We start from the raw sequence: 55,635 nt of genomic DNA on the forward strand, positions 1-55,635 counted from the left end.
GGCTGCCGCCGCCAGTCCGATCAACAGCGTCGCGCGCGCGCCGTGGACGATCATGGCGGCGATATCCCGGCCCATCGCGTCCGTACCCAGGGGATAGGCCGGATTGCTCAGGGGCCAGGTCTCGGGCGCGGCGACGATGCGCAGCGCATTGCCGGGGTACAGCAAGCCTGCCGCCAGCGCCATGGCAATCACGGCCAGCAGCAGCGACGCACCCAGCAACGCGCCCCGGTGGCGGGCAAAGCGGCCGATGAAATGATCGGGGCGCGCAGACCGGTCGACCGGGGTCGCGATCCCAGTGGAGGATGAAGTCATGTCAATGGCCCTTGATACGTGGATCCAGGCGGGTATAAAGAAGATCGACGGCGATATTGGCCAGGATCACCACCAGCGAGCTGAGCACCAGGATGCCCAGCACCACCGGATAGTTGCGGCTCATCACGCTGTCGAACAGCACGGCGCCGATCCCCGGCCAGCTGAACACCGCCTCGACCACGATGCTGCCGCGCAGCACAGCCCCCAGTTGCAGGCCGAACAGCGTCACCACCGGCAGCAACGCATTGCGCGCCATGTGATGCAGCACCACCGTGTGGCGCTTCAAGCCCTTGGCGTGGGCGGTGCGTACGTGATCCATGCGACTCACCTCCAGCATCGAGGCGCGCATCACGCGTGCATAGTTGGCGCTGTAGAACAGCCCCAGCGTCAGCGCCGGCAGCACCAGGTGATGGGCGATATCGAGCGCCTGGGACCAGAAGCCATCGTCGAGACCGATGGTGACCATGCCGCCGACCGGAAACCAGCCCAGCTTCACGCAGAACAGGATGATCAGCATGATCCCAAGCCAGAAGCTGGGCGCGGCAAAGCACAGCACGGCCAACACCGACACGGCGGTGTCCCACCAGGTATTGACCTTGAGCGCCGAGACGATGCCGGCGGCCGAGCCGACCAGCACCGCGATGACCAGTGCCGCCAGCATCAGCAACAGGGTCGCCGGCAGATGTGCCAGCAACACATCGATGACCGGCAGGTTGTGGCGATACGAATAGCCCAGGTCCAGCCGTGCCACCGACCCGATGTACTTGAGCAGCTGCATGGCTGGCGGCTGGTCCATGCCATAGGTCACGCGCAGGCGCTCGATCATGGCCGGATCGGTCACCTGCTGCTCGGCCGTCATCACATCCAGGAAGGTACCGGGCACCATCTGGATCAACGTGAAGTTCAGTACCACCACGCCAAGCAGCAGCGGGATCGCCTGCACCAGGCGCCGCAGGATAAGCGAAAGCATGTGCGGTCCTCAACTGTCGAGCCAGGCGTCGTCCAGCGCTTCGCCCTGGGCATTGGCGCCGGTGGTGGCATTGCGCACCTTCCTGTTGGCCAGCGTGAAGGCCTGGATCTCCACCAGTGGCACGATGGGCACGTCGGTCGAGGCCAACCGGGCGAAATCGGCCGCCAGTTTCTTGCGCGCCCGCGGATCGGTCTCGACCATCAGGCGCGTCACCAGCGCATCCATTTCCCGGCTGGAGTAACCGGTGGCGTTGCGGAACGCGGCGCCCTTGACGATGCCATCGGTGGTGAAGAACTGGGTAACGATGGGTACCGGTTCCAGCGGCGCGGTGAAGTTGGAAATGGCGATGTCGTAGTCGTAGTCGCCGTAGATCCGCTTGAGGGCGGTGGCGCGGTCGACCGAGTCGAGCTTGACGCCGATGCCGATGTCTTCCAGCGCCTGCTTGAGGTATTGGCCCAGCTTGGCGTTCTCCTCGAACCAGGCCGCCGCCACCAGGTTGACCGTGAAGCGCCTGCCATCCTTGAGCGGCAGGCCGGCCGCATCCAGCAGCGCGCCCGCCTTCTTCGGATCGAACGGGTAGCGCGGCACGTCCTCGGTGAAGAATTGCGTGTTGCTGCTGAAGATGGGCGAGATGGCCGGCTTGCCTCGGCCGTAGTAGATGGTGTCGACGATGAACTGGCGATTGATCGCATACAGGATCGCCTGGCGCACCTCGCGCCGCTTGACGTGTTCGCGGCGCTGGTTGAATTCCAACGTCGAGGTCCAGGCGGAGTTTTCATAACCGCGGGTGTCGAGCACCACCTTGCCAGTCTTGAGCAGGCGATCGATATCGCGCGCCGGCACCGGGCTCGAATAGGCGACCGACAACTCGCCCGTTTCCAGCGCCGCCGCGCGCGAGGCGGGGTCGCCCCACCAGCGGATGATCAGCTTGTCGAGATAGGGACGGCCAGGGCGCCAGTAGTTCTGGTTGCGCGCATATTGCACATGGCTGCCGCGCACCCACTGGCCGTACTTCCAGGGCCCGGTGCCCACCGGGGTGTTGTTGAGCGGGTTGGTGATCAGGTCCCGGCCTTCATAGAGGTGGCGCGGCACCACCAGCTGGTACTGCCCGGCCAGGATGGACTTGAGGAAGAACTCCGGCGTGGGCTGGTCGAAGTGCAGCACCACCGTATGTGCGTCGCTGGCCTCGACCCGACTCAGGCTCTTGAGGGCGACACCGGCCGAGATCGGTTTCCAGTGATGGATGAAGTTGAATACCACGTCCTTGGCATCGAAGTCGGCGCCGTCATGCCACTTGACGCCCTGGCGCAACTTGATCGTGTATTGCCTGAAGTCGGCCGATGGCGTGATCGACTCTGCCAGCACCGGCTGGAACTCGAGCTTTTCATCGAGCTTGAGCAGCCTTTCCAGGATCTTGGTCGAGGTCTGGAACGGGCTCGATCCACCGCCGCCAGGCACGAACAGCGCCTGCGGTTCGAGGCCGCCCCAGCTGGCCACCAGCGTGCCACCACGCCGTGGCGCGGCAGCCTGTGCGCCCTGTGCGGCCTGTGCTGCCAGCGGCGACCAGGCATAGCTGGCCGCGAGCACCGCGCCGCAAGCGCTGTGAAGAAGAAAATGTCGACGTGACGGTACCTGCTTGCTCATGATGCGTCCCTTCAGACTGGTAGCGTGGAGTAGGTGGCACGACCGATGGCCACCAGCACCCCTTGGTCGTTGAACAGGTCGACGTCGGCGGTGCCGACCGACTTGCCGGCGCGGCGCACGATGGCCACCGCCAGCAGGTCGGTATCGATCGCCGGGCGCAGATAGTCCACGCGGAAATTGATGGTGGGCAGGCCGCGTCCCAGCTGCATGCCGACCGCAAAGTCGCCCACCGTGTCGATGATGGCGGCCAGCGGCCCGCCGTGCCATTGACGGCTTTGTGCCCCGCGCTCGAACTCGGCGCGAAAGGGCGCGGCCACGGTGAGCCGGGCACGTTCGTGGTCCACCTCGCGCACCTGCAGCGCCAATGACGCGATGAACGGCGAACGGTCGAAATACGCCTGGATGGCGGCCGCGTCGAGGCGGCCTGGATTCGCTATGCTCATGCGCCCACCAACACCTTGCCGAACACATTGCGTGCCTCGATCGAGGCCAGTGCCTGCGCGCCTTCATCGAGTGGCCACTGGCGATCGATCAGCACCTTCAGTTGCCCGCCCTGGACCAGTTCCAGCAAGCGATGCAGGTCGTCGCGCTCCCAGCCGTTGGAACCCAGGACCTGCAGCTCGAAGGTCCAGATGAAGCGCAGGTCCTCCTTCGGGTCGAAGCCGGCGGTGGCGCCACAGGTAAGCACCCGCCCGCCGACGCGCAGGCAACGCAGCGACTTGACCCAGGTATCGCCGCCGGTGAAGTTGACCACCACATCGACGCCGCCCGGCGGCCCGTTGCGGCGACGCCCCGGCTTGCCGTAGCGGCTGTAGATCGCCTTGACGAAGTCTTCTTCGTTGTAGAGGATGACGTCGTCCGCGCCCAGCGCGCGCAGGCGCTCGGCCTTCTCCGCCGAGCCGGCCGCGGCGATCACGGTGGCGCCGGCCAGCTTGGCCAATTGCACCGCACCGACCCCGACGCCGCCGCTGGCACCCAGGATCAGGACCTTCTCGCCGGCCTTGATGCGTCCGATGGTTTCGATCATGCGCAGTGCCGTGCCGTAGGCCACCGGCAGGGCCGCGGCCTCGGCAAAGCCGACCTGCTCCGGCAGCCGGATCAGTTGATGGGCGCCGACGCGGCACAGCTCGGCCAGTCCGCCGTGGATGGTCTCGCCCACCAGCCCGCCGTTGACGCGGTCGATGGGGTCCACCAATACCCGGTCACCGGTCTTCCAGTGCTTGACGTTGGCGCCGACCTCGGCGATCTCGCCGGCCACGTCCAGGCCGATGATGATGGGAAAGTCGAGGCGGATGCCGGGCATGCCGCGGCGGGTGAACACATCGTGGTAGTTCAGCGATGATGCGCGCACGCGCACCACCACGTCATCGGGGCCGGCCTTGGGATCGGGGAAATCGTTATCCAGCGTCAACTTGTCGTTGCCGCCGTGTTCATGCAGGACGATTGCTTTCATGGTCTCTTCGGTCAATGGTTACCAGGCGCCCAGGCCGTGCAGCGCCTGGTCTGTGATCTGTACGCCGTGGTCGATCACGGACTGGCGCCAGACGCCGGAATAGGGGACGAAGGCATCGATCAGGTCGAGCCGCAGGTTGTGCTCGCGCGTGGCATCCGGATTCTTCGTCGAGTGAAAACGCAGCCACTGGTCCAGTCGCAGCGCCTGGCGCATGTGCTGTCCGCGGGTACCGAACTCGACCACGGCGCCGGCGATCCTGCGTCCCGGCAGGAAGCTCTCCACGCCGCGAAACACCAGGCCCTGGTAGTTCGGTCGTGCCAGGCCATGCGGGCGCTGGTCCAGCACCCGCTCGCTGCCCCACCAGGCGGCGGCCTGCCGCTGCTCCTGGCTGCCTTCCTGGTTGAAGCACAGGAAGAACGGCTCGCCATACTCGCCAATGCCGGTGTGCCAGTCGATCAGCGCCACCTTCTCGCTATGGGCCAGGTGATCGCCCAGGATCGCTTCGAGCGTCAGGTTGGACCATTCGCGCTGCTGGCCGCCGTAGACCAGCCCGTCAGGATGACTGTACTGGCCGCTGGCGGTGGCGTTGAAGGTGGCGTCGTCGCCATGGATGCTACGGAATGCATCGATGGCCCGGCGCACGGCATCCTGGCCGGCGTCGGTCCATTCGGCCGGCAGCAGGTGCGGGTGCAACGCATCGTAGGATGCGTTGGCAGGCGGCTGCCGGCTGAAGTCGATGAAATTGCGATTGAGGTCGACGTTGTTTTCGGTGGTACGGGTCTGATATGCCCACCCATAGGGGTTGATCGCATGCACCAGCACTACGTTGGTGTCGGCCGGCAGGGCGGCCGCTCCCGCGCTGGCCAGCCAGGCGATCTGTGCGGCCGATCCGGCAGCGCCTTCCAGGCCGTGTGTGCCACTGATCAACAGCAGCGTGCGCGCGGCTTTTTCAGGACCCAGGCGAGCCACGTCCACGCTCAGCGTCTGGCCGTCGGGCCCTGGCTGGTGCGGATGGACATAGCGCTGCAGCACGCCGCCGACGGCCTGTGCCTGTGCCGTGAAGCGGGCGCGGCCATCGGCATAGTCGCGCCCGAAGACCTGCCAGCTTTCGAGGTGCCGGCTCATGGCTGGTCCTCCTGCACGAATACCTGCAGGGCGCCGGCGCTGTGCGCGGGGTCGACCACGATCTCGTGTCCGGTATCCCGGAACGGCACCGCATTGGCGCCCAGCACCTTGCGCGTGGTGGCGATGTCGCGCACTTCGATGATGGAACCGGCGAACCAGACGTCGCCCAGCGCGGCTGGCAGCTTCACGCCTGGATAGCGCGCCGAGAAGGCCGCCGGCGTCAGGAACCGCACCCGCAGCGAGTCGCGGCGCAACTGCCAGCCATCATCGTGCGCGGCGCCGACCGAGATGGCGCCGAATGCCTGCCGGTACCGGTCGCGCAGGCCGTTCGGGGCGGGGTGCACCACCACCAGGGTCTTGATGCGACGCGCCGTATTGGGGTGGTCCTGCCATTCGGGACGAAACACCAGGTGGCGCGTCTGGTGCCCACAGGTAAAGTAGTCCGGCACGCCGAACGCGCCCTGCGGAAAATTCAGGTTCAGCCATGCCGCATCTTCGGCGCCCTGCGCCAGGTGGACCGGACGGCCACCGCTGACCAGTGCCTCGGTCTGGATGTCGACGCTGGCCAGTTCGCGCTGGACGGCGGCGCTGTCGGTGGTCTGCAAGGCAACTGCTACTGGGCCCTCATAGTGATCGGGATAATGTTTGAAGCGCGAGGTCGCCCGCAGTTCTGCCGGAAAGTACAGCAACTCGAGGTAATTGGCATCCAGCACCAGCGTCTGGTTGCGGGTGCCGGTGTGATGGCGCCCTTGCGGCGCGAGGGAAAAACCGAGTTTCTGGTATTGCTGGGTGGCAGACTCCAGATCGTTGACGCGGATGATGTAATGATCCAGTCCGGTCACGGATGGCAGCGACATCTGATGCTCCTTGCACATTGGGGAGGTGCAAGGTTGCATGCGAATCCGGCATCGGGAAACGAAGCATTTCGAATATTTATATGAGCCCACGGCCGCCGCGCCGGCGCCGAAAGCGAGCCGGCTGTGATCAGCTCAGCGATGCAGTTGCAGCACGGGCGATGCCGCCAACAGGGTTTGCGTGCATGCGTACCGGCGTGAAGCTACGGCTCGGCCGGCGCCGCCTGTCCGTCTCGCACGACTTCTCGGCGCTGGGCCATGTCGCCGATCACATCTTGTCATGAAGCGCGACGAGATCAGTGATCCGGCAGCTCACCGGGTGCAGCAACGCATAATGCGCAGGCCAGGCGCTGAGCGTGTTGCGGGAGGCTGCAATCGGGCCTGTGCTGTGACGCCCAGGGTTACACCCGCGTGGCCAGCGCCGGTCGTGCCTGGCGAGCAAATCCCAGTGGCTCGTGTTGCGTCGGCGCCGCCAGGCCGACGGCGCTTGCATCCCTGAGCGCGAATACGCTCACCAGCTGCGCCAGCACTTTGGCTTCGTCCTTCATCGAGGTGGCCGCAGCGGCGATTTCTTCGACCAGGGCTGCGTTCTTTTGCGTGACATCGTCGATCAGGTTGATCGAGTCGCTGATCTGCACGATGCCGGAGGCCTGTTCCTGGCTGGAGGAACTGATGGTTTCAATCACCTTCACCACCTGGCCGACGCTATCGACCACCTCGAGGATGGTCTGGCCGGCCTGGTCGACCAGGGTCGTGCCGGCGCCCACGCGACCGACCGAATCGGTGATCAGCGCCTTGATTTCCTTGGCCGCGCCCGCAGAGCGTTGCGCCAGGCTGCGCACCTCGGAGGCGACCACCGCAAAGCCGCGCCCCTGTTCGCCAGCCCTGGCCGCTTCCACCGCCGCGTTCAAGGCCAGGATATTGGTCTGGAAGGCAATGCCGTCGATCACGCCGATGATATTGGCGATCTCGCGCGAAGAGGTATTGATGGCGGCCATCGTCTCGACCACCCGTTCGACCACCTGGCCGCCGCGCGCGGCCACTTCGCTGGCGGCACCGGCGTTGTGGCTGGCCCGCGTGGCGTTCTCGGCGTTGACCTTGATGGTGCCGGCGATCTGCTCGGTGGCGGCGGCGGTTTCTTCCAGCGACGAGGCTTGCTGCTCGGTGCGGATGGAAAGATCCATGTTGCCGGCGGCAATCTCGGAGGACGCCAGCGCGATGCGTTCGATGCTCTTGCGGATATCCGTCACCAATGCGTTCAGGCCCTGGTTCATCAGGCGCAGCGCACTCATCAACTGCCCCACTTCATCGCGTGAGCGCACCTCGATGTCGGCGCCCAGGTCGCCCTTGGCCACGCGCTCGGCCAGCACCACGGCATCGGCCAGTGGGCGCACGATGGAGCGGGTCAGCACCTGCGCTATCGCCGCGCCGATCAATACGGCGGCCGCCACCAGCGCCAGCAGGATGTTGCGGCTGCGTTGCGCGGTACGTTCGATATCGGCGTTGATGGTATCGATCTGCTGGCGCTGGGCAGTCAGCATTTCCTGCATCAGGGCCAGGAACTGGCGCGATACCGGAAGATATTCCTGCTCCAGTATCTGCATGGCTTGCTCGGAGTTGCCGCTCGCCTTCAATTGCGAGACCCGGTCGCGCACGTTGAGATATTTCTTTCGTTGTTCGCCGATGCGGGCAAACAATTGCTTCTCGTCGTCGCTCTCGAGCAGCTCACCGATATTCTTCTGCAGCACGTCCGACCCGCTTGGGCCGGCGCTCTTGGGCGTGGCCAGAAACGCTGCCAGCGAGGTGTCGCTGCTCTTGGCAATGGCCGTGGTGCGCATTACCCCCGATTCGATGGCCCGGTACCAGTCGCTGCTCAGGCGTTCCTTGGTCAAGGGCTTGTTCATCATGGCAGCCGAGGCGGCGCTGAGATTCTGGAGATTCCAGATCGCGATGCCTGCGGTGGTGCAGGACAGAACGAGGATGATGCCCATGCCGACCCGTAGCCGGTTGCCGATCTTGAAGTTTGCGAACACGCTTATCCCCGCTCAATGATGCGATTGTCACCGCCGACGAGAGGTTTCCCGTCGGAAATTGATTGATTGAAATGGTTTGCTGTGCGATACGATGTATCGGCAGGAGTGATTATACGTGTCGCAGCAAGACGCCGGCAACAGCGTCGGGCCTGACTTTGCGGGCGACGACGGGATTGTTGTTCAGCTGGTACAGAGCACCGGCGCGGCAAATTCCGGCGCAGGACAGCTGCCGTCGCGAAGTGGTTGTGAGGATTTCGCTGGCATTGACCAATACTCACTAGGCTTGCCTGTGCGCCAACTGATATCAAATAGCGCATTGCCTCGGCGATCTAATTCATTGGCACGTCGTCGGGACGGGTGGTGCAGACGATGGAAGGCATCACCGAGAGCTCGCGCCGCATCGCCGATATCATCAGCGTGATCGATGGCATCGCGTTCCAGACCAATATCCTCGCGCTCAATGCCGCCGTCGAAGCCGCACGCGCCGGCGAGCAGGGTCGCGGCTTTGCCGTGGTGGCTTCCGAGGTGCGCTCGCTGGCGCAACGTTCGGCCGCCGCCGCCAAGGAGATCAAGGCGCTGATCGACGACTCGGTGGAGAAGGTCGGCGCCGGCAGCGAACTGGTCGAACGTGCCGGCGCGACCATGACCGAGGTGGTGGCCAGCGTCAAGCGCGTGACCGACATCGTGGTCGAGATCAGGGCAGCGACCCATGAACAGAACGCTGGCCTGGGCGAGATCAACCTGGCCATTACCCAGGTGGACGAGACTACCCGGCAAAATGCCGCCCTGGTCGAGCAGGCCGCCGCTGCGGCCGATGCGCGCAAGGGGCAGGCCGGTAACCTGGCCGTGGTGGTCGGCAGGTTCAAGCTGGATTAGACGGCGCCGGCGCGGGCGCCGACTGCCTGCTCCCGGCCCCGCCACCGTCACCGCGTCAGTACTTCCAGTTGATCGCCAGGCTGCCGTTGATCGGTGGTGCGTAGTAACCCGATCCCTGCTTGACGCTGTAGAAATACTTCTTGTTGAACACATTGTTCAGGTTCAACGACACGCTCAGGTTCTTGCTGATCTCATAGCTCGACATCAGGTTGAGCACCGAATAGCCGCCCTGGTACGCAGTGTTGAGGGCATCGGAACTGGTCCTGCCCTGGTACAGCAGGCTGGCACCGAGCTTGACCCGTTCCAGCTGCGGCACGCGGTAGGTGGTCGACAGGCGCAACTGCCGGCGCGGCACGAAGCTCCGTACCGACACGCCATTGTCGTCGGTGATACGCATGGCCATCACACCCAGTGCGGCTTGCCAGTTGCGTGCCAGTTCTCCGCTCAGGTTGAATTCGGCACCTTCGGAGCGGGCGTCGATGCCCTTGTAGTAATAGGAGAAGTCGGCGAACGCCCCGGCGTAGTCGGCCAGGCCGGTCTGCTTGACGCGAAATACCGAGGCCGAGGTATTGAGGCGGCGTTCGAAGAACTCACCCTTGAGGCCGAGTTCGACACTGTCACCCTTGGCCGCGGCCAGCGTGGCGTGGTCGACGTCGACCTGGTATTGCGGATTGAAGATCTTGCTGTAGTTGGCGAAGGCCGAGATGTTGCGGTTCAGGTCGACCACCAGCCCGGCATAGGGCGACACCGCCGACTGGCTCAATACATGCGCATCGCTCTCGGCGTAACCGCTGGAATCGGCCTGGGTATAGTTGGCGCCCAGCAGCAGCTTGACGCGTTCGTGCAGGTTCAGGCGGGTGGCGGCGTAGACCGTCTTGCGCGTATCCGAATATGCCTGGGTGGTCATGTCGCCGTTGTAGACCGGGACCGGAAAGGCGCCGCCGAAGGCCTGCGCCAACGGGATGTCGTAGTAATAGCCGCCAGCACCGGAGTCCGAGTTGCGGCTGAGCTGGGTCTGCCTGGAACGCGACCAGGCCAGGCCGACATTGAGGTCATGCTCGCGACCGAACAGGGTGAATCTGCCGCCCACATTGCTATCGACGAAGCTGCGCTTGTTGCTGCTGGTGGTGGTCGACGGAAAGCCCAGCAGGCCGGTGCCATTGGCGGCGTCGTAGCTGCCGGCCACATAGAACAGCGAGCTGTCGCTATCGATCACATCGTAGTTCAGCGAAGTCTTCCATTGCCAGTCGTCGCCCAGCTTCTGGTTCAACTCGGCAAAACTGCGTTGCTCCTTGGTGTCGTAATAGGCCCAGTCGGCCGAGGTGCTGGCGCCCACGCCGTACTGCGCCCGGCTGGCATCGGCATTGCTCAGTGGCAGCGCGCCCCACATCGCGCCCTTCGAATGGTTCTTCTGGTAGCTGTAGCCCAGCGTGGCCACGGTCGAACTGCCCAGGTCGGCCTGCACCACGCCGTAGATCAGGTCCTTGGTGGGCTGGTAGCGGTCGAGATAGGAATTGCCTTCCTGGTGCGCCGCCACCAGGCGCCCCGATACGGTACCGGCCTGGTTCAAGGGCGTCGAGATGTCGGCGTCGAGGCGTCTGGTGTTCCACGAACTCAAGGTCACGCCGGCCGATGCCTGCAATACCGGCGTCGGGCGCTTGCGCACGAAGTTGATGGTGGCCGACGGATTGCCGGTCGATGCCCCCAGCCCGTTGGCGCCGGACAGCACTTCGACACGGTCGAACAAGGCGGTATCGAGGTCGCCCGCCTGGGCGCTGTAGGTCAGCGGCACGCCCACGCCGTCGAACATGAAGTTGGTTACGTCGAAACCGCGCGCGCTGAAGTAGGTGCGGTCGGTCTCGGACTTGTCCACGGTCACGCCGGCGGTATTGAGCAGCACGTCATTGACCGTATTGAGCTTGAAGTCATCCATCTTGGCGCGCGTGGTCACCGTGATGCTTTGCGGCGTTTCGCGCGGCGACAGCGAGATCCGGGTGGCGCCACTGCTTTCGCGCACCGTGTAGGTATCGGACCCTTCGGTCACGGCCGGCACCTGGCCGGCCGATACGGTCACGGTGGGCAGGCTGGCCTGGCTGTCAGCCGTGTTGGCGGGCTGCGCCGACGTGCTCTGGGCGGTTGCAGGAACGGCGGAAAGAACCGCGCAGGCGGCCGAGATGGCGGTCACCAGTGCGCGGGGTGGGGGAAGCAGGCGGGGATGCATGGCGTTCGATTCCTTCAGTGTGGGTGATCTGAGGGGAGGTAACGCGAGGCATCCGAAAGTGATCATCCGGCGCACAAGATGAACGGCACCGCGGGGTGCCGGTCGCACGAGGTGCCAGCCGGGAGCTTGCTGTCGGCCTGTCGGTGCGACGAGAGGCCGGCTTGTCCGGTTCAGGAAAACATCTTGCCGACGATATTGGCACCCACGTGCAGGATCATGGCGATCGGCGATTCGTAGTCGAAGGCACCGTCGAAGATGCTGCCGGCGCGGGCGGCGGTAGCGAACAGGGTCAAGGCGATGGCGGCGGTAGTGGTGGTGATGATGCGCATGATGTTCTCCTGTTGGTCAGTTCCGGGTTGTCCGATCCGCTGTGTCGTTTCGGTATGGGTGTATCTTGATCGCGGCCGGTTACCGTTCGATGTCAGCGACGATGCCGATTATTTCAGTTGAAACAGGCAGGCGTCGGTGGCGCAGGATGCAGCGTCATGCGGTGGCCAGGGGCGCAGTGGGCTTGCCGTCGGCCACCGCTTGCCGTGACCTTGAATATTGTCCGGGTGGCATCCCGGCGTGGCGCGTGAAGGCGACGGTGAAGGTGCTGGCCGAACTGTAGCCGACCTGTGCCGCCACTTCGGCGATGGCCTGGCCACGTGCCAGGCGATTGCTGGCCAGCGCCATGCGCCACGACAGCAGGTATTGCATGGGCGTCACTCCCAGGGCGGCGCTGAATCGTTCGAAGAAGGCCGAGCGTGACAGCGCCGATTCCTTGGCCATCAACGCTACCGTCCATGGTTCTTGCGGGCGTTCGTGGATGCGCCGGATCGCGTGGGCCAGGCGGCTGTCGGCAAGTGCGCGCAATAGCCCGGGCGACCTCACCGCATTGCTCGACGAGCGCAGCGCCTCGATCAGCATCACTTCCAACAGGCGCTCCAGCACCACTTCCCGCGCTGCCCGATGCGCGCGCGATTCATCGATGACCAGTTGCACCAGCGAAGACAGGCGCTGGTCGCCCCGGATATGGACCAGGCTGGGCAGCAGCGTCAGCAGCAAGGCCGAATCGGGCGAGCCGAGGTGACAGAAGCCGACCAGCGTTCGCACGTCGGCATCGACCCCCAGCAGGCCATTGCGGTGCTCGCCGTTCTCCAGCACCGCCGGCGCCGACTGCCATTGCGCATCGTCCGGCGGCTCGAAACTGGTTGCCGAAAAGCGGGCCATGGAGGGAATCAGCAGGAAGTCGCCCGCCTCGACGAGCAACGGCGTGCCATCGATCGTATAGCGCATCTTTCCATCCAGCACCACGCAACAGCACAAGGGCGCATCGTCGAGTTCGCCGCGCACTCCCCAGCGACCGGCGCCGGTGACGATCTTGGAATGCGCCATCTTGGGCTGCAGCAGCGCGACAACGGAACTGAGCGGATCGATCATGGCCGGACTATCTCAAACAAAATTAAGACTTTTGATTGTAGATGGTTTGGATGAAGGGGGCTATCGTTGGGTCTCACACGTTGAAAGGACGCTCATGAAAACCATATTGATCACTGGCTGCTCTTCCGGATTCGGTCTGGAAACCGCCAAGTACTTCCTGGCCCGCGACTGGAAGGTCATTGCCGCCATGCGCACCCCGCGCGCCGATGTCTTGCCGAAGTCCCCGCAGCTGACGATCGTGCAACTGGACGTCACCGATGCCGACAGCATCCGGCAGGCGCTCGACCAGGCCGGGCCGGTGGATGTGCTGGTCAACAATGCCGGCGTGGGCATGCTGGGCCCGTTCGAAAGCACCGCGATGGAGTCCGTGCGCGAGGTATTCGAGACCAACACCTTCGGTACCATGGCGATGACGCAGGCGCTGCTGCCGCAGTTTCGGGCCCGCAGGTCAGGCATGGTCATCAACGTGGCGTCAACGGTGACCCTGAAAGCCTTGCCGCTGCTCCCGGTCTATACGGCCAGCAAGGCAGCCATCGTCGCCTTTAGCGCATCCCTGGCGCTGGAACTCGACCAGTTCAATATCCGGGTGGGCGTGGTGCTGCCCGGCATGGCACCGGAAACCGCCTTTGCCAGCAACGCCCATGCGCGCGTGGCACAGGCCTTTCCCGAGGACTATGCGGGCATCATGAACACGGTGCTATCCGGATTCCAGGACTACCAGGGGCCCGTGACCCATGCCACCGATGTCGCCGAGGTGATCTGGCAAGCGGTGCAGGACGACACGACCGCGTTTCGCATCCCTGCGGGGGCCGATGCGGTCCAGTGGTTCGACCAGAGCAACGGGCGCTGAACGGCCCCTTCGATGGCGTTGCTCGAATGCAAAACCGGCCTTCGAGAGGCCGGTTTTTTCATGCCATCAAGAACGCTCAGCGCGCAGCCTCGGATTCGTGGAACGACTCTTCGAGGTCGTACAGGGACTCGATGGCGGCGATCAGCAGGCCGATGTGATGGCGACGGTAGATCAGTTTCTTCTTCAGGCGATTGTTCATGTTTTCTCCAACGACCAGCACCATGCTGGTTCTTGCACGGTCAAGGCCGCGTCGAGCGCGGCCGGGATTGAGGTTCAGCAGGCGTGATTGTAGTGCCAAACTTCCCTGCACTCCATTGACAAAGTAATAAGGCGGTCGACGGCCACGCCGACGAACGCCTGCCCCGCCGGCGCTAGAGGACTTCCTCGCTGCGCTGCCGGGCTTCTTCCCGCGCATCTTCCATCAGGCGTCTTGTATCGACCTTGCCGCGCAGCAGCGCCGCATGTACTTCAGGGTTGATCGGAGCGACGGTCATCAGCTCCTTGAGGTTGGCCGTACTTTCGTTGTAACGCTGATGCATAGCTACTCCAGATCGAAAGAGATATACCCTTGTACCACGGATGAGCGGTTTGCACTGATATACAAGCGCCTCCGATGCCTCCAAGGGTAGCAAGCGCGTGCTTCATCAGTGTGACGACACATAGATGGCGTCGGCCAACGGCGCGGGAAGGGTGAAGCTGGCGCGCATGCGCTTGGCCTCGGCCGCCGGCGTGGCACCGAACAAGCGCCTGAACTCCCGGCTGAACTGCGACGCGCTGGTGTAACCCACGGCAACGCCGGCCGCCTCCGCCGTCATGCCCTGTCGCACCATCAGCAGGCGCGCCTGGTGCAGCCGCGTCGATTTCACATACTGCATCGGCGAGGCCTGGGTGATGGCCTTGAAGTTGGCATAGAAACTGGGTTCGCTCATGCCGGCCTCGCCAGCCAGGCGGGTGACGTCGAGCGGCTGCGCATAGCTGGCGTGGATCAGCCGCAGGGCGCGCGCGACCTTGCCGAACTGGCCACGCATTGCCAGTGCCTGTCGCAAGGGGCCACCCTGGGCGCCGGTCAGCACGCGAAAATAGATTTCCCGCAATAGAGCCTGCCCCAGGATGGCGGCCTCGAGCGGGTGCCGCATCGCCTGCAGAAAGCGCAATACCGAACTCTGCATCGCTTCATCCATGCGCGTGGACATCATGCTGCGCGGCGCCTCGATCGGCTGCCGCGGCGCCTGCCGGTCGATCTGCCCGGTCACCTCGGCGGCCAGGGTGAAGTCCAGATGCAGGTAGAGCGCCAGCAACGGTCGCTCGGGCGAGGCCTCGGTTTCCATGTCGAATGGAACCGGCACCGATACGGCCAGGTAGTGATGTTCGTCGTACAGGTAGAGCTGGTCGCCGAAGAAACCACGCTTGCGCCCCTGGCACACGATGACGATCCCCGGATCGTAGAGGACCGGGGTGCGTGCCAGCGCGCGGTCTGAACGCAGGATGCGCACGCTGGGCACTGCAGTCAGGTTATAGCCTTCCTCGGGCGCCAGCGCAGCGAGCAGGGCCACGATGCGCTGTTGGGTCTGGTCATCTTCGTTGATCATAGGTTTAGGCAATAATCGTAGGCGAATTCGCATTAGATCTTCTGGTTGTGATCGCTATTATGCATATCCCGATTCGATTCAGGAGAAGCAACGTGGCACACCGAAAGATTATTTTCATCACTGGCGTAAGCAGCGGCTTTGGCCGCGCCCTGGCGCAGGAAGCATTGGCGGCCGGGGATACGGTAGTGGGCACCGTCAGAAGCGAACAGGCCCGGCAGGACTTCGCGTCCTTGGCGGCCGATCATGCCCACGCCTGGGTGCTCGACGTCACCGACTTCGATGCCATCGAAGGCGTCGTCGCCGAAGTCGAAGCGCAGGTGGGGCCGATCGATGTACTGGTCAACAACGCCGGCTACGGTCACGAGGGCGTGCTGGAAGAATCCGCGCTGGCAGAGATGCGCCGGCAGTTCGACGTCAATGTGTTCGGTGCCGTGGCCATGACGCGGGCGGTACTGCCCTTCATGCGCGGCCGTCGCCGCGGCCATATCATCAATATCACCTCCATGGGAGGGCATGCCACGATGCCCGGGATCGCCTATTACTGCGGCAGCAAGTTCGCCCTGGAGGGCATTTCCGAGGCGCTGGGCAAGGAACTCAAGCCCTTGGGCATCGACGTTACCGCCGTGGCGCCCGGGTCCTTCCGTACCGACTGGGCGGGCCGGTCGATGGTGCGCACCCCGAGGTCGATTGCCGACTACGATCCGATCTTCGATGCGCTACGGGCGGCACGCCAGGCAAAGAGCGGCAAGCAACTGGGCGACCCGGTCAAGGCCGCGCGCGCGATCCTGGCGGTGTTGGCCGCAGCCCATCCCCCCGCGCATCTTCTCCTGGGCAGCGATGCACTCGATCTGGTGCGCCAGAAATGGTCGGCGTTCGAGCACGAGATGCGGACCTGGGAGGCGGTCACGCTATCGACGGATGGTTGAAGGTTCGCCCGTGCAGGCAGGCCGCTTGAACGGGCACCGCAACAACTAGGGCGTCTTGAGAAACACGCTGTCGTAGATCTTTCGAATCTCGGCCACGGAGGCGGGGTCGTGCCATTTTTCCACGATGCTGCGGTAATAGGGTTTGTCTCGATTGGCATCGAGCACCGTATTGACCTGCTCTATCACTTTCTTCCCCCATGCATTCCTGGGACACATCACCCGGTTGAACACGACCTCGTCCGCTTCCAGCGTGGCAATGGCGACCAGTTCGTCCGGGCGGCCCATCAGCCGGGCCTGGTCGAAGGCCAGCAACGGCAATTCGATCATGTAGTCCAGGCGCCCGGCCAGCAACATGCTGATGGCTTCGGCCTGTTCCGAGTAGGACTCCCTGGGCGGGTAACTCGTGAGCAGTCTGTCCACCGTCGGGCTGTAGGATCGGTTGCGCATGACCGACGTGACCAGTTGGCTATTCTGCAGCAGCCGCTGCAGCGATTGCGGTCCGGCGAATTGGGCCGCGCGGTCACGGCGCACGATGATGCGTAACGGCAGGAAGATCGACGTGGGCAGCGAGAAATAGCCATCGCCTTCGCGCTCCGGCGTTTTCAGCGTCCCGATATAGCACCAATGAGCGCCTCTTTTTATTTCGCTGATCACACGGGGAAACGGCGCGCCCAGTTCCACATGCTGGTATTGGGGAAGGTTCTCCTTGAGCACGTCGAGTGTCAGATCGAAGATACCTTGATGCGCCAGCGGACCCTCCCTGATCATGTAGGGCGGCACATGGTGTTTTCCCCAGATGATCTGGTCGGCCGCTAACGCGCCGGGGCATAGCGTAGCGCTGAGCAGCAGTGGCAGAAGGTAATGCAGAACTCTGGACAGCATTGCCTGTTCTCTTCTATAGGACCGCAAAGGAAACCGCGCTACCGGCACTGGTCGCGTTCGGCAATTCTTGCACAATAGCGGTCATCCTGCTGATGCCCGCGTTGTGCGCGGCGAGTCCTGCGGCACCAGTTTCAGGTCGGGCTGCGCGGCAGCCCATCGGCCAGTTGCTCGCGGGCGCCTGATACCCCGTTGCCGAACACCGCGTCGGGGTCGTCCGGGGATGCGATCCGCATCGCTGCATGGGGCGCCGCACCGTTGCGGTCGGCGCGCAGCATGATGCGGACCCGGGGCATGGCCCCTGTGCATGTTTCAACCGAAACATCCACTGCCTGGATCGAAACCGTCGTGCAACCAGCCGCGCCTACTATGCATACACGGCCACACGCCACAGGGCGCGGGCAGACGACAACCTCTATCGGGAGATCAACATGAATGCATTCGAATCGGCAGTGATGTTTCTTGCCAAGGGCTTTGGCGTGATGCACGGCATACTCGAACTGGGCGCGCGCAATGCAGGCCTGATCTGATCCGGGTGCGAGCCGCGCCGTACTGGATGGGCGAAGGCAATGGAAGGTGGTCGGCGGCATAGGCACCTTCGGTGTCTTCAGTCGTGCCAGCCGACGGCGAGCGTCGTCGCCTCCGCGTGGCCGATCACCGCGCATATCGGCAACCGGCGTAGTAATCGAGCCCGACAGGGTCCGTCCCGTGACCGCAGCGCGATCATCGCACCGCGACGGCGTCATCAAGCGTGACTTGCCGGGCACCAGAGACGGCCGAACCTGACCTTCGAACGCGATAACAAATTAATTCGAAATTTAACTAGACGACCGGTCTATTCATCGTTATAGTTCGTTCATGAACACAGCCCACGCATCCGCAAGCGCCGACGTCCGCGACAAGATATTGTCTACCGGGCAACGCCTGATGGCCGCAAAAGGCTACTCGTCGGTCGGCCTGAGCGAGATCCTGGCGACGGCTGGCGTGCCCAAGGGCTCGTTCTATCACTACTTCGGTTCGAAGGACGCGTTTGGCGAGGCCTTGCTCGAAAGCTATTTCGCAGACTACCTCGCCGAACTCGACCGCACCCTGGTCCAGCCCGGCATGACCATGGCGCAGCGCCTGTTGAGTTACTGGCAAATCTGGCAGGACACGCAATCGTTCCAGGACTGCCAGGGCAAGTGCCTGGCGGTCAAGCTGGCGGCGGAAGTGGCCGACCTGTCCGAAGCGATGCGGCTGGCGATCCGGCGTGGTACCGCAGGCATCGTCTCGCGGCTGGCCAGGGCCATCGAGAGCGGTGTGGCAGAAGGCTCGCTTGGCATCGACGGCAGTGCCGAGGGCGTGGCCAACAGCCTGTACCAGTTATGGCTGGGCGCCAGCGTGATGGTCAAGATCGGGAGAAGTACCGAACCTTTCGAGACCGCCATGGCAACGACCCGACAAATTCTTCATCTGCCCTCGCATTGAGGTGCGATGAACCCGCATTCCATGGGGATGCTTTTTTTTGCCATGGCAATAGACGACCGGTCTATTAGTGGTTTTTGTTTTTCTAACGTTATCAAGGAGCAACAACATGAAAAAGGTTCTGATCGTTCTCACTTCACACGACGTACTGGGCAATACCGGCCGCAAGACCGGTTTCTGGCTGGAAGAGCTGGCCGCGCCTTACTACGCCTTCAAGGACGCCGGCGTGCAGATCGTGCTGGCCTCGCCGCTGGGCGGCCAGCCGCCGCTGGACCCGAAGAGCAACGAGCCGCAGTTCCAGACCGAGATGACCCACCGCTTTGAAGCGGACGCCGAAGCCACCGCGCAATTGGCGAACACCGTCCGTCTCGATTCCGTCAACCAGGCCGATTTCGACACCGTGTTCTACCCGGGCGGTCATGGCCCGCTGTGGGACCTGGCCGAAGACCGGCATTCGATCGCGCTCATCGAGTCCTTCGTCGCGGCCGACAAGCCGGTGGCACTGGTGTGCCACGCACCGGGCGTGCTGCGTCACGTCAAGGACAGCGCCGGCCGTCCCCTGGTCGAGGGCAAGAAGGTGACCGGATTTACCAATACCGAGGAAGAAGGCGTAGGCCTGACCGACGTGGTGCCGTTCCTGGTGGAAGACGAACTCAAGGCCAAGGGCGGGCTGTACCTCAAGGGTGAAGACTGGGGGTCGTATGTCGTCAGCGATGGCCTGCTCATCACCGGCCAGAACCCGGCGTCGTCGGCCGCGGCCGCCGTCGAACTGCTCAAGCGCATTGCCTGAGCACCGGCACAATCGCCCGCCAGGCTGTCCGGCAGGCCAGGGGAACCGGCCGCCAGGATCGGCCGGCGGGTCATGACGATCAAATATTTGAAAAGGCTAAACGCCATGCTGGAACGTATCAAAGCCACGGGTTGGCTACAGGAGCGCAATTTCATCGACGGTGCATGGGAAGCGGCAGATGAGCAGCGCACCCACGGCGTGGACGATCCCGCCACCGGCACGCCGATCGGATCGATCGCCTGGGCCGGCGCGGCGGAAACCCGGCGCGCGATTGCGGCAGCGCAGGCGGCGTTCGCCGACTGGTCCATGACCACCGCCGCGATCCGGGCAGGCCTGCTGCTGAAGATGGCCGCAATCGTGCGCGACAACCTCGACCACCTGGCCAGCCTGCTGACGCTGGAACAGGGAAAGCCGCTGGCCGAGGCCAGGGCCGAAATGAAGCTGGGTGCCGACTACATCCAATGGTTCGCCGAAGAAGCGCGCCGTATCAACGGTGAGATCATTCCCTCGCCGTGGCAGGGCAGGCAGATCCTGGTGAGCCGTGAACCGGTCGGCGTGGTGGCCGCCATCTCGCCCTGGAACTTCCCCTTCTCGATGCTGGCGCGCAAGATCGCACCGGCGCTTGCGGCCGGCTGCACGGTGGTGGCCAAGCCGTCCGAGCTCACGCCCTATTGCGGCCTGATCTGGGGCGTGCTGGCCGAGAAGGCCGGCCTGCCGGCGGGCGTGATCAATATCGTCACCGGCGACGCCGCCGCCATCGGCGGCGAACTGGTGGCCGATGCCCGGGTACGCAAGCTCACCTTCACCGGTTCGACCCGGGTCGGCAAGCTGCTGTACCAGCAATCCGCTGCAACCATGAAAAAGCTGTCGCTGGAGCTGGGCGGCAATGCGCCCTTCATCGTGTTCGACGATGCCGATATCGAGCAGGCAGTGGAGGGCGCGGTCGCGGCCAAATTCCGCAACAGCGGCCAGACCTGCATCTGCGCCAATCGCTTCTACGTGCAGGAGGGACTGTACGACGAATTTGCCCGTCGCCTGGCCGAGCGGGTAGCGACGCTGAAGGTCGGTAACGGCTTCGACGCCGACGTCCAGCAGGGCCCCTTGATCAATGCCGCGGCGGTGGACAAGGTCCAGGCGCATGTGGCCGATGCCCGTGCCAAGGGCGGCCGGGTGCTGGCCGGCGGCCAACGCCACGCACTCGGTGGCACCTTCTACGAACCGACGGTCATTGCCGAGGCCACGTCCGACATGCTCATTGCGCACGAAGAGACCTTCGGTCCGGTGGCGGCGCTGTTTCGCTTCAGTCACGAGCAGCAAGCCATCGATGCCGCCAACGCCGAGCCGTTCGGCCTGGCGGCCTACTTCTACAGCCGTGACCTGGCGCGCGCATTTCGCGTTTCACGCGCGCTGCACAGCGGCATGGTCGGCATCAACGAAGGTCTGGTCACGACCGAGGTCGCGCCGTTCGGCGGCGTCAAGGATAGCGGCATCGGTCGAGAGGGATCGACCCACGGCATCGAGGAATACCTCAGCTTGAAGTACATGAGCCTGGGCGGGCTGCAAGCCACCGCCTCCAACCCTGTCGACCACCCGATCCCATGAACGACACAGCTCTCTTCAAGCCCTTCGTGCTGGGCCCGCACACACTGAAGAACCGCATCGTGCTGCCACCGTTGACGCGCCAGCGCGCAGCCCGACCGGGTGATGTGCCTACCGCGTCGATGGCCTTGTACTACCGTCAGCGTGCCGGCGCTGGATTGATGATCAGCGAAGGCACACAGATCGAACCGCGCGGCCAGGGCTATGCCTGGACCCCGGGCATCTACAGCGACGCGCAGGTCGACGGCTGGCGCAAGGTCACCGATGCGGTGCATGCCGAGGGCGGCATCATCTTCGCGCAGCTGTGGCACGTGGGCCGCGTGTCGCACACGGCCCTGCAACCTGATGGGGCGGCGCCCCTGGCACCGTCGGCGATCCAGGCGCACAAGGTAAAGGCCTTCATCGAGACCGCCCCTGGCCAAGGCGCGCTGGTGGATCCCTCCATGCCGCGTGAATTGAGTCGTGCCGACATCGGGCAACTTGTGGCGCTCTATGCCCAGGCGGCGCGCAACGCACTCGATGCCGGTTTCGATGGAGTCGAGATCCACGCGGCAAACGGCTACCTGGTCAACCAGTTCATCTCGGCCCATGCCAACAGGCGCACCGACGAGTACGGCGGATCGCTGCAGAACCGATTGCGTTTCTTGCGCGAGGTCGTACAGGCCGTGGCCGCCGTGGTAGGGCCGCAACGCATGGGTGTGCGTTTCACGCCGCTGTTTTCCAGCACCGATGAAGACCGCGTCTATCTCGGCTTCGTCGAGCCCGACCCGCACCAGACCTACATCGAGGCGATCAGGATCCTGCAGCAGGCCGGCGTCGCCTACCTGTCGATCGCCGAGGCCGATTGGGACAATGCCCCCGACCTGCCCCGGACGTTCCGGCACGCGGTACGCCAGGCATTCAGCGGCGGCATCATCTACGCCGGTCGCTACACCGCAGGGCGCGCTGCGCAACTGGTCGAGGCCGGCCTGGCCGACCTGGTCGCCTTCGGTCGCCCGTTCATCGCCAATCCGGACCTGCCGCAGCGGCTGGCAAACGGCTGGCCCCTCAATGCGCTCGATGCGGCCACGCTATATGGCGGGACCGAGCAGGGCTTCACGGATTACCCGCGCCATGCCGCAGAAACCACCTGCACCGTCGCGGCCGATGGCTGATCGCCGACCCTATCCGCTTATCTTTCGTTCGTCATATCCACCACTTCAACGGAGTACCGACATGCACGCAGTCCATCGTATCGCTTCCACCGTCGTATTGGCCCTGGCGGCCACCTTGTCCCACACCGCCATGGCAGCGCCGGTCAACAACATCGTCCTGGTCCACGGTTTCTTTGCCGATGGCTCCGGCTGGCAGGGCGTGGCCGACATCCTGCTACGCGACGGCTTCAATGTCGCCGTGGTGCAGCAACCCGAAACGTCGTTGGCCGACGACGTGCAAGCCACCACGCGCGCCGTCGATGCGATGCAGGGCGATGCCATCCTGGTCGGCCACAGCTACGGCGGCATGGTCATCACCGCTGCCGGCAACCATCCCCGGGTGGCCGGGTTGGTCTACGTGGCCGCTTTCCAGCCGGAGGTCGGCGAAAGCCTGTCGGACCTGGTCAAGAAGATGCCGCCGGCCAGCAACGCGATCAAGGCCACCGCCGACGGCCACCTGTATTTCGACCAGGCGCTCTTCCACGCCGACTTTGCCGCTGACCTGCCGCTGGCCAATGCCCGTTTCATGGCAATGTCGCAAGTCATGCCGGCCGTGCAGGCCGCTACCGCACCGGTGACGCAGGCAGCCTGGAAGAGCAAGCCCAGCTGGGCCATCGTGTCCAGCGATGATCGTACCGTCAACCCCGGACTGGAGCGTTTCATGGCCAGGCGCGCCGGTAGCCGGACGGTGGAAATCAAGGGCAGCCATGTCGCCTTCATCGCGCGCCCCGACGAAGTGGCCAGGGTGATCGAGCAGGCGGCCGGGAGGTAGCCCGGTCGATCGGTGACGAATCGCCGACGACCTGTACCGGGGCGTTCGCCGCCAACGTACCTCCCTGCCACTGCGCGTTCACCGATCGATATCCACCGAAAGCGTGATCGCCTTGTTTTCTTCGAGCGAACGCAGGCGTTCCGCCAGGCCGCTGGCGATGCTGTCGTAGGCATTGCTGCCCAGCGCCAGGCGCAGCGCGGGATGGGCGGAGTCGGCCGCAGCGATGATCGCACTGGTCGTCTTGGCGGCATCGCCCCGGATGGCGAAGCTGCCGCAGGCAATTGCCCGGCGCAGGTCGCCGGCGGGTGTGCCGTCATAGCAGTCCATGGGGCTGGCAAGGTCCAGTGCGACGCCGAAATTGGTTGCGGTCGGGCCCGGTTCGGCAATGATGAAGTCGATGCCGAACGGCGCCACCTCCTGGCTGACCGACTGCACGAAACCCTCGATGCCCCACTTGGTGGCGTGGTACAGGCTGAAATTGGGATAGGCGATCTGGCCTCCTTCCGATGACACCTGCACGATGCGCCCACCGCCCTGTTGGCGCATGCGCGGCAGCAATGCGCGAATGAAATGGATCGAACCGGTGAGGTTGGTAGCGATCTGGCGATCGATCTGGGCATCGCTGATTTCCTCGCCGGCACCGAACAGGCCGTAACCGGCGTTGCTGACGGCGACGTCGATCCTTCCCAGGCGCTGGAAGGCTTGCTCCACCACGGACTTGACCTGTTCGGTATCGGTCACGTCCAGCACCAGCACCTGCAGCTGCTGACCATATTGCGACTGCAGGTCATCCAGCGCGCCGGGTCGGCGCAGCGTGGCTGCCACCCGGTCGCCGCGCGCCAGCAGCTGTTGCACCATCAGTCGACCCAGGCCGGTCGAGGTGCCAGTGATGAGCCAATTCTTCAACATATGAACTCCTTTCCAAGTCAAGAATAGCCATGTTAGGCGCCGGCCTATAAAATGATAAGACTCAACAAACTGGATGAGTTACTGAATTGAATTCATCAATAAAAAGCCCCACCCCGGCCGAGCTGCGGGCCTTCATGGCGGTCGCCGAGCATCGCAGTTTTCGTCGTGCCGCCGATTTGCTGGGCGTGACGCCATCGGCGTTGAGCCATGTCGTGCGCGGCCTGGAAGAAATGCTGTCGGCCCGGCTGTTGCACCGGACCACGCGCAGCGTCTCCGTTACCGAGGCCGGGGAGCAACTGATCCTGCGCGTGGCGCCATTGCTGGCGCAATTGGAGGGGGCGCTGGACGACTTTGCCGGCGCCAACGGGCGCCGAACGGGGAGCCTGCGCATCAATGGCAATGAAGCGGCGATCAGCCTGCTGCTGGCATGGGCCGTGCCCAGCTTCATGCAGCGCCATCCGGACGTGCAGCTGGACCTGGTGGCAGAGGGGCGCCTGATCGATATCGTCGAGCAGGGGTTCGACGCCGGCGTCAGGCTGGGCGAAGCGGTACCGAAGGATATGGTGGCGATCGCGCTGGAAGCCGAGATGCGCTTCCTGGCCATTGCTTCACCCGCGTACCTGCGGCGCCACCCGCCACCCGGCACGCCGGACGACCTGGCGCGCCATGCCTGTATCCGCCAGCGCCTGCCCAGCGGCAAGCGTTACCGCTGGGAGTTCAGGAAGCGGCGCCAGGAAGTCGCCATCGATGTGCCGGGGACCCTGACCCTGGACCACAGCCAGCTGATGGTGGAAGCGGCCATCGCGGGGCTGGGCATCGCCTACGTTCCGGAGCTCTATGCGCGGCCGGCATTGCAGCAGGGGCAACTGGTCACCGTGCTGGAAGACTGGTGCCCCCGTATCCCCGGCCTGCAGTTGTACTTTCCGCGTAGTCGCCACATGCCGCCCAACCTGCGCGCATTCATCGATGTCCTGCGCGCCGGCCGGTCGCCGGCCAGTTGAGCCAGGCCCTCATTGCGGGGAGCGTGGCGCCTGTACATCCACCACCCAGGTCACGCCGAAGCGGTCCCGCACCATGCCGTAGAGCGGCGACCATTGGCTCGCTGTCAATGCCTGCAGTACATCGCCGCCGTCGGCCAGGCCGGCCCATAGCGCACGTACGGTGTCCTCATCGTCGCCGCGCAGCGAGACGAAGAAGGCCCGCTGGCCCGGATGCCAATCGACACCGGCCTGCACATCGTAGGCCATCAGCAGCGCATTGCCTTCGGTATCGCTCACCTGGCCCCAGATGACGTGCTGCGGGTCGATCGCCTCCTGCGACCGGCCGGCCTGGGCGTAGCTGACCAGCACCTGCTGGCCACCGAAAAGCTGGTGATAGAACGCCAACGCGGCGCGTGCATTGCCATTGAAGTTCAAGTGGGTGACGGTACGAACATGCATGTGAAAACTCCTTGATGAGGTGGTGAACCGGCGATTGATGCGGTGCTAGTATAGGGACCCATCATGTCAATTATTGTCAGTAGCAATGTCACGTTCCGAACGTCTTTTCCAGTTGCTGCAAGCACTTCGCTCGCCCGCCTCGCCAGTCACTGCCCAGCAACTGGCGCACCAGACCGGCGTGTCGCTGCGTTCGGTCTATCGCGATATCGATACCCTGCGCGCAGGCGGCGCCGACATCGCCGGCGCGCCTGGCGCCGGCTATACCCTGGTCGACGATGGCACCCTGGCGCCGCGCACCTTCACCCGCATCGAGATCGAAGCGTTGACGCTGGGGCTGGCGCAAGTGCGCCAGATGGGGGACCCGGCCCTGGCTACCGCCGCCGATGCGGTGCTGGGCAAGGTGGCGGCGACCCTGCCGTCGCTGGGACAGCAGCACATGCTGCATGCGGTGTCGCGCGTGCATCGCTTTGGCGACCGGGCAGGTCCGGCTGCGTCGGCCAAGGTCGATATGGAGCTGGTGCGCCGGGCTTGCTGGCGCGAGGAGGCGCTCGATATCCACTACACCGATCGCGAGGGCGTCGCGTCACGCCGCACCATCTGGCCGCTGGCCATCATGTATGTGGACAAGCTGCTGGTGGTGTTGGCGCGTTGTTGCCTGCGCGATGATTTCCGCATGTTCCGGGTCGACCGGATTGCCCGGGCGACGTCCAGCGAAGCCAGTTTCCGGCCACGCCGGGCCGAGTTGCTGCGTACCTATCTGGCCCGGTTGGACAGCCAGGCAACGGCCTCCCCGCGCGCGTCTGGCAAGGCCGCGGCAAAATGCTAGAGCACGAATCGCCCGCTCGGATACTGCTCGCAGATGAACTTCACGAAGGCACCCACCTTCGGACTTTGCAGCCGGCGCGACGTATGCAAGACCCATAGCTCGGTGTCGTCACCGACGCTTGCCCAACTGGCCAGTTCACCGTTGTCGACCAAGCGCTTCACCAGCGACTGCGGCAGCAAGGCCGCCCCCGCACCGGCGACGACCGCATCGCGCGCCATCATCAAGGTCGACAGGCGCAACACCGGCTGTGGCTCGACCACCAGCTTGCTGTCGCGGGCGGCCCACGTATCGCCGTCGCGGTAGGACGGGGTCACCACCGCGGCAACCGGCACCGGCTTGCCGCTGCGCTTGCCCGGGGCGGGCAGCCAGGGGGGCGCCACCAGTAGCAGCCGGTCCTTGGCAAAGCACCGCCCGACCAGCGTGCTGTCCTTGCGCGGATTGATGCGAATCGTGACGTCGAAATGCTCTTCCACCAGGTCGACCACCCGGTCTTCGGCCACCACGTCGACCCGTACCTCGGGATAGCAGGCCTGGAAGCGGGCGGCGATGCCCCCCAATGCCATTTGCGAAAACACCAGCGGGGCGGCGATACGCAAGAGCCCGCGCGGCTGGTCCGCGCCTTCCTTGACCTGGCCCAATGCCTCGGCCAGTTCGCGCATGGGCGCCTCGGCCCGTGCCAGCAACAGCTGCCCGGCCTCGGTCAATTCCAGGCTGCGGGCGCCACGCTCGATGAGCCGCACCCCCAACGCATCCTCGAATTCGGCAATGCGGCGCGAGAGGGTGGCCTTCGAACGGCCGCTGGCGCGACTGGCGCGCCCGAATCCGCCGTGCGTCGCCACCAGTTGGAAGTCTGCAATGGCGTTGATGTCCATGTCGTCTCGATATTGATACGGTGTGTCTACATTTTATGGTCTTTGTTTTGAATATGAAACCCTTTATTGTGAGGTCCGTACCCCAACAAAAGGAGTTGTGATGAAACAGATACGTGCTTTGCAGCTGATGCAATATGGCGGCCCCGATACCGTCCGGATCTCATTGATCGAGGCGCCGGTGGCAGCCGCCGGCCAGGTGCTGGTCCGGGTCCACGCCGCTGGCGTCAATGGGCTGGACTGGAAGGTACGCGAGGGCCATGTCAAGGACGCCTTTCCGCTGCCGTTGCCTGCCGTGCTGGGTATCGAGCTGGCCGGTGTGGTGGAACAGGTCGGCCCTGGCGTGACCCGCTGGTCCAGGGGCGACCGTGTAATGGGGGCGCTGGGTGGACTGGGTGCCTATGCCGAACTGGTGGCGGTGGATGCCGACAAGCTCGCCGCCGTGCCGGATGCGATGACCCTGGAACAGGCTGCCGCGCTACCGGTGGCCGCGGTCGCCGCGTGGCAGAGCCTGAACCTGGCCGGGCCCGTCGTCGCTGGCCAGCGCATCCTGGTCCATGGCGCCGCGGGTGGCCTGGGTGGCTTTGCGGTGCAGTTCGCGCGTCAGGCCGGCGCCAGGGTATTCACCACCGCCTTGGCCCGCGATGCCGACTATGTGCTGGGCCTGGGCGCAGATCACGTGGTCGATTACCAGACCGGGCGCTTCGAAAGCGCCGTCAAGGATATCGACCTGGTGCTCGATTACGTGGGGGGGGAGGTCCTGGCGCGTTCCTGGCAGGTGCTCGCGGCAGATGGCGCCATCGTCAGTACGGCGTCCCCCGCCATCCTGGGCAGCACGCCTGCCGGGCGCCGTGGCCTGTGGTTCGTGAACCAGCCCGACGCCCAGCGCCTGCAGGAGATCGCCGAGGACGTGGCGCAGGGGCGCCTGCAATCGCGCATCGCTGCGGTGGTCGCCTTCGACGCGCTGCCGGAGGCGATCGAACGCAATCGTACCGAGCCGCAACTGGGCAAGACGGTGGTCGCCTTGCATCGTTGAACCACGCATTCCATGGTTCCGATCCGGTCCATCCAAGTATCTATTTATTTATTTATTTATTGATTAGTCCATCAAGGAAATCCATCATGAGCATCCTCATCACCGGTGCCTCCGGCACCATCGGTTCGCTGGTCCTGCAACGCCTGGCGCGCGAAGGCGTCGAACTCAAGGCCCTGGTTCGCACGCCTGGCAAGGCGCCGCTGCCGGCCGGCGTGACCGAAGTGGTCGGCGACATGGGCAGCGCCAAGGCCATGCGCGCCGCCCTGTCTTCGGTACGCACCCTGTTCCTGCTCAATGCCGTCGCCCCGGACGAGGTGACGCAGGCGCTGATGACGCTCAATCTGGCCAGGGAGGCCGGTATCGAGCGCATCGTCTATCTCTCGGTGATCCATGCCGATCTCTATACCGATGTGCCGCATTTCACCGGAAAGCACACCGTGGAACGCATGACCGAAAGCCTGGGTCTGCCGATGACCATCCTGCGCCCGGCCTACTTCATGCAAAACGACAGGCAGGTCAGATCGGTCATCGAGGGTCATGGTGTCTACCCGATGCCCATCGGTACGGCAGGCGTGGGCATGATCGACGTGCGGGATATCGCAGATGTCGCCGCCGCCGAGCTGCTGGAGCGTCATCACGCGGCCAGCCCGCTGCCGGGCCGCACGATCGACCTGGTGGGCCCGGAGATCCTGACCGGGCCGGTCGCGGCAGCCGTGTGGAGCGACGAACTCAAGCGCCAGGTCCAGTATGGCGGCAATGACCTCGACGGCTTCGAACAGCAGTTGGCCGCCTACGGGCCTGACTGGCTGGCCTATGACATGCGTTTGATGATGGCGCGCATCCAGACCATCGGCATGCACGGCCGGGTCGGTTCGGTGGAGTTGCTGGAACAGATGCTGGGGCGACCGCTGCGGACCTATCGTGAAGCGGTACGTGACATGTTGCAGCAAATGTGAACGCCGCCCCACTGGGGCTTCGGACTCAATGGGTATGCCGGTGATGCGCATCAGGGAAGTGGGCATGGGTATGCTCGATCCTCGAATGCCGGTGCAGATGCCGATGGGGCACCGTCGGTATCACATCGACGTCATGTGCATGCTGGTGGTGTTGGTCGTGCACATGTTCATGCTCGTGCTCGATTTCGTCATGGACATGCGCATGCTCGTGGTGTTCCGAGATGTGCAGCCAGATACCCAGCGCCATCAGCAGCCCGGCGACCACCAATGGTGCCGTCAGGGGCTCGCCCAATACCAGCGCCAGCAGCGTGCCGAAGAAAGGGGCGATGGAAAAGTAGGCGCCGGTGCGCGCCGTGCCGAGATGGCGCAGCGCCACCACGAACAGCGCCAGGCTCACCCCATAGGCCAGAAATCCGAGCAGCATCGCGCCCAGCGCGATGCCCGGCGAGGGTAGGGTGGCGCCTGCCAGCCATGCAAGCAACAGATTGGTGCCGCCCGAGAAGAGCCCTTTTACCGACGCCAGCCACGAGGCGTCGTTGAGCGAGACTTTCCGGGTCAGGTTGTTGTCCACGGCCCAGGCCAGGCAAGCGCCCAGGATGGCCAGTGCCGGCCAGGGCGTGGCAAATTCCGCCGTGCCGGGCCAGCCGAGAATGGCTGCACCCAGCACGATGGCGAGCATGCCCAGGGCAATGCGCCGGTCGACATTTTCCTTGAACGCGAACCAGGCCAACAGCGCCGTGAATACGCCTTCGGCATTCAACAATAACGACGCGCCCGACGCCGGCATGGCCGTCAAGCCGGTCATCAGCAACACCGGGGCCACGATGCCGCCCGCCAGGATGGCACCGGCCAGCCAGTACCGCTCTTGGCGAGGCAGGCTGACCGCAGGGGCCTTGGCCAGCTTGCGGTAGATCGCCAGGCCGAGGCCCGAACCCAGGTAGAACAAGCCCGCCAGCAGCCACGGAGAAACACTGGCGAGGATCAACTTGGCCAGCGGAGTGGCCGCGCCAAACAGCAATGCGGCCATCAAGGCCGCTTTGACGCCGGTGGAAAATGGATGAAATCGCATGGTGGCACTCGGTAGGGGCGGCGATCCGGCGGACTGGCAGCCAGGGTTGCGGTGGATTCGGCCTCGCTTGCGCCAGGCTATACGCGCCGCACCGCGCCATCATAGCCGATCTTCATGTCGGACCGCCGACGCCGTACGCCAGGTGCCGGGCATCGTCAGCGGCGGCTCTCGATTGCCATGCGTACTGCAAGCCCGGCCAGCACGGTTCCCATCAGCCAGCGCTGCAATAGCTGCCAGGCGGGATGGCTGCCGAGAAACACGGCGATGGTGCCGGCCGACATGGCGATCAAGGCATTGCCAGTGACGCCCACCACGATCTGGGTCATTCCCAGCATCAGCGATTGCACCAGCACGCTGCCGTGCCCGGCCGCGATGAATTGCGGCAGCAAGGACAGGTACATCACTGCGATCTTGGGATTGAGCAGATTGGTAATGAAGCCCATGGCCAATAGCCTCCCCGGGCTGTCCACGGGCAAGTCGCGCACCATGAACGCCGGGCGACCGCCTGGCCTGACCGCCTGCCAGGCCAGGTAGAGCAGATAGGCCGCACCGCCCAGTTTGAGCGCATCGTAGGCATAGGGCACCGCCATCAACAGGGCAGTGATGCCCAATGCCGCGCACAGCATGTAGAACACCAGGCCAAGCGCCACTCCGGCCAGGGAGATCAGCGCGGCCTTGCGGCCCTGGCAGATCGAGCGTGAAACGAGATAGACCATGTTCGGGCCGGGCGTGAGCACCATGCCAAGGGCGACCAGGCCGAAAGCAAGCAGGGTGGAGAGCGTGGGCATGGGGCGGGTCCTTGTTGGTTGCCTGGGGCGTTGGATGACATCCAAGGATAGGATCGCAGGCCTGTCAGCGGAAGATACAGATCGGCCGCGGTGCGGGCGCAACAGGCCGCATCGACGATAGAATCATGGGCGGGATATTCCAACTTAGCCAGGCTTATGAACGAATGGGTCGACATCCGTCGCGATCAGGACAGCGGCATCGAAAGTATCAGCGCGCATTTCGAGGGCCATGCCTACGATCCGCATGATCACGACGAGATGCTGGTCGGGGTAACGCTGCAGGGCGTGCAGCGTTTTCGATGCGGCCGGGAAATGCATGTCAGTACACCCGGCAGATCGATGCTGATCGAACCCGGTGCGGTACACGATGGTCATGCCCCCAGCGCAAGCGGCTTTACCTATGCGATGTTGTACCTGCCCCAGGACTGGCTGGCGCGCATGGCGGAGCCACTTGGCCTGCCGCCGATTTCCCGGTTTTCGCGCTTTCGCCATACCTTGACCGATGATGTCCGCCTGGGGAGCAGCATTCACCGCGCGTTCATGGCGCTTCATCAAGGCGAGGGCAGGTTGGCGCGCGACCAGGCGCTGGACCACCTGCTGGCGATGCTGTCGGGCCATCTGGACGGCGCTGCCGCGGCGGTGAGGCCCGGCTCCTGCGAGCAGCTCGAGCGCGTACGCGATCTGCTTCATGGCCGCATGTCCGACGATATCGGGCTCGCCGACCTGGTGGCCCATTCCGGAATCGATCGCTTCCGTCTCAGTCGCCAGTTCAAGCAGGCGTTCGGCCGCACCCCCCATGCCTATCTGGTCCAGCTACGGCTGCGGGCGGCGCGCAGATTGCTGGCATGCGGGCGCGAGCCGGCCCAGGTGGCGATCGACGTCGGCTTTGCGGACCAGAGCCATCTGGGACGCTGGTTCCAGCGGGTATACCGGATGTCGCCCGCCGCCTATCGCCGGGCCTGCACAAACGTTCTAGATCGACGCTAGACCTGTTTTCTATCATGGCGCTTTCCCTCCATGACAGGAAACCCGATGTTCGATACCAAGATAGCCATTCTCGTGCGTGACGACCTGCAGATGTGGCAACGCCTCAATGTCACCGCTTTCCTGGCCACCGGCATTGCCGCGGCCGCACCCGAAGCCATCGGCGCGCCCTACGTGGATGCCGCCGGCCACCGCTATGCAAGCATGTGCGGCCAACCCATCCTGGTCTTCCAGGCCGGGCTATCGGGTTTGCAGGCTGCGCATCGCATCGGCCTGGAGCGCGAACTGGTCATGGTGCCGTACGTGTTGGCCATGTTCTCGACCGGCCATGACCAAGCCAACCGCGAGGCCTTCCAGGCGGAAGACCCAAGCAACCTGAACCTGGTGGGCCTGGCGCTGCGCGGGAGCAAGAAGGCGGTCGACAAGGCGACCAAGGGCTTGTCGCTGCATCCTTGACGCCTGCCGCAAGCAGGGCCGTGCCGAAAAGATCGCAAGCCCGCCAGGCCGATGGAGAACCTTCTCGCCATCGGCCTGGACGTGCGCCGGCCCGGTTGTGCCGGGGCGAACCGCCAGTTTTTTGCCTGAAGCAATGCATGCCGATTTTCGGTCGAGGCACCATCAAATAATAATCAGCATCGATCAAAAAAACTTAGTTACGGCTTATCAACAAGTCGAATGGATCTTCATCGTTGCTGGCGCCGTTGCGCGCCATGCGAATGGCGAGAAACAGGGCAAGCACGTTGTCCCGCCGGCCTCCGGGCGGTGCGGGAAGGTATGCCTGGATTGCCCCATGCATCGCGCCGCGGGACGTATCCGGATTCTTCAATTCAAGTTTTATTATTATGATGAAGGTTTGCGTAATCGCAGACTTTTCTCATATCAGGCAACGCTACCGATCGATAACATCGATACCAAAAATGACTAATGAAAACGGTAGTCGTTAGCGCCTTGAAGAATTTTTCCGTCATCGTTTTTCCTGATGAACGATGAGGTCGCCGTCCATCCTGAATCGGCCCCGCTGCTAACGGTCGATCCATGACCGAACCAGATAGCCACACCCAGATGGATTGCCGTCCATGAAGAAAAGAACCAGATTTCTGTTGATTGCGATCGCCGCCGCCTGCAAGGACGTTTGCGCACACGATGGCGCGTTCCTGCTGGGCCCCGAGTCTTCGCCCATCGCGCCCGCCGACGATGACGCGCTCGCAGGCAGGATCGCAGGCCGTCTGGCGGTGATCGCATTGTCCGAGGAGCCCGACGCATCCGGCCGTACCGCCTCGGCCGCGGCCATCGTTCCTACGCCGCCACCGCCGCCACCGTCGGCCAGCGTGATGGCAAGCATCGGTGCGCTGCCTGCCACGCAGGACGATCTCATCGACCAGTTACGGCGCTTCGATTGCATCCTGGCCCATCGCCCCGACAACACCGGCGTGCGCGAAGCTCGCTTGCTGACCTTGGCCCGCTTGGGCGCGGTCGACATCGCTATCGCCGAAGCGGCGCATTATCCGGAAGTGGCGCAGCAAGTCGTCGCCCGGCTCCATGAACAGCAAGTGACACTGGCGTTGCGCTGGAGCGAAAATACCTATCACGCCAGGGCTGCCGATGAATATCCGGGCTACGACCGCGTCATCGCCCTGGCCCAGGCCAACCTGCAACGCTACCCGGATTCGCTGCAGTTGCGTTATGACCTGGTGCGCGCGCTGAGGAATCGCGGACGTCGTGGCGAAGCCATCGCCCTCTACACGACCCTGCCAGGCCGCGACCAGGGCAATTGGCAGGGCATACCGCATGAGGTCCACGAGAGTGCGGGGTCGGCCTATCTCGCAGAGAAGAAGCCGGAACTTGCCGAACAGGCGTTTCGCGATGCCCTGGCTGGCAAGCCCGATAGCATCAACGCCAGGCTCGGCCTGTTCTATGCACTGGTGGACCAGGGCCGGTACCGGCAGGCGCGGCACGACATCGACCAGCTGGCGGCGCAACCCTTGTTGCCCGACGAAAAATTCAGTGCTGCCAGGGCCGCTGCGCTTGCGCCGGCATATGAGCGCCGTTTCGACGTCGCCCAGGCGCGCCTGGAAGGCTTGCGGCAGGAAGCACCATCGAGCGACCAATTGCGTATCGCGCTGGGCAAGGTCTACCTGTGGCGAGGTTGGCCGCGCCGGGCGCATGACCAGTTTTCGTTGGTGGCGGCGCATGACCCGGACAACCTCGAAGCCGATGTCGCCTTGGCCGAGACCGAGGCAGCATTGGGAAGTGTCGAGGCAGCAGACCGCCGTCTGGCGCGACTCAAGGCAGGCACCCCGGAACAGGAAGAGGTGAAGGCCCAGCTGCGCGCGCAGGAAGTGCGCAATCATCACGAGTTCACCATGTCGCTCGTCAGCTCCCGCAGTGCGGAAAACCTGGCCTCCGGACGGGGCGTGATCGCCGAGAGCAAGCTGCTCGCCAAACCGTTATGGCCGCGGATGCGTCCGTTCATCCATCAGTATTTCGAACGCGCCAGCGCCAGCGGGGTCAGCGCCGATTACCGACGCCTGGGCGCTGGGCTTCAAACCACGCTGCCGGTGCTCGGTGTCGTCGAGGCAGAAGTCCAGCAGGAACTCTCCAGGCGCCGCCAGGCCGGCGTGTCGCTCACGGGAAGATTCACCTTGAGCGACCAATGGCTGCTGCGCGGCCGGGTCGATTCCAATTCCGTCGAAGTGCCGCTGGCGGCGCGCTACAGTGCGATTTCCGGCTGGCTGGCCGGCGTCGGCCTGGCCTATCGCGACAGCGAGCGCTGGACGGTTTCAGTCGATATCAGCCAGCTTGGCATGTCGGATCGCAATACCCGTCGCACCGCGCTGCTACGCGGCGCCGCTACCGTGATGCAAGATGCCTTCTACCAGGGCAGCGTCGAACTGGAGCTGTACCAGGCAACCAACAGCATCGGCAACGCCACCTATTTCAATCCTTCCAGAAGCCGGACGCTATTGCTGTCCTATGTCAGCGACTGGACCAATTTCAGGCGCTACCACCAATCGTTCGGACAACTGGTGAAAGTATCGCTAGGACGCCAGGCCGAATCCGGTTTTGCCACCGGCACCATCGGCGGGATCGACTACGAGCAAGCCGTCAGCGTGAGCGACACCCTGTCGCTGAACTACGGTGCCGGCTTCGTTCGCCGTTTCTATGGCGGCAAGATGTCGTCCGGCCTTCAACTTCAACTGAACCTCAACTGGAAATTGCTATGACCTTTTCTTGCCGTCGCACCTGGCCAGGCGCGGGTCTCGGTTTTCGGTCGTGCTTGCCGGCGGCACGCCAACTGTGGCGATGGTTCCTGCTGGTGATGCCGGCATGGCGCGTGCCTGCTCTGCTGGTCCTGGCGGGCTTGACGGGGCTGGCGCAGGCGGCCACGCCGGAGATGGCGCATTCGGCGCCTGTGATGCTTTCCACGCAATCGGTAAAGGGACAACAGTACCTGGTGCTGTGCTATCACTCGGTACCGGTGACGGCCAATGGTTCCTTCGATGCCAATAGCACGACCAATTTCGCCGGCCAGTTGGCGTGGTTGCGGGCCAATGGCTATACCGCCATCAGCATGGATGATGTCTTGCAGGCCAGGGCCGGCCATCGTCGATTGCCAGCCAAGAGTGTCATGCTGACGGTAGACGATGGCTACGAGGATTTCTACATCAACGTCTTTCCGCTGTTGAAGCTGTACCGCATGCCGGCCGTATTGGCCCTGGTGGGAAGCTGGATCGAACATGGCCGGGACCCGCAGGTGAGCCTCACCGATCCGGGATACGCCAGCCAGCATTTCGTCAACTGGGCGCAAGTCCGGGAGATGGCCGACTCCGGACTGGTGGAGATGGCGTCGCACAGTTTCGATTTGCATCATGGCATCCTCGCCAATCCCCAGGGCAGCATGCAACCGTCGGCGGTGACGCAGGCGTACTCGGCCGACGCGCGCATCTACGAAACACCCGCCGAGCGTCGCCTGCGGGTGCGCGCCGACCTGCTCAGGAATTCGGCGCTGATAGAGCGCCACACCGGCAGGCGTCCGCGCATCATGGTGTGGCCCTACGGCGCCATGGACAAGATTTCGACGCAAGAAGCCGCCGCCGCAGGCATGCCGATCAACTTCAGCCTGGCCGAAGGCATGGCGTCCACGCTGGATATCGAAGTGATCCCACGCGGCCTGATCGGCAGTGAAATAGCGCTGACCAGTTTCACCTACATGGTGACGCACGAAGAGCGTCCCGACAGCACCGACAGCGTGCTCGCCATCCGGGTGAACCTGGACCGCATCTACGATCCGGATCCGGGCCGGCAGGACGCCAACCTCGGCCGCTTGCTGGAACAGGTGGCGCGCCTAGGTGCCAACACCGTATTGCTGCGGCCGTTCTCGATGCCCACTGCCGCCCATGGGGTGTGCGAAGCCTACTTTCCCAACACCGTGCTGCCCATGCGCGCCGATCTGCTCAACCGCGTCGCCTGGCAGTTTCGAAGCCGGCTGGGTGTCAAGGTCTTGATGCAGGTCGACACCGCCAGGATCGTGGGTATCGAAAAGGGGGCGCCGCATCTGCTGGATATTTCGGACCCCGGCGACCGTCAACGGCTGCTGGCGCTCTACGACGAGATGAGCCTGACGAGCTGGGCGCAGGGGCTGATGTTCGACAGCGCAACGCCCGACGCCGCCCAGCTCGACTTCCATGCCGAACTGCTGCAACGGGTCCGCTATGCATGGCCACTGGTGCGTTATTACGCCACCCGCGACCAGGCAGCGGCGCGCGACATCGTTGGCCTGTCCTCGCCGGGCCTGCCGAGAACCCGGTCCGACCGTGTTTCGGTGCCCGTCCCCGTGGATGCGCCAGCGGACCGGTTGCAAAGGTGGATGCGGCAGTTTCCAGGCGATCGGTCGTGGATGGCGACGCTGTCCGTCGGTGACGCCGATGCGCGCCAACTCGAGGAGCTGGTCTCCAGGATCGCACTGCTCCAGCGCCACGGCATCACCGATTTCATGGTCGATGACGATGCATTCCTCGAGGACCCGGTAAAGCTGGAGATGCTGGCAAAAGCCGTCTCCCTCAAGACAAACCCGTTCCAGCCCGCCGGAAAGTAGAAGACATGACGATCCCTGCAAGCCTCACCTGGCTGCTTGAACTGGCCTCGAACTACGTCTTCTTCTATCCATTGGTCATGACGCACGTCTGGCTGGCCGGCGCCGCGCTGTATTACATCAAATGGGAGCGTGGCCAGCCTGAACGTATCGTCCTTGGCCATACCCCGATGGTCTCGATACTGCTGCCTTGCCACAATGAAGAAGACAATATCCACGACACCATCGGCTGGCTGGCCAGGCAGGATTATCCCGACTACGAGATCGTGGCCATCAATGACGGTAGTTCCGACAACACCGGTGCGCTGTTGGACCAGCTCTGTACCAGGCACCCCAGGTTGCGCGTTGCGCACCTGGCCGAAAACCAGGGCAAGGCGGTCGCGCTGCACGTCGGCGCACTGATGTCCAGGAGCGAATACCTGGTCTGTATCGACGGCGATGCCCTGCTCGATGTCAATGCCTGCAGCTGGATGGTGTCGCATTTCGCCTATCCGAACGTGGGCGCCGTGACCGGCAATCCACGTATTCGTAACCGCTCGACGCTGCTGGGCAAGATCCAGGTCGGAGAGCTGTCGAGCATCGTGGGCATCATCAAGCGGGCGCAACGCATCTACGGTCGTATCTTTGCCGTCTCCGGCGTGATCGTCGCCTTTCGCAAGTCCGCATTGGCCGATGTCGACTTCTGGACCCCGGACATGATCACCGAAGACGTCGACATCACCTGGAAGCTGCAGAGAGCGGGTTGGGACGTCCGTTTCGAACCTAACGCGAAATGCTGGATCCTGATGCCCGAGACACTGGCGGGCCTGTGGAAGCAGCGCGTACGCTGGGCGCAGGGCGGTTGTGAAGTCTTCCTGCGCAATGCGGGCGTGTTGTTGCACTGGAAGCAACGCCACATGGTGCCGATGTATCTCGAGTTGGGCGCCAGCCTGCTGTGGGTGTATGCGGTGGTCATGCTGAGCGCGATCGAGGTGGTCGACCTGCTGCTGGGCCCGGGCTCGACGCTACCGCCATGGCACCTGCTGCTGTCGACCCAGAACACGTTCTTTGTCCTGATGCTGGCGTCGCTGTTGCAGTTTGCCTTTGGCCTGTATCTCGACAGCCGTTACGAGAAGAAATTGTGGAAGACCTATTTCTGGATCATCTGGTATCCGTTGGTGTACTGGCTCATCATCATCTGCGCGACCTTCGTCGGGCTTCCAAAAGCGGTCTTCAAGAAAAAAGGCAAACGGGCGATCTGGACCAGCCCTGACAGAGGATTCAAGCCATGACCCCGGAACTCATTACCCATCTCGATACTTCCAGGCATCGCTGGCTGCGTGCCCGCGATACCGTGCTGCTGTGTTCCTGCTGGCTGGTCTGGGGCGGTATGTTGATGGCGGTCTTCCACGGCGGCGAATGGGGTGCGCTGGCGTTATCGTTCAAGCACTGGCTGTTGGCACAGCAAATATTCTTCCGGTCGCTGATGGCGTCACTGCACGTCCCGATGCTGTACTTCCTGGCGCTGGCCATGCTGGTCGCGGGGTTCCTGCTGTGGTCGGTGCTGAACCTGGCATTGGCGCCGCACCGGCGCGCACTGCGGCACTCGCCGCTGACAACGCAAGAGCTGGCCTGTCATTTCAACCTTGACCCGACCTTGATCGACGCGATGCAAAAGGAAAAACGGGTGCTGGTGTTCCACGCGCTATCCGGTGCCGTCACGGATGTGCGGCCCATCCACGGGGCACGCGTGCCGGCGCCGGCCAAGGCATGAAGCCGACCGGCCGCAACCGTATGCCTCGAACCGGATTGCGCATCGCGCGCCTGGTGCTGCTGGCGATCCTGCTGTCATCGTCGGTGCAGCAAACATCCTGTGCGCCTGTTTCGCCACCCGGCCAGCCCGGGGCGGCATCGGCGGCGCCGCTGCAGATCGAGCTGGTGGTCAGGACCATCAACAATTTCAAGACCGACGAGGACGTGGTCGGGTTCTTCCGGCTGGCCAAGAAGTCCGGCGTTACAGCCGTGCATGTCAACGTCAAGCAGGACGAGGACGACGAGCGTCCTTCCGGCGAGGTCTATTACGCCAGCAGGCTGGCGCCGGTGGCAGCCGGCTATGAGCAATTCGATGTCCTGGCGGCAGCGGTGGCGCAGGGGCGCCGGCTCGGCATACGCGTCTATGCGTGGATGCCGCAGTTTCACGATCAGGCCGCCATGCGTCTGCATCCGCAATGGCAGATGCAGTCCGCCGAACAAGGCGCCAGCCGTCCCTACCAGGGCAAGGAAACCACGGAATTCTTCATCAATCCCATCGACCCTGCGGTGCAGGCCTACCAGCGCAGCCTGATCGAGGAGGTCGCACGCAACTACCAGGTCGACGGGATCTCACTGGACTGGTTGCGTTTCGACGACCTCAACATGGACACGGGCGACTACACCCGCCAACTGGCCCGACAGGAAATCGGCATTGATCCGCTCACCATCGATTTCTCGCGGCCATCGGCGGCGTCGGCGCTCTGGCAACGCTGGCGCACCCGCAAGATCGGCGACTACGTGCGCTCCGTGCGCCAGATGCTGGATCAGGTCCGTCCACAGGCCAAGCTGGGCGTTTTTCTGTTGCCGCCGGAATTCACCGAGGTCGGCCAGGACCTTTCCCTGTTCAGCGGCGACCTGGACGAAGCGCTGCCGATGGCCTATTTCATGGACTGGGGACTGCCCAGCCAGTGGGTCAATTCGAGGTTGCTGCACGACGTCGAACGCAAGAAGAGCGCGGCGACGTCGATCAAGCCAACGCTGGATGGCACCGGGACGCTGCAACAGAACGTCGATATCCTGCGCGGCATCAAGCGAACGTTTCCGCACATTCGCGCGGTCGCCTGGTTCTCTGCCGTGTATTGGCAAGCGGCCGACATGGAACGCATCGCGGCCATGCATCGTGCCGCCGGGAGCGCGGAGCAGGGCCGCGCAGCCAGGAAGTGAGTCTGTCTTGCGTGCGCTGTCGGCACCGGATCGACCGCTGCCGACCAAGGCCGACCGGCGGGGCAGGCGATCGACCTGAAGCGAAACCGCTTCAGCTGAAAAGCGGGTTTTCACGCAACCGCGCTACTGTCAGGTCAATGAAGGCACGCACCTTCGCGGGCGATTGCCGTCCTTCCGGATAGAGCACATGAATGGGCAGGGGTGGTTCTTCGAATTGGGTCAATACCAGCTGCAGCTTGCCCTTCATCAGGTCCGGTCCGACCTGATAGAGCAATACCCGGGTCAGCCCCCAGCCTTGTCGCGCGGTGGCAATGGACGCTTCGTTGGTATTGGTCTGGAGCGTCGCATCGATCGATACGCGCTGGCCATCGGCGAAACGCCACTCGGGTGAAGCCCAGGCGCCGGTGGAGGTGGCGATGCGATGTCGCTTCAGGTCGGACGGGGTCAGCGGCACGCCGTGCCGTTCGAGATAGTCCGGCGAGGCGCAGATCACGCGTCGCACGCAACCGACCTGTATCGCGGTGAAGCCCGAATCCGGCAGGTGGCCGATGCGAACGGCCACATCGATGCCTTCATCGACAATATTGACAGGCCGGTCGACGAAGAAGGTGCGCGCGCGCATGTCGGGATAGGTGTCCAGATATTCGGTCACGATGGGTAACACATACATCTGGCCGAACATGACCGAGGCGGTGATGGCCAAGGTACCGGAAGGCTTGGCGTAGTGACCGGCGGCAGCGGCTTCGGCTTCGGCGATTTCAGCCAGGATGCGACGGCAATCGTCGAGGTAGCGCAGGCCTGCTTCGGTCGCCTTGACGCTGCGGGTGGTACGCACGAACAAGCGCGCGCCGATCAGTTCTTCCAGGGCCGCCACGGTACGCGTCACCACCGGCGCACTCAATTGCATCTGCAGCGCGGCCTTGGTGAAACTTGCAGTTTCCGCGACGTGCACGAAGATCCGCATTGCCAGCCAACGGTCCATTCACCAGCCCTTCCTCGTATGTCAACGAATGTTCGTGCGCGTCTCCGGTGCCATGTCAGGCTGATCGGACAGCGTGCCTGCGCCAAGGCCGGGCATGCGGGGCGGGAAGATTTCTCCGGGCCAGCGGCGCGGCACACTCGCAGGCAGCGTCAGGCGCACCGGCGGCAACGGCCGTGCAGGCACTGGCGGATTATGTCTCATTTTGCTTCCTTTCGAAAGACGACCACGGAGCCGCTTCGCCTGCGAGCCGTTCGATGATTGCGCAGGCCTGCGCATCGATACCCGCGCGCAAGGCCTCGCCGCGCTGCCGCCGGGACGATCCCGCACGGCATGCCAGGGCCAGTGCGATTGCCTTGGCGCTGCGGTGGTCGAAGCTCAAGCCCTGTCTTGCCGCCTTGATCTCCGCACGCGTCATGCCCAGGTGGCGACCGCGTTCGTCCTGTTGCCACAGCAGGTCCCGATCGGGACTGTCTGCGGTGAGCGCCAGGACGATGGAAAACCGCAGCTTTTCATCGTAGATGCCTGTCGCTGCCATGATCAGAGCGCCAGTTCGACGCGTGCCGCACCGGTTGCTGCCTGGCGCGCCGGCATGGCACAGCAGAGCAGCACCTCATCCTCGCCGACCTTGGCCTGTGGTGGCTTCAGGTAGGTCACTTCGCCGGCGAGCAGCCTGGTGCGACAGGTACCGCAATGGCCTTCCCGGCAACTGAATTCGGGCGCCAGGCCGCGCGCTTCGGCCAGGTCCAGCAGGGTGCCGACGTCTGGCGTCCAGCGTGCCTGCTTCATGGTATTCATGAACATCACCGGCACTGCCCCGGTCGCCACCGGCGCAAGGAGCGGGGTCGAGGCCAATGCCGCCGCGTCGCTGCTGCGGGTCACCGACGCCGGTCCGAAAGCCTCCGCATGGATGCGATCATCGTTGATGCCATGGCCGCGCAAGCCATCGTAGATCGCCTGCATGAACGACGCAGGACCGCACAGGTAGAACTCGTAGTCGCCGAAGGCCAGCGTGCGGCCCAGCAGCGCCATGTCGATGCGTCCTTGCTCCTCGTCGTCCTGGCCCTGGCTGGCACCGGTGACGTCACTGAGCACCCGCACCACCTTGAGCGCGCCCTTGGCGGCGGCGGCCAGTTGCTCCAGTTCGCGATCGAAGGCGCGCTCGCCCTTGGAGCGGGCCGAATAGAACAGTGTGGTCGGCCGTACGCGCTGCTTGCGCAATCCTTCGTAGACGATATGGCGCAGCATCGCCATCATCGGCGTGATCCCGACCCCGCCGGCCAGCAGCACCACCGGTCGCGACGACCTCTCGTCGAGCATGAAATCGCCTGCCGGCGCACGGACCTCGAGACGGTCACCTTGCCGCAGGTGGGCATGCAGGTGTCGCGACACCTGGCCATCTTGCTTGACGCTGATACGGTAGTGGCGATCCGACGGCGCCGAGGAGAGCGTGTAGGTGCGAATCACTGGCGGCTCGCTATCCTGGCTGCCGTTGGGTTGCACCCTGATCGGCAGGTGCTGGCCCGGCAACCACGGCAGCAGGCCGGCGCCGTCGTCGGGTTCCAGGTAGAAAGAGCGGATCGTGGCGCTCTCCTGCACCACACGCGTGACCTTCAGGGTCCGCCAGCGGGTAGCATATTGCTGGGCACGCGCGCGTTGTTCGGCCTGCTGCCAATCGCCGGTCATCAACGAACTCGGCGACCAGGCGTCTTCCTGCAGCTTCCAGCGCAGGGCAAGCGCGCCGGGACGGCGCACGATCCTGCGCGGGCGGAAGGTCCACAGTCGTTCCGCACCCTGGAAGGCGGCAATGTCGGGCGACTCCAGGATCACCTCGGCCTGGCCGCTCATCTGCAGCACCTCGCCCGTCTCGAAATCCACGAACAGCAGGCCAGCCTTGCCGTTGAGGACGAGATTGCCCAGCGTCGAGAAGAACAGGTTGCCGTCGAAATCGGGGATGGTCAGCGTGCCGTCCTCGTCGACCCGTACGAACCCGGCGCGGCCACCGCGATGCGATACGTCGACCTGGCGGCGGTCGTCCAGGTCGATATAGGATGCGACGAAGAAGGCATCGGCCGCAGCGATCCGTGCACGCGCGGGCTGGTCCAGGCTGGCCAGTTCTTCCACCGTAGCCGAGAAGGGCGCAGCCGGTGCCCGATCGAAGTGGAAGTCGCGCAACTGGATGTAGCGTGGGCAGTTGCCGAAGCTCTGGTCGACTTCGACCCGGATGCCCCCCTCCAGGGGGGCAAGATAACCATTCATGCGATTGCGGCGGCGGGTATGCATCTCGATGCCCAGCAACCCCACCGGCGCACCTTCAACCATGCCCTCGCCGGCTGGATCCTGAAGCGAAGGACGGCACAGGATGTCGAGCACCTTGGGCGAGGGCGAAGACATGAAGCCGGGCTGCCCTTCCAGCAAGGTTGCCCAGGCATCGCCACGGGAATCCACGCTGCCGGCCACGATGAAGGGCAGCTGGCCGTAGAAATCACGGTGCTGGTCGGGCATGAAGTCGCGCACCACGCGGCGCCCCAGTGCTTCCATCTTTTCCTCTACGCCCAGCGCGCGCTGGAGGAGCTTCTCGCCTGCATGCCAGGTCGGCAGGGTGTTCGATGGCTTGGCCATGTCTTGCCTCGGGTAGGTGGATTGTCTTGGACGGTGCGCCGACGCGGTCGCGTCTGCGTGGCCGATCAGGCGAGCGCAGTGAGTCCGGCCGGGGTCTTCACGAAGGGTACGAACCCGGGCAATTGCTCGATGCGTTCCAGGAAGCGGTTGACGGCGCTGTAGCCACCCAGGTCGACGTTACCTTCGGGAGCGCGGGCGATATAGCTGTAGGCCGCGACGTCGGCGATGGTGGGGTGGTCGGCGGCCAGCCAATGGCGATCGGCCAGATGCAGCTCCATCCTGTCGAGCAGTACATGGGCGCGCTTGATCACTTCCTGTGGATGGTAGTCGGCACCGAAGACGGTGATCATCCGGGCCGCTGCCGGGCCGTAGGCGATCTCGCCGGCGGCCACCGACAGCCAGCGTTGCACGGCGGCTGCGTCGGCGGCGTTGTCGGGCAACCAATCGCTGCGTCCGGCGACCTTGGCCAGGTAGACCAGAATGGCATTGGAGTCGGCGATGACCGCACCGTCATCTTCCAGCACGGGCACCTGGCCGAAGGAATTGAGCGCCAGAAATTCTGGCTTCTTGTGCGCACCGGCCATCAGGTCGACTTCGATCAACTGGGCATCCAGGCCGAGCAACGAGGCAAACAGGACGACGCGGTGCGAATGGCCGGACATCGGGTGGTGGTAGATCTTCATGGTGAGGCTCCTGGGTGGGTTGTCCCGGTCCTGGCTTGTTGCCGGACCGTGAAGCCAGTGTGGGGCCATCCGCCCATGATGAGAATCCGCGTATTCGGCACTTCTTTATTGTCCAGGCAGGAATAATCTGCTGGAAAGGCGTGCGCCATGGCGCAACGGGTCAAGGGGATATGCCCGATCAGCGACTACCCGGCGCTGATGAGTCAAGGCGGATTGCTTCAAGGCACCGGCAGGGGCGGCAAGAACTGACCCCACGATGCAGGAAGCGGCGTGAGTTCGCGATCGATGTCGTGGTAGAAGCGGTCGCTATCGTGCAAGGCTCACCAGTGCCTGCTGCAGCGAGTCGGCATATTCAGGATGCTGGCTGTGGAGATGGTGAAGTTCATCTTCGATAGCCAGGCTGAGGAGCGCCCTGCAGCCCGGGGCATCTGCGACGTGCGCGATGCACAGGTGTTCCACTGCGCGCGCGACGATCGATTCCATGCGGTCGATGTACGCCACGCCATTGGCGGCCAGGTAGGCGATATTCTTGATCAACAGCATGTAGTGCTCTACCAGCAGCGTTGGTGTATCCATGTCGGTTCTCCCTTTTTTCTCGAGCCAGACTTTAGGCCAGGCGGCAAAGATGAGCTATCGGGAAAACCCCGGGCAGGAAAGCCCCTATCTACAAAACGTGTTCCCTGCCGTTAGCATCAATGCAGGTACCGAATCGGCGGTCCTCGACGGGAGCAGCGAGCATGACCAAATTCTACGTGTCGTACAAGCAGGAGAGCCAGCCGGCCATGGTTGAGTTGGCGCTGGAGGTGGACGAGCCCGCACTGAGCTGCGACATCGTCATGCGCGCATTGGCCAGGCATCTGGATCCATCGGTCGAATGGCCTTTCGCGGTCAATCCGGTTGATTGTCCGGCCGATGCCGATCTCGGTGAGCGAGCGGCCAGGTTGAGCCGGTCGTTGGCAGAGCGGCGCTATCTGAAGCTGGCGTATGTCACCTATCGGCCAGCCGGCACGGTGCTGGAATTCACCTGTTGATGGTGGTATCGACGTGCGCGAGTAAAGGGGATCGAAGTGCAGGGGATCGAAGTGCAGGGGATCGGCGTCGCGGCGCCGGATAGCTGCCCGCCGCGGTCCGCGATCAGGGGAAGGTCAAGTCCAGGCCGAGCATCCTGACCAGCAGGAAGGTGGCCACCCCCAGGGCGAGCAACGACAGGAAGAAGACTGCGGCCACCTTGCCGCTGGCGCGCAGCACCGAGCGCGTTTCATTGCCTTTCTTGCCTTGATCGTAATGCCACTTGATGGCGAAGAACATGCCGGTGCAAAGCACGACAGCCTTGAACGCGACGAACACTACCGGGACCCAATCCATCATTGTGCGTATTTCCGTTTGCAGGGGAGACAAGAAAATCCGATAACGACCCGTGTTGCCCGCACGTCATCGGATACAAGCACAGTCAAACCCTTGGTCGATCCTGGCCGCTACCAATGTAGTGCCAGCGATAAGTCTGAAAATAGCCCAGGCGTGTCACTGTCCCCTTGACACGTTGCTGCATTCTACCGAACCCGGTCGTGAGCGGTCCACAAGACAAGATCCATACAAGTCGGCCGGACTTCAGGCTACCAACTGGTCTCCCGCTCCGCCGTCGACGAAATCCTGTGGATCGACAGGTCGGCGCCTTCGAATTCCTGTTCGGGGTCGAGCCGGATACCCAGGGTGGCCTTGAGCATGCCGTAGACGATCCAGCCGCCGGCCAGTGCAATGGCGATCCCCAGCAGGCTGCCGGCGACCTGCGAGGACAACGACACACCACCGCGTCCGCCCAGTGCCGTCGCGCCAAAGATGCCGGCCGACAGGCCACCCCACAGGCCACAGAGGCCATGCAGCGGCCATACCCCCAGCACGTCGTCGATCTTCCAGCGGTTCTGGGTCCAGGTGAACATCCACACGAAGATGGCGCCGGCCATGCCGCCGGTGACCAGCGCACCCAGCGGATGCATCAGGTCGGAGCCGGCACAGATGGCCACCAGCCCGGCCAATGGTCCGTTATAGACGAAGCCGGGGTCGTTGCGGCCCAGCACCAGCGCCACCAGCGTGCCCCCGGCCATGGCCATGAGCGAATTCATGGCCACCAGGCCGTTCATCTTGTCCAGCGTCTGCGCACTCATCACGTTGAAGCCGAACCAGCCCACCGTCAGGATCCACGCGCCCAGCGCCAGGAAGGGGATGTTGGAAGGCGGGTGGGCCGCAATCGCGCCTTCCTTGCTGTAGCGCCCGCGGCGCGCACCCAGCAACAGCACCGCCGGCAGTGCGATCCAGCCGCCCACGGCGTGGACCACGATGGAACCGGCGAAGTCGTGGAAGGGGGCGCCGAAGCGCTCGGTCAGCCAATCCTGCAGGCCCAGGTGGCCGTTCCAGGCGATGCCCTCGAAGAAGGGATAGACCACGCCCACCAGTACGGCGGTGGCAATGAGCTGCGGGTAGAACTTGGAGCGCTCGGCAATGCCGCCCGAGATGATGGCCGGGATCGCCGCCGCAAACGTCAGCAGGAAGAAGAACTTGACCAGCTCGAAGCCACTCTTCTGCGCCAGTGTCTCGGCGCCGGCAAGGAAGCCCACCCCGTAGGCGATGTAGTAGCCGACCAGGAAGTAGACGATGGTCGAGACCGCAAAGTCGGCGAGGATCTTGACCAGCGCATTGACCTGGTTCTTGCGACGCACGGTGCCCAGCTCGAGAAACGCAAAGCCGGCATGCATGGCCAGGATCATGATGGCGCCCAGCAGGATGAACAGCGCGTCGGCGCCGTTTTTATGATCTTCCACCGCAATATCTCCCAAAAAGTGTGCACGGAATCGTTTGAAGATCGGTTCCAAAGCAATATCCGTTCCATTTTGGTGCTACCGGACTAAGTGACTGATTATAAAGACTCTTGCATCTTTGACCGGTTGATATGAGGCCCCATATGCACGGCTATTGGGCGAAATGGCAGGGCCGGCGCGCGACGGCGCCATATCTTGGTGCGTTACTTGCGTGCAATCAAAACCCGGTATCCAGGCCGACGCCGTTGTTGCCGCCGCGCCCGCCCGCGCCACCCATGCCACCCATGCCACCCATGGCGCCACCGCTTCCCATGCCGCCGGACGGGCGCGCGCCGCGTCCGCCGCCATGGCTGCCATCGCTCTTGCCGGGGCCGTCGGCTACCCGCTGCATGCGGTCGAGAATGTAGTCCTGCACCTGCTTGAGCTGGGCGTCGTCGAGGGCGTCGGCCATCGAGAACCAGATTTCCCTGAGCTGGCGCGCTTCCTGTTCGGACGCCGCGCCGTCGTCGTCATAGCCGCGCGCAAGCTCGCGCAACTCGGCATCGGGCGTGCGCAATACGCGTTCGGTATCTTGCTGCAGGCGAGCGCGCCGCTGCTGGCGCTGGTTCAGCACGGCGCGCGTCTTCTGGTCGCTCTGTTGCCACAGCGTCTGCTGGTTGGGTGTCAACCGCAGGTCCTTCCTGAGCTGCGCGGTCATCGGCAGGATGTCGCTGGCGATCAGGTCGACCAGCGCAGTGGCTTGCGCCGCAAGAGCGGCCATCAATAGCGCACAGGCCACGCCTGCCCGCAGCGCACGGCGCAGCGATCGGGGAAAGGGAAAAGGGTGCATCATCGCCTCGAGGAAAACGGCCAATGGCCGAAGGCGACGATTTAATCAGGACTCGGGCGGGCGTGGCGGCGGTGAAGCATCCGGTAACACTTCATTGATGCTCCCCGACGGCGCCTCAGCCAGGGCCGGCCAGCTTGCGCGAGATGGCCGCGCAGGCCTGCAGCAAGGGATCGATGTAGGACGCACGACAATCTTCATGGCGCCGGAACAGCGGGATGCTGATGCTGATGCAGGCGACCGGTACGCCGTCGGCGCCACGGATGGCGGCGCCGTAGCAGAAGATCTGCGCTTCGTTTTCTTCGCGGTCCTCGGCGTAGCCTTGCGCCCGGGTCTGCTCGATCTCGGCCCGCAGGGTGGCGATGTCGGTGATGGTGTGTTCGGTAAAGCGGTCCATGCGGATGGCCGACATCAGGTGCTCGCGTCGTTCGGGGGCCAGTGCGGCCAGGTAGGACTTGCCCACCGAACTGGAGTACAGCGTGACGCGGGTGCCGATGCGCGAGCTCATGCGCACGGCCTGCGGGCTTTCGAGTTTTTCTATGTAGACCATGCCGGCGTCGGACGGCACCGCCAGGTGGACCGTCTCGCGGGTGGCGTCGCGTAGGGCGCGCAGGTGGTCGATGGCAGTCATGCGGATGTCGCTGCGGTCCCAGGCGCGACTGGCCAGGTTGATCAGCCGCGGGCCGACTTCGAACTGGCGCGTGCGCGGGTTCTCGACCACCATGCCTTCGGCCATCAGCGCGCCCAGGATACGATAGACGGTCGGCCTTGGGTAGCCCGACAATGCCGCCAATTGCGCGATGGATAGTGGCTCGTTCTGGTCGGCGATCAATTGCAGCACAGCCACGAACTTCGAAAAGGCGGCGGTGCCGGCGATCCTGGTCTGGTCTTCCGTGGCGTGGTCTTGGGTGGGCATGGGTACTCGTGGACGGTGGGGCCTGTGCGCGGCGATTATAGCGGACGCAAGATTGCGCACGACTCAAAAAAGCCCGCGCCAGCTTGGAGGCCGACGCAGGCAATGGCATGCAATCTTCGCTTTATCCACAGGCGCTCGCCGGGCCGGGCGCAACGCGGCTGTGGGTAGTTCATCTTTCCGGGGTGCCTCAGGCGATCAGGTAACCGCCATCCACCGGCACGATGGCACCGGTCATGAAGGACGCGGCGGGGGTACACAGGAAGGCCACCACGTTGCCGATGTCCTCGGGGGTTCCCCAGCGGTTCAATGGCGTGCGTTGCAGGATCGGGCCGGCGCGCGCCGGGTCGTCCTGCAGCGCCTGCGTCAATGGCGTGGCGATCCAGCCGGGCGCGACCGCGTTGACGCGGATACCGTCGCCGGCATAGGCAATGGCCAGCGACTTGGTCAGTTGCGCCACGCCGCCCTTGCTGGCGCTGTAGCCAGGCACCAGGCCGCCACCGAAGAAACTGAGCATCGAGGCGGTATTGACGATGCTGCCGCCGCCACTTTTCTTGAGCAGCTCACGGGCAGCGGCGCATACGCGCATGGTGCCGGTCAGGTTGACCGCGATCACCTGCTCGAAGACCTCGGTCTCGAGTTCGGCGCCGCGCTTGATGATGCCGGCGCAATTGACGACGATGTCGAGTTGGTCGATGCCAGCCATGGCATTGCGTACGCTGTCTTCCGAGGCGACATTCATCTCGATGAGCGAGATGCCGGTGCCGGCGAATTCGTCGGTCGCGAACGGCGGCAGGCCGGCGGCGATGACACGTGCGCCCAGCGCGGCCAACTGGCGCGCGATACCGCCACCGATGCCCTGCGTGCCGCCGGTGACCAGGGCGGTCTTGCCCTTGAAGATATCGGGAGTGAAGCTCATGTCTTTTCCTTTTGTCGATGGGTCTCGATTGCAGTCGGGGGACTGGCTGGATGGCGCCGGCCGGGCGGTCGGCGCCATCGGGTCAGGCTCCCGTGGGAATCAGGCGTGCGAGTCGATCGGCTTGTCGACCACGAACATGTACACCAGCGCGGCGGCAAAGGCCACCACCGCACTGATCAGCAAGGCGTTGATGAACGAGTGGGTCTGGTCGACCACGATACCCGTCACCAGCGGTGCCAGCGAGCCGCCAAGGTAGCCGCCGAAGTTCTGCATGCTGCCCAGCGACGCTACCAGGCGGCGCGGAATGGCCACCGACACCAGCGCCCAGGCACCGCCGGAAGCCATGTTGACGAAGGCCATGGCCAGCGAGATGTAGACGATCGCCATGGTGGTGCTGGGCGTATAGGCGGCCGGGATGGTGAACGCACCGGCACCGATCAGGCCGGCACAGATGGGCCACTTGCGGCTGCGGATCGGGGCCATGCCGCGTTTCATGAGACCGTCGGCGATATAGCCCGACGACAGCATGCCGAGGGTACCGAAGATGTACGGAATCACCACCACCCAGCCGGTGCGCGCGATCGACAGGTGACGTTCGTGCTCGAGGTAGGCGGGCAGCCAGGTCAGGTACAGCCAGACCATGTAGATGACGCCCATGAAACCGAACAGCATGCCCCAGGTGGTGCGGTACTTGAACAGGCTTTTCCACTCGTTCCAGGTCAGCTTGGCGTTGGCATTGGGGTCGTTCTCGTCGCCTTCGGCCAGGTACAGGATCTCGGACGGGGTGAGTTCGACCTCATTGCGGTTGCGATAGAACAGGTACCAGCCGACCGACACGGCGATACCGGCGATACCCATGATGACGAACATCATGCGCCAGCCGAACGACAACATCAGGATCGTCAGGATAGGCGGCGCCAGCGCCGGACCGATGGTCGAGGATGCCACGAAGATGCCGGTGGGGCCGCCGCGCTCGCGCACGGCAAACCATTCCGACACCACCTTGGCGCCGGCCGGGAACTGTGGTGCCTCGCCCAGGCCCAGGAACACGCGGGCCACCAGGAATTGCTGCAGGGTGGTGACGAAACCGCCAGCCAGCTGGGCCACCGACCACACCATCATGCCGGCGCCCAGCATGATGCGCGCGCCGAACTTGTCGAGCATGGCGCCGATGGGCAATTGCGAGAACGCATAGGCCAACGAGAAGGCCGACAGCAGCAGGCCCATCTGCGACGCAGACAGGTTGAGCTCCTGGCTGACCGAATGATTGGCGATGGACAGGGTGCTGCGGTCGAGGTAGTTGACGATGCCTGCCAGCATCAGGAACGTCAGCCCGACCAGCTGCACGCGTTTGAGCCGGGGGCTCTTTTCTTTCTGGACTTCCATGAAATGTGTCTCCAAGTGTATGAGTAAATGCCATTTGGCTGTCTGCGTGCCATCGCCTTTTGTTTGGCGCTTGATGCCGCAGACATCTTTTTAGTGTTGTGTAGGCAACGCTGTCGTCGCCGGCGTTGTGGATGCCGCCGGCGCTGTCGGGTCGACCGTTGCCGGTCGGTCCGGTACGCAAGGCGACCAGGGGCGCCCATTGCGTTGTTGCCTTGCCCGGATCATTCTTGCCGGCCGCCATCATCGGCAGCCGTGGTCGGGCCGGGCCGTCAATACGTGGCGCGGCCGCCCGAGAGATCGAATACGGCACCGGTGTTGAAGGTACATGACCCCGAGCACAGCCAGGCCACCATCTCGGCGACCTCGTCGACCGTGCCCAGGCGCGCCATCGGGCTCTTGTCGATCATGGTCTGTACGTGCGCCGGATTCATCTGCTGCAGCAATGCCGTATCGACCGCCGCGGGCGCCAGCGCGTTGACCAGCACGCCCGCCTTGGCCAGTTCCTTGCCGAGCGACTTGGTCAGCGCCAGCACGCCGGCCTTGGAGGCGCTATAGGCCGACGCATTGGGCGTGCCTTCCTTGCCGGCCAGCGAAGCGATGTTGACGATGCGGCCGCGACCGGCAACCCGCATGGCCGGCACCACGCTGCGACAGGCGTGGAATACACCCAGCAGGTTGACGTTGACGATGCGGTGCCATTCGGCCACGTCGTATTCGTCCAGGGGCACGGTCGATCCGGCGTAGCCGGCGTTGTTGACCAGGAAGTCGATGCGCCCGGTCGCGGCCAGCAGGCGCTGCGTCGCGGCATCGGTGGACGCTGGATCGGTGATGTCGACCTCGTCCTGGCGAAATGGCGACGCGGGGTCGGCCTTGAGGTCCCAGCACACCACCTGCGCGCCGGCGCGTGCCAGGCGTTGGCCGATGGCCGCGCCAATGCCGCCGTTGCCACCGGTGACGACGGCCACGCAACCGTTGAAGTCATAGTCGGCGTTGTTATAGGTCATGCGGCGCTCCCGGGATCAGCGCACGAACTGGTCGACGTAGTCCGCGCCCAGGCCGACCGCCTCATAGTGCTTGCGGCACATGTCGAGCTTGGTATAGACATCTTCGTAGCCCTCGAACTTGCCCCAGGGATCGCAATAGAACATGACCCCGGTGATGTGGAAGTAGGTGATCATTTCCTCGACATCCTCGGGCACGAACAGGGTATGGGTCTCGCCGGGTGGCTCGAACACATAGCTGCCTTGCTCGGCGATCCAGTTGTGTTCGAGGTAGTGCCAACGGCCCTTCAGCACCATGCCGTGCACCGGTGCCGGATGACGATGGCGCGACAGCACGCCCGACTTGCGCACGCGCAGCAGGTTGGTCCAGTAGCCTTGCGACACATTGAGGCACAACGGACGGAACCAGACGTTCTCGGCCTGCGGTACCCAGATGCGTTCGTCCTCGGGAATGGCCGGGTTGACCACGATCTCCAGCGGCGCTTCCTTGGGGTTGGGGAATTGATAGGGCATCAGCTTGGCTGCGGCCGGCGAGATGTCGCTCATTGGGTTCTCCTCATCAGTATTCTGGCGACCAATGTTCACTATATGGACATATGGTCTGCAATGTGGTCACTGTGAGCGAATGCCGGAAGGATGTCAAGCAGGCGGCTGGCGTCCGGCTCGGCGAGAAGGCGAGTCCGGTGGCCGAAAAGGTGGGGCCGGCCTCGAAGGCGAGAGTGTAGACAACGCCGCACGCAATGCGAGGGCGTCTTCGATGAAAATTCTGAACCGCGCTTTTCATGCGTGGCAGATGTCGACTACGCGACCTTGCGGATGTAAGCGAATTGGCAGGATATGCAGGTAAGATGCTGCTGTCCGTGCGCTGCAACAAACCATGGGGGTGGTGCGGCGTCGCGCGCACAAAGGGGGGAGCAGGTTGCAGCTACAGCTGCGACGTGCATTGAGCAAAGCAGGCAGTGACCTGTTCCCAGGCATACAAACATAAGAACCTGGAATCAAATGAAATCAAGTCATCCATCTTTCAGTCGTGCGCTCATCGGCGTCGCCCTGGGCGTCGCCGCCTTGCTGTCGGGGTGCGCCGTCAACATGAAGGTGCCGATCAAGGACCCGGTGGTGTCGGCTACGCAGTATGAGAAGGCAGGCGAGTTGCCGCCGGTGGCGCTGGCATTCAAGGACGCCCGGCCGGAGCCGGAAAAGAAGGCTATCCTGGGCGGGACCATTCCAATGCAGCTGGTCTATCAGGACAAGCCCTTCGATGCGCTGCCCTGGCTGTCGACCCAGGTCACGCGCGAGATGGTGGCACGCGGTTTGCCGGTGACGCAGGCTGGCGCCGGCGAGAGTGGCACCGAGGTGCTCATCCGCCGGGCACACATCGAGAACTATCGTTCCAACGGCTTCTCGCCTTTCATCACCTTTACTTCACTGCGGGCCGATGTACAGACCCCCAAGGGGTTGCAGCGCGTGACGGCCTACGTCAAGCGCGGCAAGGTGCCGGTCTGGAGCTTCGATGAAATCATCGATCCGACCTTCAATACCCCGCTCGGTCTGGTGGCCAAGGAACTGGCGGCGAAGTTGAACCAGCAGCTGTATGGCCAGGTGGTGAGTGACGCCACGGTCAAGGCCTTGCTGGCCAAGCTCAAGCAGAACAATGCCGCGCCCGAGGATGCTTATCTCGATGTCTATGAACTGGGATTCAGCAATAACCCGATTGCCATTCCCGAGCTGGCCAAGCTGGTGACGCACTCCAGTGAGTATGTGCGGCTGGCTGCCATCTCGTCGCTCGGCATCCTCAAGGCGGCCGACCAGTTGCCCCTGCTGATGGCAATCTACGAGAGCAAAGACAACATCTGGCAGGATCGCGCCATGGCATTGAAGTCGATCGGGGATATCGGCACGCCACGGGCCTTCGCCTACATGAGAAAACAGTCCAAGAGCCTGGGCAAGGGTGACGACAAGGAAGTCAAGTGGACCCGGGAAATCCTGCGCCTGTACCGTAAGTAGGATAGGGCAGGTAATCCGGGATTACCGCCAGGGGCCGCGCATCGGGTGCGGCCCTTTTTCGTCCAGCGCCTGCATCACTCGTCCCAATGCACCTGGGCGAACGCCTCGCCGAGGAAGTCGAGCATGGCACGCACCTTGGCCGGCAGGTGGGCTCGACTGGGGTAGACCGCATAGATGCCCAATTCGGGCGAGGTGTAGCCGTCCAGCAGCGCCACCAATTGGCCGCTGCGCAGGTACTGGTCGATCATGAAGGTCGGCTGGCGGGTCAGACCGATGCCGCCCAGCGCGGCTGCCACGCAGCTGTCGCCGTTGTTGACGTGCATGCGCGAATTGACCTTGACGCTGACCGCCCCCTCGGGACCGCTGAAGTGCCAGTCGTCCTTGCTGGCGTTGTAGCTGTATGAGATCGCCTGGTGCTGCGCCAGTTCGTGCGGATGCAGGGGCGTGCCATGCTGTTGCAGGTAGGCCGGCGAGGCGCAGACATGCAGGCTGGTGGTGGCGAGCTTGCGGTGTACCAAAGTCGAGTCCGAAAGGCGGGCGATACGGATGGCCAGGTCGAACCCTTCGTCGATGATGTCGACGATACGATCCGATAGCGTGATGTCGAGACTGACCCCCGGATGGCGATCCAGGAAGATCGGCCACAACGGCGCCAGGTGCAGCACGCCGAAGGTCTGCGGTGCATTGATGCGCAACAGGCCCGAGGGTCTGGAGGCGCCGGCGCTCAACAGGTCGTCGGCGGCATCGAGGGCGGCCACGATCTGCTTGCAGCGTTCCAGGTACAGGATGCCGGCTTCGGTGAGCGACAGGCGGCGGGTGGTCCGCTGCATCAGGCGCGAGCCCAGTCGTGCCTCCAGGTCCAGCACGGTGCGCGAGACGGCCGCCTTGGAGATGCCCAGTGCATCGGCGGCCTTGACGAAGCTGCCCAGGTCGGCCACAGCGATGAAGCATTCGATTTCCCGCAGTTTGTTCAAATCGTTATCCCCGAGACGGCGCCGCGTGGCGGCGGGGTCCAGGGTTGCGGGCGCGCCGGTCAGGCGGCTGCCGGTAGTTGTTCAAGCAGCCTGGCATGACTGCCAAAGGCGAAGGCATCCATGCGCAGGCTATGATACGTCGAACCCGTGTCCAGGTGCACGAATTGGGTCCAGTCGTCGGCCGCGCCCATGGCGAAGAACAGCGACAATAAATGTTCGTCGGAGGGATGGGTGCGTATCGCATGGGGCGCCGTGGTGCGATAGCCGAACAACGCTTGCAGGTCGCCGGCGCGCATGCGCTCCAGGAACCAGTGCAGGAATTCGACGGTATGCGGCGCATCCGGGGCGTGCGGGTCATTGCGTTGCAGCTCGCGCAGGTTATGCGTGAAGCTGCCGGAGCCGACCAGCAGGATGCCCTCCCTGGCCAGTGGCGCCAGCAGTTGCCCGACGCGGAAATGGTAGTCCGGCGGCATATGCGATTGCAGCGACAACTGGATGGTCGGCACGTCGGCCTGTGGATAAAGATAGCGCATCGGCACCCAGGCGCCGTGATCCAGGCCCCAACTGCCGTCGGTGCTGGCTTCGATGCCGCCGTCGCGCAACAGGCGGGCGACGTGTTC

At 64.0% G+C, this 55,635-nt stretch carries 55 protein-coding genes and 2 pseudogenes (1 of these 57 only partly in view); 21 read left to right on the top strand and 36 right to left on the bottom strand.

The features are described 5' to 3' along the window. The 8 genes and pseudogenes from PMI40_RS22910 to PMI40_RS07615 form a co-directional block, all read right to left on the bottom strand. Positions 1–312, bottom strand: a pseudogene (locus PMI40_RS22910) (ABC transporter permease); the annotation flags it as partial. 1 nt (position 313) lies between these two features. Then, the gene (locus PMI40_RS07585; protein ID WP_008113767.1) at positions 314–1,282 is read right to left on the bottom strand and encodes an ABC transporter permease; all 969 of its coding nucleotides are present in this window, start codon (positions 1,280–1,282) and stop codon (positions 314–316) included. A gap of 9 nt (positions 1,283–1,291) precedes the next feature. Then, positions 1,292–2,926 (bottom strand): ABC transporter substrate-binding protein, encoded by a 1,635-nt coding sequence (locus tag PMI40_RS07590; RefSeq protein ID WP_008113769.1) that lies wholly within the window; start codon positions 2,924–2,926, stop codon positions 1,292–1,294. An 11-nt stretch (positions 2,927–2,937) separates the two neighbouring features. Continuing rightward, positions 2,938–3,369 (bottom strand): PaaI family thioesterase, encoded by a 432-nt coding sequence (locus PMI40_RS07595; protein WP_008113770.1) that lies wholly within the window; start codon positions 3,367–3,369, stop codon positions 2,938–2,940. Beyond that, on the bottom strand, positions 3,366–4,379 hold the full coding sequence (locus PMI40_RS07600) for a zinc-binding dehydrogenase (protein WP_008113771.1): 1,014 nt from the start codon (positions 4,377–4,379) through the stop codon (positions 3,366–3,368). Before PMI40_RS07600 ends, PMI40_RS07595 begins: the two co-directional genes overlap by 4 nt. Before the next feature lie 18 nt (positions 4,380–4,397). Then, the gene (locus tag PMI40_RS07605) at positions 4,398–5,504 is read right to left on the bottom strand and encodes a M14 family metallopeptidase (RefSeq protein WP_008113773.1); all 1,107 of its coding nucleotides are present in this window, start codon (positions 5,502–5,504) and stop codon (positions 4,398–4,400) included. After that, positions 5,501–6,361 carry a VOC family protein gene (locus tag PMI40_RS07610; RefSeq protein ID WP_008113774.1) on the bottom strand — a complete coding sequence of 287 codons (861 nt, stop codon included), beginning with the start codon at positions 6,359–6,361 and terminating at the stop codon, positions 5,501–5,503. Before PMI40_RS07610 ends, PMI40_RS07605 begins: the two co-directional genes overlap by 4 nt. A gap of 398 nt (positions 6,362–6,759) precedes the next feature. Next, entirely contained in the window at positions 6,760–8,391 is a 1,632-nt protein-coding gene (locus PMI40_RS07615; protein WP_008113778.1) for a methyl-accepting chemotaxis protein, read from the bottom strand. Positions 8,392–8,730: 339 nt separating this feature from the next. Here PMI40_RS07615 and PMI40_RS07620 point away from each other — a divergent pair. Next, positions 8,731–9,267, top strand: a pseudogene (locus PMI40_RS07620) (methyl-accepting chemotaxis protein); the annotation flags it as partial. Between the two features lie 55 nt (positions 9,268–9,322). Here PMI40_RS07620 and PMI40_RS07625 read toward each other — a convergent pair. The 3 genes from PMI40_RS07625 to PMI40_RS07630 form a co-directional block, all read right to left on the bottom strand. Further along, on the bottom strand, positions 9,323–11,488 hold the full coding sequence (locus tag PMI40_RS07625) for a TonB-dependent siderophore receptor (RefSeq protein WP_008113783.1): 2,166 nt from the start codon (positions 11,486–11,488) through the stop codon (positions 9,323–9,325). 170 nt (positions 11,489–11,658) lie between these two features. Beyond that, positions 11,659–11,817, bottom strand: a complete 159-nt coding sequence (locus PMI40_RS24245; RefSeq protein WP_008113785.1) for a hypothetical protein — start codon at positions 11,815–11,817, stop codon at positions 11,659–11,661. Positions 11,818–11,971: 154 nt separating this feature from the next. Further along, the gene (locus PMI40_RS07630; RefSeq protein WP_008113786.1) at positions 11,972–12,910 is read right to left on the bottom strand and encodes an AraC family transcriptional regulator; all 939 of its coding nucleotides are present in this window, start codon (positions 12,908–12,910) and stop codon (positions 11,972–11,974) included. A 94-nt stretch (positions 12,911–13,004) separates the two neighbouring features. Here PMI40_RS07630 and PMI40_RS07635 point away from each other — a divergent pair, with 94 nt between their 5' ends. After that, positions 13,005–13,760 carry an SDR family oxidoreductase gene (locus PMI40_RS07635; RefSeq protein WP_008113788.1) on the top strand — a complete coding sequence of 252 codons (756 nt, stop codon included), beginning with the start codon at positions 13,005–13,007 and terminating at the stop codon, positions 13,758–13,760. A 76-nt stretch (positions 13,761–13,836) separates the two neighbouring features. Here PMI40_RS07635 and PMI40_RS24515 read toward each other — a convergent pair whose 3' ends face one another. The 3 genes from PMI40_RS24515 to PMI40_RS07640 all read right to left on the bottom strand — a co-directional run bounded on the left by PMI40_RS24515 (position 13,837) and on the right by PMI40_RS07640 (position 15,349). Beyond that, a complete protein-coding gene (locus PMI40_RS24515) occupies positions 13,837–13,959 on the bottom strand; it encodes a hypothetical protein (RefSeq protein WP_008113790.1) in 123 nt (40 codons plus the stop codon). A gap of 172 nt (positions 13,960–14,131) precedes the next feature. Further along, positions 14,132–14,299, bottom strand: a complete 168-nt coding sequence (locus tag PMI40_RS24250; RefSeq protein WP_008113792.1) for a hypothetical protein — start codon at positions 14,297–14,299, stop codon at positions 14,132–14,134. A gap of 105 nt (positions 14,300–14,404) precedes the next feature. Then, entirely contained in the window at positions 14,405–15,349 is a 945-nt protein-coding gene (locus tag PMI40_RS07640) for an AraC family transcriptional regulator (protein WP_008113795.1), read from the bottom strand. A gap of 59 nt (positions 15,350–15,408) precedes the next feature. Here PMI40_RS07640 and PMI40_RS07645 point away from each other — a divergent pair, with 59 nt between their 5' ends. After that, positions 15,409–16,275 carry an oxidoreductase gene (locus PMI40_RS07645; RefSeq protein ID WP_369770726.1) on the top strand — a complete coding sequence of 289 codons (867 nt, stop codon included), beginning with the start codon at positions 15,409–15,411 and terminating at the stop codon, positions 16,273–16,275. Between the two features lie 45 nt (positions 16,276–16,320). Here the strand turns inward: PMI40_RS07645 and PMI40_RS07650 are convergent, their stop codons facing one another. Both PMI40_RS07650 and PMI40_RS23750 read right to left on the bottom strand, forming a co-directional pair. Beyond that, a complete protein-coding gene (locus tag PMI40_RS07650) occupies positions 16,321–17,157 on the bottom strand; it encodes a transporter substrate-binding domain-containing protein (protein WP_008113799.1) in 837 nt (278 codons plus the stop codon). Positions 17,158–17,288: 131 nt separating this feature from the next. Next, positions 17,289–17,450, bottom strand: a complete 162-nt coding sequence (locus PMI40_RS23750) for a hypothetical protein (RefSeq protein WP_008113801.1) — start codon at positions 17,448–17,450, stop codon at positions 17,289–17,291. Between the two features lie 562 nt (positions 17,451–18,012). On the opposite strand from PMI40_RS23750, the gene PMI40_RS07655 reads away from it, so the two are divergent. The 5 genes from PMI40_RS07655 (at position 18,013) to PMI40_RS07675 (ending at position 22,972) form a co-directional block, all read left to right on the top strand. After that, entirely contained in the window at positions 18,013–18,621 is a 609-nt protein-coding gene (locus tag PMI40_RS07655; protein ID WP_008113805.1) for a TetR/AcrR family transcriptional regulator, read from the top strand. A 106-nt stretch (positions 18,622–18,727) separates the two neighbouring features. Further along, on the top strand, positions 18,728–19,408 hold the full coding sequence (locus PMI40_RS07660) for a type 1 glutamine amidotransferase domain-containing protein (RefSeq protein WP_008113806.1): 681 nt from the start codon (positions 18,728–18,730) through the stop codon (positions 19,406–19,408). Between the two features lie 105 nt (positions 19,409–19,513). Then, positions 19,514–21,010 (top strand): NAD-dependent succinate-semialdehyde dehydrogenase, encoded by a 1,497-nt coding sequence (locus PMI40_RS07665; protein WP_008113808.1) that lies wholly within the window; start codon positions 19,514–19,516, stop codon positions 21,008–21,010. Next, on the top strand, positions 21,007–22,161 hold the full coding sequence (locus PMI40_RS07670; RefSeq protein ID WP_008113809.1) for an alkene reductase: 1,155 nt from the start codon (positions 21,007–21,009) through the stop codon (positions 22,159–22,161). Before PMI40_RS07665 ends, PMI40_RS07670 begins: the two co-directional genes overlap by 4 nt. 61 nt (positions 22,162–22,222) lie before the next feature. After that, positions 22,223–22,972 (top strand): alpha/beta fold hydrolase, encoded by a 750-nt coding sequence (locus PMI40_RS07675; RefSeq protein WP_008113811.1) that lies wholly within the window; start codon positions 22,223–22,225, stop codon positions 22,970–22,972. 78 nt (positions 22,973–23,050) lie between these two features. Here PMI40_RS07675 and PMI40_RS07680 read toward each other — a convergent pair whose 3' ends face one another. Continuing rightward, a complete protein-coding gene (locus PMI40_RS07680) occupies positions 23,051–23,881 on the bottom strand; it encodes an SDR family oxidoreductase (protein ID WP_008113814.1) in 831 nt (276 codons plus the stop codon). 86 nt (positions 23,882–23,967) lie between these two features. On the opposite strand from PMI40_RS07680, the gene PMI40_RS07685 reads away from it, so the two are divergent. Continuing rightward, positions 23,968–24,882 (top strand): LysR family transcriptional regulator, encoded by a 915-nt coding sequence (locus tag PMI40_RS07685; RefSeq protein ID WP_008113815.1) that lies wholly within the window; start codon positions 23,968–23,970, stop codon positions 24,880–24,882. 9 nt (positions 24,883–24,891) lie between these two features. Here PMI40_RS07685 and PMI40_RS07690 read toward each other — a convergent pair whose 3' ends face one another. Further along, positions 24,892–25,320, bottom strand: coding sequence for a VOC family protein (locus PMI40_RS07690; RefSeq protein ID WP_008113817.1), 429 nt, complete (start codon positions 25,318–25,320; stop codon positions 24,892–24,894). 85 nt (positions 25,321–25,405) lie between these two features. On the opposite strand from PMI40_RS07690, the gene PMI40_RS07695 reads away from it, so the two are divergent. Then, complete coding sequence (locus PMI40_RS07695; RefSeq protein ID WP_008113819.1) at positions 25,406–26,146, top strand: YafY family protein; 741 nt, start codon at positions 25,406–25,408, stop codon at positions 26,144–26,146. Here the strand turns inward: PMI40_RS07695 and PMI40_RS07700 are convergent. Continuing rightward, on the bottom strand, positions 26,143–27,018 hold the full coding sequence (locus tag PMI40_RS07700; protein ID WP_008113821.1) for a LysR family transcriptional regulator: 876 nt from the start codon (positions 27,016–27,018) through the stop codon (positions 26,143–26,145). The two genes, PMI40_RS07695 and PMI40_RS07700, sit on opposite strands and share 4 nt — an antisense overlap. A gap of 100 nt (positions 27,019–27,118) precedes the next feature. On the opposite strand from PMI40_RS07700, the gene PMI40_RS07705 reads away from it, so the two are divergent. Beyond that, positions 27,119–28,051: an NADP-dependent oxidoreductase gene (locus PMI40_RS07705; RefSeq protein ID WP_008113823.1), complete on the top strand. Its 933-nt coding sequence runs from the start codon at positions 27,119–27,121 to the stop codon at positions 28,049–28,051. An 86-nt stretch (positions 28,052–28,137) separates the two neighbouring features. After that, positions 28,138–29,007 carry an SDR family oxidoreductase gene (locus tag PMI40_RS07710; protein ID WP_008113824.1) on the top strand — a complete coding sequence of 290 codons (870 nt, stop codon included), beginning with the start codon at positions 28,138–28,140 and terminating at the stop codon, positions 29,005–29,007. A 25-nt stretch (positions 29,008–29,032) separates the two neighbouring features. On the opposite strand, the gene PMI40_RS07715 is transcribed toward PMI40_RS07710, so the two are convergent. After that, complete coding sequence (locus PMI40_RS07715; protein WP_008113826.1) at positions 29,033–30,076, bottom strand: DMT family transporter; 1,044 nt, start codon at positions 30,074–30,076, stop codon at positions 29,033–29,035. Positions 30,077–30,231: 155 nt separating this feature from the next. Continuing rightward, the gene (locus PMI40_RS07720) at positions 30,232–30,864 is read right to left on the bottom strand and encodes a LysE family translocator (protein WP_008113828.1); all 633 of its coding nucleotides are present in this window, start codon (positions 30,862–30,864) and stop codon (positions 30,232–30,234) included. 156 nt (positions 30,865–31,020) lie between these two features. Between PMI40_RS07720 and PMI40_RS07725 the strand changes: the two genes are divergently transcribed. The 7 genes from PMI40_RS07725 to PMI40_RS07755 all read left to right on the top strand — a co-directional run bounded on the left by PMI40_RS07725 (position 31,021) and on the right by PMI40_RS07755 (position 39,895). Beyond that, a complete protein-coding gene (locus PMI40_RS07725; RefSeq protein ID WP_008113831.1) occupies positions 31,021–31,851 on the top strand; it encodes an AraC family transcriptional regulator in 831 nt (276 codons plus the stop codon). Between the two features lie 45 nt (positions 31,852–31,896). Next, positions 31,897–32,304 (top strand): DUF2000 family protein, encoded by a 408-nt coding sequence (locus tag PMI40_RS07730; protein WP_008113832.1) that lies wholly within the window; start codon positions 31,897–31,899, stop codon positions 32,302–32,304. A gap of 620 nt (positions 32,305–32,924) precedes the next feature. After that, the gene (locus PMI40_RS07735) at positions 32,925–35,072 is read left to right on the top strand and encodes a tetratricopeptide repeat protein (RefSeq protein ID WP_008113833.1); all 2,148 of its coding nucleotides are present in this window, start codon (positions 32,925–32,927) and stop codon (positions 35,070–35,072) included. A 110-nt stretch (positions 35,073–35,182) separates the two neighbouring features. After that, the gene (gene pgaB / locus PMI40_RS22915) at positions 35,183–36,943 is read left to right on the top strand and encodes a poly-beta-1,6-N-acetyl-D-glucosamine N-deacetylase PgaB (RefSeq protein ID WP_157221468.1); all 1,761 of its coding nucleotides are present in this window, start codon (positions 35,183–35,185) and stop codon (positions 36,941–36,943) included. Between the two features lie 5 nt (positions 36,944–36,948). Next, the gene (gene pgaC, locus PMI40_RS07745; RefSeq protein ID WP_008113837.1) at positions 36,949–38,211 is read left to right on the top strand and encodes a poly-beta-1,6-N-acetyl-D-glucosamine synthase; all 1,263 of its coding nucleotides are present in this window, start codon (positions 36,949–36,951) and stop codon (positions 38,209–38,211) included. Continuing rightward, entirely contained in the window at positions 38,208–38,693 is a 486-nt protein-coding gene (locus PMI40_RS07750; protein WP_008113839.1) for a PgaD family protein, read from the top strand. The genes pgaC and PMI40_RS07750 overlap by 4 nt, the downstream gene beginning before the upstream one ends. A 20-nt stretch (positions 38,694–38,713) precedes the next feature. Then, a complete protein-coding gene (locus PMI40_RS07755) occupies positions 38,714–39,895 on the top strand; it encodes a family 10 glycosylhydrolase (protein WP_157221469.1) in 1,182 nt (393 codons plus the stop codon). Between the two features lie 91 nt (positions 39,896–39,986). On the opposite strand, the gene PMI40_RS07760 is transcribed toward PMI40_RS07755, so the two are convergent. The 5 genes from PMI40_RS07760 to PMI40_RS07780 form a co-directional block, all read right to left on the bottom strand. Beyond that, positions 39,987–40,877 carry a LysR family transcriptional regulator gene (locus PMI40_RS07760; protein WP_008113844.1) on the bottom strand — a complete coding sequence of 297 codons (891 nt, stop codon included), beginning with the start codon at positions 40,875–40,877 and terminating at the stop codon, positions 39,987–39,989. Between the two features lie 190 nt (positions 40,878–41,067). Further along, positions 41,068–41,412, bottom strand: a complete 345-nt coding sequence (locus PMI40_RS07765; RefSeq protein WP_008113845.1) for a hypothetical protein — start codon at positions 41,410–41,412, stop codon at positions 41,068–41,070. Between the two features lie 2 nt (positions 41,413–41,414). Further along, on the bottom strand, positions 41,415–43,496 hold the full coding sequence (locus tag PMI40_RS07770) for a pyridoxamine 5'-phosphate oxidase family protein (RefSeq protein ID WP_008113847.1): 2,082 nt from the start codon (positions 43,494–43,496) through the stop codon (positions 41,415–41,417). A 65-nt stretch (positions 43,497–43,561) separates the two neighbouring features. Further along, positions 43,562–44,179 carry a glutathione S-transferase family protein gene (locus PMI40_RS07775; RefSeq protein ID WP_008113849.1) on the bottom strand — a complete coding sequence of 206 codons (618 nt, stop codon included), beginning with the start codon at positions 44,177–44,179 and terminating at the stop codon, positions 43,562–43,564. 306 nt (positions 44,180–44,485) lie between these two features. Next, complete coding sequence (locus PMI40_RS07780; protein ID WP_008113853.1) at positions 44,486–44,755, bottom strand: hypothetical protein; 270 nt, start codon at positions 44,753–44,755, stop codon at positions 44,486–44,488. Positions 44,756–44,916: 161 nt separating this feature from the next. Here PMI40_RS07780 and PMI40_RS07785 point away from each other — a divergent pair, with 161 nt between their 5' ends. Further along, complete coding sequence (locus tag PMI40_RS07785; protein WP_008113855.1) at positions 44,917–45,210, top strand: hypothetical protein; 294 nt, start codon at positions 44,917–44,919, stop codon at positions 45,208–45,210. A 103-nt stretch (positions 45,211–45,313) separates the two neighbouring features. On the opposite strand, the gene PMI40_RS07790 is transcribed toward PMI40_RS07785, so the two are convergent. The 8 genes from PMI40_RS07790 to PMI40_RS07825 all read right to left on the bottom strand — a co-directional run bounded on the left by PMI40_RS07790 (position 45,314) and on the right by PMI40_RS07825 (position 52,583). Beyond that, on the bottom strand, positions 45,314–45,547 hold the full coding sequence (locus PMI40_RS07790; RefSeq protein WP_008113857.1) for a hypothetical protein: 234 nt from the start codon (positions 45,545–45,547) through the stop codon (positions 45,314–45,316). A gap of 245 nt (positions 45,548–45,792) precedes the next feature. Beyond that, a complete protein-coding gene (locus tag PMI40_RS07795) occupies positions 45,793–46,995 on the bottom strand; it encodes an ammonium transporter (protein WP_008113859.1) in 1,203 nt (400 codons plus the stop codon). Positions 46,996–47,209: 214 nt separating this feature from the next. After that, complete coding sequence (locus PMI40_RS23525) at positions 47,210–47,821, bottom strand: hypothetical protein (protein WP_008113862.1); 612 nt, start codon at positions 47,819–47,821, stop codon at positions 47,210–47,212. Positions 47,822–47,936: 115 nt separating this feature from the next. After that, complete coding sequence (locus tag PMI40_RS07805) at positions 47,937–48,734, bottom strand: IclR family transcriptional regulator (RefSeq protein ID WP_008113863.1); 798 nt, start codon at positions 48,732–48,734, stop codon at positions 47,937–47,939. Positions 48,735–48,921: 187 nt separating this feature from the next. Further along, complete coding sequence (locus PMI40_RS07810) at positions 48,922–49,650, bottom strand: SDR family NAD(P)-dependent oxidoreductase (protein ID WP_008113865.1); 729 nt, start codon at positions 49,648–49,650, stop codon at positions 48,922–48,924. Positions 49,651–49,749: 99 nt separating this feature from the next. After that, a complete protein-coding gene (locus PMI40_RS07815; protein WP_008113867.1) occupies positions 49,750–51,036 on the bottom strand; it encodes an MFS transporter in 1,287 nt (428 codons plus the stop codon). A 269-nt stretch (positions 51,037–51,305) separates the two neighbouring features. Further along, the gene (locus PMI40_RS07820; RefSeq protein ID WP_008113872.1) at positions 51,306–52,040 is read right to left on the bottom strand and encodes an SDR family NAD(P)-dependent oxidoreductase; all 735 of its coding nucleotides are present in this window, start codon (positions 52,038–52,040) and stop codon (positions 51,306–51,308) included. 15 nt (positions 52,041–52,055) lie between these two features. After that, complete coding sequence (locus PMI40_RS07825; protein ID WP_008113874.1) at positions 52,056–52,583, bottom strand: 2,4'-dihydroxyacetophenone dioxygenase family protein; 528 nt, start codon at positions 52,581–52,583, stop codon at positions 52,056–52,058. A gap of 456 nt (positions 52,584–53,039) precedes the next feature. On the opposite strand from PMI40_RS07825, the gene PMI40_RS07830 reads away from it, so the two are divergent. Continuing rightward, positions 53,040–54,041, top strand: a complete 1,002-nt coding sequence (locus tag PMI40_RS07830) for a HEAT repeat domain-containing protein (protein ID WP_008113875.1) — start codon at positions 53,040–53,042, stop codon at positions 54,039–54,041. A gap of 74 nt (positions 54,042–54,115) precedes the next feature. Here the strand turns inward: PMI40_RS07830 and PMI40_RS07835 are convergent, their stop codons facing one another. Both PMI40_RS07835 and PMI40_RS07840 read right to left on the bottom strand, forming a co-directional pair. Beyond that, positions 54,116–55,015, bottom strand: a complete 900-nt coding sequence (locus PMI40_RS07835) for a LysR family transcriptional regulator (protein ID WP_008113876.1) — start codon at positions 55,013–55,015, stop codon at positions 54,116–54,118. A gap of 59 nt (positions 55,016–55,074) precedes the next feature. Beyond that, positions 55,075–55,635, bottom strand: partial view of a dioxygenase gene (locus tag PMI40_RS07840; protein WP_008113877.1) — the 3' portion only. It continues 267 nt past the right edge of the window; 561 of the gene's 828 nt are visible here — the last part of the coding sequence; its start codon lies off the right edge, out of view; its stop codon occupies positions 55,075–55,077.

This window comes from Herbaspirillum sp. YR522, from assembly GCF_000282575.1.
Taxonomy (GTDB): Bacteria; Pseudomonadota; Gammaproteobacteria; order Burkholderiales; family Burkholderiaceae_D; genus Herbaspirillum.

What these genes read in the sequence shown, in the direction of transcription:
- PMI40_RS07665 (WP_008113808.1), top strand. Translation starts at nt 19,514, where the DNA reads ATGCTGGAACGTATCAAAGCCACGGGTTGGCTACAGGAGCGCAATTTC.
- PMI40_RS07680 (WP_008113814.1), bottom strand. Translation starts at nt 23,881, where the DNA reads ATGTTGAAGAATTGGCTCATCACTGGCACCTCGACCGGCCTGGGTCGA.
- PMI40_RS07690 (WP_008113817.1), bottom strand. Translation starts at nt 25,320, where the DNA reads ATGCATGTTCGTACCGTCACCCACTTGAACTTCAATGGCAATGCACGC.
- PMI40_RS07605 (WP_008113773.1), bottom strand. Translation starts at nt 5,504, where the DNA reads ATGAGCCGGCACCTCGAAAGCTGGCAGGTCTTCGGGCGCGACTATGCC.
- PMI40_RS07710 (WP_008113824.1), top strand. Translation starts at nt 28,138, where the DNA reads ATGAGCATCCTCATCACCGGTGCCTCCGGCACCATCGGTTCGCTGGTC.
- PMI40_RS07730 (WP_008113832.1), top strand. Translation starts at nt 31,897, where the DNA reads ATGTTCGATACCAAGATAGCCATTCTCGTGCGTGACGACCTGCAGATG.
- PMI40_RS07770 (WP_008113847.1), bottom strand. Translation starts at nt 43,496, where the DNA reads ATGGCCAAGCCATCGAACACCCTGCCGACCTGGCATGCAGGCGAGAAG.
- PMI40_RS07695 (WP_008113819.1), top strand. Translation starts at nt 25,406, where the DNA reads ATGTCACGTTCCGAACGTCTTTTCCAGTTGCTGCAAGCACTTCGCTCG.
- PMI40_RS07785 (WP_008113855.1), top strand. Translation starts at nt 44,917, where the DNA reads ATGACCAAATTCTACGTGTCGTACAAGCAGGAGAGCCAGCCGGCCATG.
- PMI40_RS23750 (WP_008113801.1), bottom strand. Translation starts at nt 17,450, where the DNA reads ATGCCCCGGGTCCGCATCATGCTGCGCGCCGACCGCAACGGTGCGGCG.
- PMI40_RS07760 (WP_008113844.1), bottom strand. Translation starts at nt 40,877, where the DNA reads ATGGACCGTTGGCTGGCAATGCGGATCTTCGTGCACGTCGCGGAAACT.
- PMI40_RS24245 (WP_008113785.1), bottom strand. Translation starts at nt 11,817, where the DNA reads ATGCGCATCATCACCACCACTACCGCCGCCATCGCCTTGACCCTGTTC.
- PMI40_RS07750 (WP_008113839.1), top strand. Translation starts at nt 38,208, where the DNA reads ATGACCCCGGAACTCATTACCCATCTCGATACTTCCAGGCATCGCTGG.
- PMI40_RS07765 (WP_008113845.1), bottom strand. Translation starts at nt 41,412, where the DNA reads ATGGCAGCGACAGGCATCTACGATGAAAAGCTGCGGTTTTCCATCGTC.
- PMI40_RS07790 (WP_008113857.1), bottom strand. Translation starts at nt 45,547, where the DNA reads ATGATGGATTGGGTCCCGGTAGTGTTCGTCGCGTTCAAGGCTGTCGTG.
- pgaC (WP_008113837.1), top strand. Translation starts at nt 36,949, where the DNA reads ATGACGATCCCTGCAAGCCTCACCTGGCTGCTTGAACTGGCCTCGAAC.
- PMI40_RS07735 (WP_008113833.1), top strand. Translation starts at nt 32,925, where the DNA reads ATGAAGAAAAGAACCAGATTTCTGTTGATTGCGATCGCCGCCGCCTGC.
- PMI40_RS24250 (WP_008113792.1), bottom strand. Translation starts at nt 14,299, where the DNA reads ATGCATCAGCGTTACAACGAAAGTACGGCCAACCTCAAGGAGCTGATG.
- PMI40_RS07830 (WP_008113875.1), top strand. Translation starts at nt 53,040, where the DNA reads ATGAAATCAAGTCATCCATCTTTCAGTCGTGCGCTCATCGGCGTCGCC.
- PMI40_RS24515 (WP_008113790.1), bottom strand. Translation starts at nt 13,959, where the DNA reads ATGAACAATCGCCTGAAGAAGAAACTGATCTACCGTCGCCATCACATC.
- PMI40_RS07585 (WP_008113767.1), bottom strand. Translation starts at nt 1,282, where the DNA reads ATGCTTTCGCTTATCCTGCGGCGCCTGGTGCAGGCGATCCCGCTGCTG.
- PMI40_RS07820 (WP_008113872.1), bottom strand. Translation starts at nt 52,040, where the DNA reads ATGACCTATAACAACGCCGACTATGACTTCAACGGTTGCGTGGCCGTC.
- PMI40_RS07675 (WP_008113811.1), top strand. Translation starts at nt 22,223, where the DNA reads ATGCACGCAGTCCATCGTATCGCTTCCACCGTCGTATTGGCCCTGGCG.
- PMI40_RS07655 (WP_008113805.1), top strand. Translation starts at nt 18,013, where the DNA reads ATGAACACAGCCCACGCATCCGCAAGCGCCGACGTCCGCGACAAGATA.
- PMI40_RS07625 (WP_008113783.1), bottom strand. Translation starts at nt 11,488, where the DNA reads ATGCATCCCCGCCTGCTTCCCCCACCCCGCGCACTGGTGACCGCCATC.
- PMI40_RS07660 (WP_008113806.1), top strand. Translation starts at nt 18,728, where the DNA reads ATGAAAAAGGTTCTGATCGTTCTCACTTCACACGACGTACTGGGCAAT.
- PMI40_RS07700 (WP_008113821.1), bottom strand. Translation starts at nt 27,018, where the DNA reads ATGGACATCAACGCCATTGCAGACTTCCAACTGGTGGCGACGCACGGC.
- PMI40_RS07810 (WP_008113865.1), bottom strand. Translation starts at nt 49,650, where the DNA reads ATGAGCTTCACTCCCGATATCTTCAAGGGCAAGACCGCCCTGGTCACC.
- PMI40_RS07590 (WP_008113769.1), bottom strand. Translation starts at nt 2,926, where the DNA reads ATGAGCAAGCAGGTACCGTCACGTCGACATTTTCTTCTTCACAGCGCT.
- PMI40_RS07720 (WP_008113828.1), bottom strand. Translation starts at nt 30,864, where the DNA reads ATGCCCACGCTCTCCACCCTGCTTGCTTTCGGCCTGGTCGCCCTTGGC.
- PMI40_RS07805 (WP_008113863.1), bottom strand. Translation starts at nt 48,734, where the DNA reads ATGCCCACCCAAGACCACGCCACGGAAGACCAGACCAGGATCGCCGGC.
- PMI40_RS07650 (WP_008113799.1), bottom strand. Translation starts at nt 17,157, where the DNA reads ATGCTGTCCAGAGTTCTGCATTACCTTCTGCCACTGCTGCTCAGCGCT.
- PMI40_RS07610 (WP_008113774.1), bottom strand. Translation starts at nt 6,361, where the DNA reads ATGTCGCTGCCATCCGTGACCGGACTGGATCATTACATCATCCGCGTC.
- PMI40_RS07775 (WP_008113849.1), bottom strand. Translation starts at nt 44,179, where the DNA reads ATGAAGATCTACCACCACCCGATGTCCGGCCATTCGCACCGCGTCGTC.
- PMI40_RS07670 (WP_008113809.1), top strand. Translation starts at nt 21,007, where the DNA reads ATGAACGACACAGCTCTCTTCAAGCCCTTCGTGCTGGGCCCGCACACA.
- PMI40_RS07825 (WP_008113874.1), bottom strand. Translation starts at nt 52,583, where the DNA reads ATGAGCGACATCTCGCCGGCCGCAGCCAAGCTGATGCCCTATCAATTC.
- PMI40_RS23525 (WP_008113862.1), bottom strand. Translation starts at nt 47,821, where the DNA reads ATGCACCCTTTTCCCTTTCCCCGATCGCTGCGCCGTGCGCTGCGGGCA.
- PMI40_RS07600 (WP_008113771.1), bottom strand. Translation starts at nt 4,379, where the DNA reads ATGAAAGCAATCGTCCTGCATGAACACGGCGGCAACGACAAGTTGACG.
- PMI40_RS07715 (WP_008113826.1), bottom strand. Translation starts at nt 30,076, where the DNA reads ATGCGATTTCATCCATTTTCCACCGGCGTCAAAGCGGCCTTGATGGCC.
- PMI40_RS07725 (WP_008113831.1), top strand. Translation starts at nt 31,021, where the DNA reads ATGAACGAATGGGTCGACATCCGTCGCGATCAGGACAGCGGCATCGAA.
- PMI40_RS07780 (WP_008113853.1), bottom strand. Translation starts at nt 44,755, where the DNA reads ATGGATACACCAACGCTGCTGGTAGAGCACTACATGCTGTTGATCAAG.
- PMI40_RS07630 (WP_008113786.1), bottom strand. Translation starts at nt 12,910, where the DNA reads ATGATCGATCCGCTCAGTTCCGTTGTCGCGCTGCTGCAGCCCAAGATG.
- PMI40_RS07640 (WP_008113795.1), bottom strand. Translation starts at nt 15,349, where the DNA reads ATGATCAACGAAGATGACCAGACCCAACAGCGCATCGTGGCCCTGCTC.
- PMI40_RS07595 (WP_008113770.1), bottom strand. Translation starts at nt 3,369, where the DNA reads ATGAGCATAGCGAATCCAGGCCGCCTCGACGCGGCCGCCATCCAGGCG.
- PMI40_RS07705 (WP_008113823.1), top strand. Translation starts at nt 27,119, where the DNA reads ATGAAACAGATACGTGCTTTGCAGCTGATGCAATATGGCGGCCCCGAT.
- PMI40_RS07815 (WP_008113867.1), bottom strand. Translation starts at nt 51,036, where the DNA reads ATGGAAGTCCAGAAAGAAAAGAGCCCCCGGCTCAAACGCGTGCAGCTG.
- PMI40_RS07645 (WP_369770726.1), top strand. Translation starts at nt 15,409, where the DNA reads ATGCATATCCCGATTCGATTCAGGAGAAGCAACGTGGCACACCGAAAG.
- PMI40_RS07635 (WP_008113788.1), top strand. Translation starts at nt 13,005, where the DNA reads ATGAAAACCATATTGATCACTGGCTGCTCTTCCGGATTCGGTCTGGAA.
- PMI40_RS07755 (WP_157221469.1), top strand. Translation starts at nt 38,714, where the DNA reads ATGCCTCGAACCGGATTGCGCATCGCGCGCCTGGTGCTGCTGGCGATC.